The sequence below is a fragment of the Kitasatospora sp. NPDC101447 genome, assembly GCF_044767225.1.
GTDB lineage: Bacteria > Actinomycetota > Actinomycetes > Streptomycetales > Streptomycetaceae > Kitasatospora.
In genome coordinates, this window is sequence record NZ_JBIWNL010000008.1 from 223,428 (window position 1) to 280,041 (window position 56,614).

General features: G+C 74.8%; 50 protein-coding genes (1 of these 50 running past the window's edge). 25 read left to right on the plus strand and 25 right to left on the minus strand.

The genetic code is table 11. The features are described from left to right. Positions 1-191: 191 nt before the first annotated feature. From ACIRST_RS15140 to gndA, 3 genes are all read left to right on the plus strand, one after another. Positions 192-1,022, plus strand: a complete 831-nt coding sequence (locus ACIRST_RS15140) for a hypothetical protein (protein WP_402802667.1) — start codon at positions 192-194, stop codon at positions 1,020-1,022. A 123-nt stretch (positions 1,023-1,145) separates the two neighbouring features. After that, a complete protein-coding gene (locus ACIRST_RS15145; protein ID WP_350526093.1) occupies positions 1,146-1,409 on the plus strand; it encodes a hypothetical protein in 264 nt (87 codons plus the stop codon). A gap of 10 nt (positions 1,410-1,419) precedes the next feature. Then, complete coding sequence (gene gndA, locus ACIRST_RS15150; protein ID WP_402802668.1) at positions 1,420-2,865, plus strand: NADP-dependent phosphogluconate dehydrogenase; 1,446 nt, start codon at positions 1,420-1,422, stop codon at positions 2,863-2,865. Between the two features lie 105 nt (positions 2,866-2,970). Here the strand turns inward: gndA and ACIRST_RS15155 are convergent, their stop codons facing one another. After that, a complete protein-coding gene (locus ACIRST_RS15155; protein ID WP_402802670.1) occupies positions 2,971-3,864 on the minus strand; it encodes an NADP-dependent oxidoreductase in 894 nt (297 codons plus the stop codon). Positions 3,865-3,934: 70 nt separating this feature from the next. Here ACIRST_RS15155 and ACIRST_RS15160 point away from each other — a divergent pair, with 70 nt between their 5' ends. Next, positions 3,935-4,510 (plus strand): TetR/AcrR family transcriptional regulator, encoded by a 576-nt coding sequence (locus ACIRST_RS15160; RefSeq protein WP_402802671.1) that lies wholly within the window; start codon positions 3,935-3,937, stop codon positions 4,508-4,510. A gap of 108 nt (positions 4,511-4,618) precedes the next feature. On the opposite strand, the gene ACIRST_RS15165 is transcribed toward ACIRST_RS15160, so the two are convergent. Next, positions 4,619-5,482: an alpha/beta fold hydrolase gene (locus tag ACIRST_RS15165; protein WP_402802672.1), complete on the minus strand. Its 864-nt coding sequence runs from the start codon at positions 5,480-5,482 to the stop codon at positions 4,619-4,621. A 103-nt stretch (positions 5,483-5,585) separates the two neighbouring features. On the opposite strand from ACIRST_RS15165, the gene ACIRST_RS15170 reads away from it, so the two are divergent. Together ACIRST_RS15170 and ACIRST_RS15175 are read left to right on the plus strand one after the other, a co-directional pair. Then, positions 5,586-6,083 (plus strand): phosphoribosyltransferase, encoded by a 498-nt coding sequence (locus ACIRST_RS15170; RefSeq protein ID WP_350526097.1) that lies wholly within the window; start codon positions 5,586-5,588, stop codon positions 6,081-6,083. Between the two features lie 88 nt (positions 6,084-6,171). After that, a complete protein-coding gene (locus ACIRST_RS15175; RefSeq protein WP_396545421.1) occupies positions 6,172-6,909 on the plus strand; it encodes a VOC family protein in 738 nt (245 codons plus the stop codon). A gap of 81 nt (positions 6,910-6,990) precedes the next feature. Here the strand turns inward: ACIRST_RS15175 and ACIRST_RS15180 are convergent, their stop codons facing one another. The 7 genes from ACIRST_RS15180 to ACIRST_RS15210 all read right to left on the minus strand — a co-directional run bounded on the left by ACIRST_RS15180 (position 6,991) and on the right by ACIRST_RS15210 (position 12,770). Then, positions 6,991-7,428, minus strand: a complete 438-nt coding sequence (locus tag ACIRST_RS15180; RefSeq protein ID WP_402802673.1) for a hypothetical protein — start codon at positions 7,426-7,428, stop codon at positions 6,991-6,993. 239 nt (positions 7,429-7,667) lie between these two features. Then, the gene (locus tag ACIRST_RS15185) at positions 7,668-8,204 is read right to left on the minus strand and encodes a hypothetical protein (RefSeq protein ID WP_402802674.1); all 537 of its coding nucleotides are present in this window, start codon (positions 8,202-8,204) and stop codon (positions 7,668-7,670) included. Between the two features lie 96 nt (positions 8,205-8,300). After that, positions 8,301-8,933, minus strand: a complete 633-nt coding sequence (locus ACIRST_RS15190; protein ID WP_402802675.1) for a DUF4360 domain-containing protein — start codon at positions 8,931-8,933, stop codon at positions 8,301-8,303. A gap of 249 nt (positions 8,934-9,182) precedes the next feature. After that, positions 9,183-10,019, minus strand: coding sequence for a ketose-bisphosphate aldolase (locus ACIRST_RS15195; protein WP_402802677.1), 837 nt, complete (start codon positions 10,017-10,019; stop codon positions 9,183-9,185). Next, positions 10,007-10,984, minus strand: coding sequence for a 1-phosphofructokinase family hexose kinase (locus tag ACIRST_RS15200; RefSeq protein WP_402802678.1), 978 nt, complete (start codon positions 10,982-10,984; stop codon positions 10,007-10,009). Before ACIRST_RS15200 ends, ACIRST_RS15195 begins: the two co-directional genes overlap by 13 nt. Then, positions 10,981-11,901, minus strand: coding sequence for an ROK family protein (locus ACIRST_RS15205; protein WP_350526104.1), 921 nt, complete (start codon positions 11,899-11,901; stop codon positions 10,981-10,983). Before ACIRST_RS15205 ends, ACIRST_RS15200 begins: the two co-directional genes overlap by 4 nt. Further along, positions 11,898-12,770: an SIS domain-containing protein gene (locus tag ACIRST_RS15210; protein WP_402802680.1), complete on the minus strand. Its 873-nt coding sequence runs from the start codon at positions 12,768-12,770 to the stop codon at positions 11,898-11,900. The genes ACIRST_RS15205 and ACIRST_RS15210 overlap by 4 nt, the downstream gene beginning before the upstream one ends. 248 nt (positions 12,771-13,018) lie before the next feature. Here ACIRST_RS15210 and ACIRST_RS15215 point away from each other — a divergent pair, with 248 nt between their 5' ends. Next, positions 13,019-14,104, plus strand: coding sequence for a LacI family DNA-binding transcriptional regulator (locus ACIRST_RS15215; protein ID WP_402802681.1), 1,086 nt, complete (start codon positions 13,019-13,021; stop codon positions 14,102-14,104). 93 nt (positions 14,105-14,197) lie between these two features. On the opposite strand, the gene ACIRST_RS15220 is transcribed toward ACIRST_RS15215, so the two are convergent. Continuing rightward, a complete protein-coding gene (locus tag ACIRST_RS15220; RefSeq protein WP_350526107.1) occupies positions 14,198-14,983 on the minus strand; it encodes a TIM barrel protein in 786 nt (261 codons plus the stop codon). A gap of 9 nt (positions 14,984-14,992) precedes the next feature. Further along, positions 14,993-16,975 carry a DUF2264 domain-containing protein gene (locus ACIRST_RS15225; RefSeq protein ID WP_402802682.1) on the minus strand — a complete coding sequence of 661 codons (1,983 nt, stop codon included), beginning with the start codon at positions 16,973-16,975 and terminating at the stop codon, positions 14,993-14,995. Positions 16,976-17,297: 322 nt separating this feature from the next. Between ACIRST_RS15225 and ACIRST_RS15230 the strand changes: the two genes are divergently transcribed. From ACIRST_RS15230 to nagA, 10 genes are all read left to right on the plus strand, one after another. Continuing rightward, on the plus strand, positions 17,298-18,638 hold the full coding sequence (locus ACIRST_RS15230; protein ID WP_402802683.1) for an ABC transporter substrate-binding protein: 1,341 nt from the start codon (positions 17,298-17,300) through the stop codon (positions 18,636-18,638). After that, positions 18,635-19,591, plus strand: coding sequence for a sugar ABC transporter permease (locus ACIRST_RS15235; protein ID WP_350526110.1), 957 nt, complete (start codon positions 18,635-18,637; stop codon positions 19,589-19,591). The genes ACIRST_RS15230 and ACIRST_RS15235 overlap by 4 nt, the downstream gene beginning before the upstream one ends. Next, positions 19,588-20,493 (plus strand): carbohydrate ABC transporter permease, encoded by a 906-nt coding sequence (locus ACIRST_RS15240; RefSeq protein ID WP_402802685.1) that lies wholly within the window; start codon positions 19,588-19,590, stop codon positions 20,491-20,493. Before ACIRST_RS15235 ends, ACIRST_RS15240 begins: the two co-directional genes overlap by 4 nt. Before the next feature lie 95 nt (positions 20,494-20,588). Continuing rightward, positions 20,589-21,569: a hydroxyacid dehydrogenase gene (locus ACIRST_RS15245; RefSeq protein WP_402802756.1), complete on the plus strand. Its 981-nt coding sequence runs from the start codon at positions 20,589-20,591 to the stop codon at positions 21,567-21,569. Between the two features lie 54 nt (positions 21,570-21,623). Then, entirely contained in the window at positions 21,624-22,775 is a 1,152-nt protein-coding gene (locus ACIRST_RS15250; protein ID WP_402802686.1) for a Gfo/Idh/MocA family protein, read from the plus strand. Beyond that, complete coding sequence (locus ACIRST_RS15255; RefSeq protein WP_402802687.1) at positions 22,775-23,974, plus strand: dihydrodipicolinate synthase family protein; 1,200 nt, start codon at positions 22,775-22,777, stop codon at positions 23,972-23,974. The genes ACIRST_RS15250 and ACIRST_RS15255 overlap by 1 nt, the downstream gene beginning before the upstream one ends. After that, the gene (locus ACIRST_RS15260; protein ID WP_402802689.1) at positions 23,971-24,819 is read left to right on the plus strand and encodes a sugar phosphate isomerase/epimerase family protein; all 849 of its coding nucleotides are present in this window, start codon (positions 23,971-23,973) and stop codon (positions 24,817-24,819) included. Before ACIRST_RS15255 ends, ACIRST_RS15260 begins: the two co-directional genes overlap by 4 nt. Beyond that, a complete protein-coding gene (locus ACIRST_RS15265) occupies positions 24,816-25,886 on the plus strand; it encodes a glycerate kinase (protein WP_402802690.1) in 1,071 nt (356 codons plus the stop codon). The genes ACIRST_RS15260 and ACIRST_RS15265 overlap by 4 nt, the downstream gene beginning before the upstream one ends. Before the next feature lie 59 nt (positions 25,887-25,945). Next, positions 25,946-27,850: a glycoside hydrolase family 27 protein gene (locus tag ACIRST_RS15270; RefSeq protein WP_402802691.1), complete on the plus strand. Its 1,905-nt coding sequence runs from the start codon at positions 25,946-25,948 to the stop codon at positions 27,848-27,850. Between the two features lie 139 nt (positions 27,851-27,989). Next, entirely contained in the window at positions 27,990-29,174 is a 1,185-nt protein-coding gene (nagA, locus tag ACIRST_RS15275; protein ID WP_402802692.1) for an N-acetylglucosamine-6-phosphate deacetylase, read from the plus strand. Between the two features lie 11 nt (positions 29,175-29,185). On the opposite strand, the gene ACIRST_RS15280 is transcribed toward nagA, so the two are convergent. Together ACIRST_RS15280 and ACIRST_RS15285 are read right to left on the minus strand one after the other, a co-directional pair. Continuing rightward, positions 29,186-32,062 (minus strand): ATP-binding protein, encoded by a 2,877-nt coding sequence (locus ACIRST_RS15280; protein WP_402802693.1) that lies wholly within the window; start codon positions 32,060-32,062, stop codon positions 29,186-29,188. 80 nt (positions 32,063-32,142) lie between these two features. After that, complete coding sequence (locus ACIRST_RS15285; RefSeq protein ID WP_402802694.1) at positions 32,143-32,616, minus strand: ATP-binding protein; 474 nt, start codon at positions 32,614-32,616, stop codon at positions 32,143-32,145. Positions 32,617-33,340: 724 nt separating this feature from the next. On the opposite strand from ACIRST_RS15285, the gene ACIRST_RS15290 reads away from it, so the two are divergent. Then, positions 33,341-33,997, plus strand: a complete 657-nt coding sequence (locus tag ACIRST_RS15290) for a hypothetical protein (RefSeq protein ID WP_350526120.1) — start codon at positions 33,341-33,343, stop codon at positions 33,995-33,997. A gap of 134 nt (positions 33,998-34,131) precedes the next feature. Here the strand turns inward: ACIRST_RS15290 and ACIRST_RS15295 are convergent, their stop codons facing one another. Continuing rightward, positions 34,132-35,367 carry a phosphodiester glycosidase family protein gene (locus ACIRST_RS15295; RefSeq protein ID WP_402802695.1) on the minus strand — a complete coding sequence of 412 codons (1,236 nt, stop codon included), beginning with the start codon at positions 35,365-35,367 and terminating at the stop codon, positions 34,132-34,134. A gap of 179 nt (positions 35,368-35,546) precedes the next feature. Between ACIRST_RS15295 and ACIRST_RS15300 the strand changes: the two genes are divergently transcribed. Together ACIRST_RS15300 and ACIRST_RS15305 are read left to right on the plus strand one after the other, a co-directional pair. Further along, positions 35,547-35,804, plus strand: coding sequence for a hypothetical protein (locus ACIRST_RS15300; RefSeq protein WP_402802696.1), 258 nt, complete (start codon positions 35,547-35,549; stop codon positions 35,802-35,804). Continuing rightward, on the plus strand, positions 35,804-35,965 hold the full coding sequence (locus ACIRST_RS15305; protein ID WP_350526123.1) for a hypothetical protein: 162 nt from the start codon (positions 35,804-35,806) through the stop codon (positions 35,963-35,965). Before ACIRST_RS15300 ends, ACIRST_RS15305 begins: the two co-directional genes overlap by 1 nt. Here the strand turns inward: ACIRST_RS15305 and ACIRST_RS15310 are convergent. From ACIRST_RS15310 to ACIRST_RS15330, 5 genes are all read right to left on the minus strand, one after another. After that, entirely contained in the window at positions 35,928-38,474 is a 2,547-nt protein-coding gene (locus tag ACIRST_RS15310; RefSeq protein ID WP_402802697.1) for a lanthionine synthetase LanC family protein, read from the minus strand. The genes ACIRST_RS15305 and ACIRST_RS15310 overlap by 38 nt on opposite strands. Next, entirely contained in the window at positions 38,471-39,685 is a 1,215-nt protein-coding gene (locus tag ACIRST_RS15315; protein ID WP_402802698.1) for a phosphotransferase, read from the minus strand. The genes ACIRST_RS15310 and ACIRST_RS15315 overlap by 4 nt, the downstream gene beginning before the upstream one ends. Next, positions 39,667-40,158 carry a hypothetical protein gene (locus ACIRST_RS15320; RefSeq protein ID WP_350526126.1) on the minus strand — a complete coding sequence of 164 codons (492 nt, stop codon included), beginning with the start codon at positions 40,156-40,158 and terminating at the stop codon, positions 39,667-39,669. Before ACIRST_RS15320 ends, ACIRST_RS15315 begins: the two co-directional genes overlap by 19 nt. 432 nt (positions 40,159-40,590) lie before the next feature. Beyond that, positions 40,591-41,007, minus strand: coding sequence for a DUF6294 family protein (locus ACIRST_RS15325; protein WP_402802699.1), 417 nt, complete (start codon positions 41,005-41,007; stop codon positions 40,591-40,593). 123 nt (positions 41,008-41,130) lie between these two features. Beyond that, entirely contained in the window at positions 41,131-41,547 is a 417-nt protein-coding gene (locus ACIRST_RS15330) for a hypothetical protein (RefSeq protein ID WP_402802700.1), read from the minus strand. A gap of 282 nt (positions 41,548-41,829) precedes the next feature. Between ACIRST_RS15330 and ACIRST_RS15335 the strand changes: the two genes are divergently transcribed. Together ACIRST_RS15335 and ACIRST_RS15340 are read left to right on the plus strand one after the other, a co-directional pair. Continuing rightward, positions 41,830-42,897 (plus strand): trypsin-like serine peptidase, encoded by a 1,068-nt coding sequence (locus ACIRST_RS15335; RefSeq protein WP_402802701.1) that lies wholly within the window; start codon positions 41,830-41,832, stop codon positions 42,895-42,897. Between the two features lie 525 nt (positions 42,898-43,422). Continuing rightward, complete coding sequence (locus ACIRST_RS15340; protein WP_402802757.1) at positions 43,423-44,475, plus strand: SDR family NAD(P)-dependent oxidoreductase; 1,053 nt, start codon at positions 43,423-43,425, stop codon at positions 44,473-44,475. A gap of 7 nt (positions 44,476-44,482) precedes the next feature. On the opposite strand, the gene ACIRST_RS15345 is transcribed toward ACIRST_RS15340, so the two are convergent. From ACIRST_RS15345 to ACIRST_RS15370, 6 genes are all read right to left on the minus strand, one after another. Next, positions 44,483-45,571, minus strand: a complete 1,089-nt coding sequence (locus tag ACIRST_RS15345; protein WP_402802703.1) for an alpha/beta hydrolase — start codon at positions 45,569-45,571, stop codon at positions 44,483-44,485. Positions 45,572-45,733: 162 nt separating this feature from the next. Beyond that, complete coding sequence (locus tag ACIRST_RS15350) at positions 45,734-48,325, minus strand: FtsX-like permease family protein (RefSeq protein ID WP_402802704.1); 2,592 nt, start codon at positions 48,323-48,325, stop codon at positions 45,734-45,736. Between the two features lie 74 nt (positions 48,326-48,399). Next, positions 48,400-49,173 carry an ABC transporter ATP-binding protein gene (locus ACIRST_RS15355; protein WP_402802705.1) on the minus strand — a complete coding sequence of 258 codons (774 nt, stop codon included), beginning with the start codon at positions 49,171-49,173 and terminating at the stop codon, positions 48,400-48,402. Positions 49,174-49,379: 206 nt separating this feature from the next. Next, complete coding sequence (locus tag ACIRST_RS15360; protein WP_402802706.1) at positions 49,380-50,696, minus strand: sensor histidine kinase; 1,317 nt, start codon at positions 50,694-50,696, stop codon at positions 49,380-49,382. Positions 50,697-50,719: 23 nt separating this feature from the next. Continuing rightward, on the minus strand, positions 50,720-51,421 hold the full coding sequence (cseB, locus tag ACIRST_RS15365; protein ID WP_350526792.1) for a two-component system response regulator CseB: 702 nt from the start codon (positions 51,419-51,421) through the stop codon (positions 50,720-50,722). 212 nt (positions 51,422-51,633) lie between these two features. After that, complete coding sequence (locus tag ACIRST_RS15370; RefSeq protein ID WP_402802707.1) at positions 51,634-53,298, minus strand: Imm49 family immunity protein; 1,665 nt, start codon at positions 53,296-53,298, stop codon at positions 51,634-51,636. A 236-nt stretch (positions 53,299-53,534) separates the two neighbouring features. Between ACIRST_RS15370 and ACIRST_RS15375 the strand changes: the two genes are divergently transcribed. The 3 genes from ACIRST_RS15375 to ACIRST_RS15385 all read left to right on the plus strand — a co-directional run. After that, on the plus strand, positions 53,535-54,092 hold the full coding sequence (locus ACIRST_RS15375; protein ID WP_402802709.1) for a hypothetical protein: 558 nt from the start codon (positions 53,535-53,537) through the stop codon (positions 54,090-54,092). Between the two features lie 150 nt (positions 54,093-54,242). Further along, positions 54,243-54,722, plus strand: a complete 480-nt coding sequence (locus ACIRST_RS15380) for a CU044_2847 family protein (RefSeq protein ID WP_402802710.1) — start codon at positions 54,243-54,245, stop codon at positions 54,720-54,722. Between the two features lie 5 nt (positions 54,723-54,727). Next, positions 54,728-56,614, plus strand: the 5' portion of a protein-coding gene (locus ACIRST_RS15385) for a trypsin-like peptidase domain-containing protein (protein ID WP_402802711.1). 273 nt of this gene lie beyond the right edge of the window; only the first 1,887 of its 2,160 coding nucleotides appear in the window; its start codon is at positions 54,728-54,730; its stop codon lies beyond the right edge, outside the window.

A 56,614-nucleotide genomic window follows, 5' to 3' on the forward strand; every position in this document is an offset into this window, starting at 1 on the left:
CAGCGGACGCAGGCCGTCCGGGGGCCGGCACTGTTCGAAGAACGAGTGGCAACGCAGCCCCGTGACCGAGATCGTAGTACTGCCGTGCTTCGCCGGTGTCCGCGCCTCCGCCCCCCGATCCCCCGCGACCCCGGCCCCCGGCCCCCGATCCCCCGCGGCCACGCCGGGTGCCCCTGTGCTTGGGTGGTGGGGTGACATCTGCCGAACGCCTGACCTCCCGAGCCCGGCACGGCGGGCACCGCGAGGTGCTCCCCGAACTGCTCGCCCTGGCCACCGATCCCGCCGCACGACCCGACCCGGCGTGGGAGGCCGGAGCCGCGGCCGTCCAGATCCTCTGCTGGGAGGACCGCTTCGCGGAGGCGGGCGAGCTGGCCGAGCTGCTGATCGAGCGTCAGGGACCGGACGGCGGGGACCTGTGCGACCAGGACGTGCCGTTCGACGAGGCGTTCCTGGTCGCCCAGCTGTACGCGGGCGTCCCGGCGCAGCCCAGGCTGCGTGCCGCGGCCGCCCGCGTTCCGGAGGGCCGGATCCTGCGGGACCGGCTGCTCTGGCTGGCCGAGCAGCTCGACCTCCGCCCGGTGGAGTGGCTGCTGCCGTGCCACTACGACTGGGGCGGGCCGCTCGTACCGCGGGAGGGCGTGATCGGCGAGTGGCTGCTGGACCGCGAGTTCGCGGCGCTGGCGCCGCGCGAGAAGCGGGTCGCCTGGGAGGCGGTCGCCCGGACCAATGACTTCGCCCGCGCCCGCGAGCTGGTCGAGTCGCTCGGTGAGCTCCCGGAGCAGTACTACCTCTGCCTGTGGCTCGCCGGCTGGTACGCCGTCGAGGGCGATGTCGAGGGCGGCGAGCGGATGCTGCTGGCCGCGCACGGGCGGTGGTGGCCGTACATGCGGTGGGACGCGATCCCGACCTCCGAGGTGGTGCAGCCGACACTGCGGCGGGTGGTCACCGACCGGGTGCGGGAGCACTTCCTCACCAGGCCGATCGGCCCCGAAGCGGCGGCCCTGGCCACCCGGACGGAGTAGGCCCGGGCCCGGCGGCTCCCCCGCCCCGGCGCCGTTCGCGTGCGGGACGCCCGAACCCCGGCAGAATCGATGGGTGGGGGCGGCCCCGGCTGCGCCGCAGGCGCTACGTGAGAGGACCATGTCATGCCCGACTTCCACCCGAAGCACGACCACCTGATCGTCAAGCCGATCGGCGGGGCGGCCCCGCAGGACCCGGACCGGTGGAAGGGCGAGGTGGTGGCGGTGGGGCCCGGCCGGCCCCTGGGGAGCGGCAAGCCGCACCCGGTGGACGTCAAGGTCGGCGAGCGGATCCTCTTCAACCTGCGCGCCGGGGCGCAGTTCGAGGCGGACGGAGAGCAGTACGTCGAACTCCCCGAGGACGAGGTCCTCGCCCTCTCCGCGGAGTAGGAGGCCCGCCATGACCGCACAGGCACCGGCCCGGATCGGCGTCACCGGCCTGGCCGTGATGGGCCGCAACCTGGCCCGGAACTTCGCCCGCCACGGGCACCGCGTGGCCGTGCACAACCGCACGTGGGCGCGGACCGCGGCGCTGCTGGAGGAGTTCGGGCACGAGGGCGACTTCGTGGGCGCCGAGACCACGGAGGCGTTCGTCACGGCCCTGGAACGCCCCCGGCTGATCGTGATCATGGTCAAGGCCGGGGCCCCGACCGACGCCGTCATCGACGAACTGGTGCCGCTGCTCGACGCGGGCGACGTGCTGGTGGACGGCGGGAACGCGCACTTCCCCGACACCAGGAGGCGCGAGGCGGCCCTGCGGGAACGCGGACTGCACTTCGTGGGCAGCGGGATCTCCGGCGGCGAGCAGGGTGCGCTGGAGGGCCCGAGCATCATGCCCGGCGGCACACCGGAGGCCTACCGGCTCGTGGGGCCGCTGCTGGAGGACATCGCGGCCGAGGTCGACGGCAAGCCCTGCTGCACCCACGTCGGGCCGGACGGCGCCGGCCACTTCGTCAAGATGGTCCACAACGGGATCGAATACGCCGACATGCAGCTCATCGCCGAGGCGTACGACCTGCTGCGGCACGGAGCCGGACTGCAGCCCGCCGCGATCGCCGACGTCTTCCGGGCCTGGAACGGCGGACGCCTGGAGTCCTACCTGATCGAGATCACCGCCGAGATCCTCGCCCACACCGACGCGGCGACCGGCAAGCCCTTCGTCGACGTGGTGCTCGACCAGGCCGAGCAGAAGGGCACCGGCCGCTGGACGGTCCAGAGCGCGCTGGACCTCGGCGTGCCCGTGAGCGGGATCGCCGAGGCGGTCTTCGCCCGCGCGCTGTCCGGCAGCGTGCCGCTGCGCCGGGCCGGCCGAGGCCTGCCCGGCCCCACCGAGACCTGGCTCGACAGCGCGGCGGCGGACCGGTTCGCGGAGGACGTCGAACAGGCCCTGTACGCCTCGAAGATGGTGGCCTACGCCCAGGGCTTCAACCAGATCCAGGCCGGCAGCGCGGAGTACTCCTGGGACATCGACCCCGGCGCGATGGCCACGATCTGGCGCGGCGGCTGCATCATCAGGGCCCGGTTCCTGGACCGGATCAGGGCCGCGTACGAGGCCGACCAGGAGCGCCCCACGCTGCTGACCGACGCGCACTTCCAGGAGGCGCTCGGCTCCGCGCAGTCGGCCTGGCGGCGGGTCGTCTCGGCGGCCGTCCAGCTGGGGGTGCCCGCACCCGGTTTCGCCACCGCGCTCGCCTACTACGACGGCCTGCGGGCGGGGCGCCTGCCGGCCGCGCTGGTGCAGGGCCAGCGGGACTTCTTCGGCGCGCACACCTACCACCGGGTCGACCGGGACGGGACCTTCCACACCCGCTGGGAGGTCCCGGACCGCCCGGAGGAGGAGCGCTGAGGCCCGGGAGCGGGCGGGCACAGCACGGGATCGGGCGGGCGCAGCGCGGCGCCCCGGGGCCGGTCGGGCCCCGGGGCGCTGCGGGGGCACCGGGCGGGCGGCGGCTCAGACGACCAGGACCCGGCGCCCGCGGGTGTGGCCGGCCCGGCTGTCGGCGTGCGCCGCGGCGGCCTCGGTGAGCGGGTAGGACTTCTCGACCGGGATGTGGAGCCTGCCACGGGAGATGAGGTCGACGGCCTCGGCGAGCGCGTCCGGCACGCTCCCGGCCGCGCCGGAGAAGCGGACGCCCAGCTGCGGGGCGCCGAGGTCGGCGATGGAGACGACCTTGCGCGGGTCCCCGGTCAGCTCCACGAGTTCGGGGATCACGCCCGAGCCGGCCAGGTCGAGGGCCGCGTCGACCCGGCCCAGGCGCCGCACCCGTTCGACCCAGCCCTCGCCGTAGGTCGTGGCGAGGGCGCCCAGGCCGCGCAGGTAGTCCTGGTTCGCGGCCCCAGCCGTGCCGATCACCGTGATGCCGCGCTCGCGGGCGATCTGCAGCACCGCTGAGCCGACGCCGCCGGACGCGCCGCTGACCAGCAGCGTCTGCCCGGGCCGCACGCCGACCTCGCGGATGATGCGCAGCGCGGTCTCCACCACGGAGGGGTACCCGGCCGCCTCCTCGAAGGTCAGTCCCGCGGGCATGCGGGCCCAGGCGGACAGCACGGCGAACTCGGCGTACGTGTCGGTGCCTTCGCCGAACACGTGGTCGCCGATCTCGACCCCTTCGACGCCCTCGCCGACCTCGTCGACCACGCCGGCGGCGTCCAGCCCGACCCCGGCGGGCAGCGTGACCGGATGGGCTCCCAGGACCTGGCCCTCCCGGATCCTCCAGTCGACGGGGTTCACCCCCGCCGCCCGTACGGCGATGCGTATCCGGCCGGGGCCCGCGTGGGGTTCCTCGGCTTCCACCAGGTGCAGGACGTCGGGACCGCCGAACTCGGCGAAGCTGATTTTCCTCATGCAGCCGAAAATAGCCCTAACGGATAGTGTTTCGCAACGGTTAGTGATTCGTACCTGGTAGTGTCACGGCATGACCGAGCCGCCCGGACGCCGGGAACGCAAGAAGGCCGCGACCCGCCGGAAGATCGCCGACACCGCGCTGCGGCTCTTCCTGGAGCGCGGGTACGACGCCGTGGGCATCCGTGACGTGGCGGCCGAGGCCGACGTGGCCGTCACCACGGTCTTCGCCCACTTCGCCTCGAAGGAGGCCCTGGTGTTCGAGCGCGACCAGGACTTCGAGCAGCGCCTCACGCAGGCGGTCACCGACCGCGGCCCGCACGAGCCGCTCATCGGGGCGCTGCACCGCGAAGTCCGGGCCCTGGTGGGGCACTGCACCGCGGAGGGCAGCGCCCCGGTCCGGCGCATGATCGAGGGATCGCCCGCCCTGCGGGAGTACGAGGAGTCGATGGGTCTGCGGCACGCGCAGGCGCTGGCGGCGGCGCTGGCCGCCGATCCCGACCTGTCCCGCAGTGCGACGGCCTGCCGGGCGACCGCGCGGTTCGCCGTCGACGCCTACGCGCTGGCCTGCCAGGCGGACGATCCCGGGGCCACGGTGGACGAGGTCTTCCGGATGATCGAGGCGGCCTGGGAGGCCACCGCGCCCTGAGCCGGTGGCCGTACCCCGGCCGGGGCAGAGGTGCGGCCGGCCGGCCGGGCTCCGGAGGGCCCGCCCGCCGTACGGGCGTTCAGGCGGCCACCGGCGTGAACGGCCTGCTCAGTGGCCGACCGCCGCCCGCACGAATCTGCGCAGGTGCGCGCGGACGGCGTCGGGCTCCTCCAGCCAGGGCTCGTGCCCGGCGCCGGCGATGCGGGTCAGCGGCACTCCGAGCGTGCGGGCCAGGGACTCCAGCGCCGAGACGGGACGGGGATCGGCGGTGCCGCCGAGGATCTCCGTTCTCGGCGGCAGGCACCCCCGCAGCTCGTCCAGGTGCTGCTCGATCGGGTCCGCCCGTCGCTGAGCACCGAGTTCGCGGTTCATCTCCCAGTTGACGGGACGGCGTCGGCGGGCGCTCCGCACGGCCCGGCGCCAACCGTGGTCGGGGTCGGCGTGGTCGGTGAACCAGGACAGCGCGAGCAGCTCGACCTCCTGGTCGTCCGTGCGGCGCGCGATCCCCTCCAGCTCGCGGAGCCGCTCCTGCCGGGCCGGGGACATCCGGCGGTCGCGCTCCGCCCGGTACCCGGGACGGCCCTCATCGGTCATCGGCCCGCACATCAGCAGCACCGCGGCCACCCGTTCGGGGTGGGCCAGGCAGAAGCGGACGGCCAGGTCGGCGCCGTAGGAGTGCCCGATCAGCACGGCCTGCGGTGCGTCCCACCCGTCGAGCAGCTCGGCGAGGTCCGCCACGTGCCGAGCGAACGTGTGGCGGCCCTGCCACCGGGAACCGCCGGTGCCGCGCTGGTCGTAGCGGTGCACGGGCGCGAGGCCCGCGATCGCCGGGGCGACGTCGCCCAGGTAGTCCGGCAGGCCGGGGCCGCCGTGCAGCATGACCACGGGTGGTCTCCGCGTGCGGGCACCCGCCGCGGTCCACCGGATCAGCGCCCCGTCCGTCATCGACGCGAGGCCGTGTGTCTCGATCAAGGTCTCCTCCGAAAGGTCGCGGGGCCGGCGGGCGTCCCGCTGTGACCTCGGCTCGGCGCGCCGCAGCTCGCCGCCCGACCGCCTGCCGAGGACACTGGACACTGTGACTGACGTGCGCGAGACCCTGGACTACCAGACCTTCGGCCGGGCGGTGCGCGAACTCGCGCAGACGATCGCCGCCGACGGGTACGAGCCCGATCTCATCCTGAGCATCGCCCGCGGCGGTGTGTTCGTGGCGGGCGGTCTGGCGTACGCGCTGGACTGCAAGAACGTCCACCTCGTCAACGTCGAGTTCTACACGGGCGTGGGCACCACCCTCGACATGCCGGTCATGCTGGCGCCCGTCCCCCAGGCGGTCGACTTCACCAGCAAGAAGGTCCTGATCGCCGACGACGTCGCCGACACGGGCAAGACGCTGAAGCTGGTGCACGACTTCTGCCTCGACCACGTCGCCGAGGTGCGGTCCGCCGTCATCTACGAGAAGTCGCACTCCCTCGTGCAGTGCGAGTACGTGTGGAAGCGGACGGACGACTGGATCGAGTTCCCGTGGTCGACGGAGGGCCCGGTCGTCAAGCGGCACGGCCAGGTGCTCGACGCCTGACCGGCGCCCGGGCCCGAGGACCGGGCCGGCCGGGGTTTTCCGACCGTGACCGCCCCCTGGGCCGACGGCGGGTCATATGATCTTGGGCATGGCGACCCGACTCGTGCAGATCAACATGAAGGCCCAGGACGACGCTGCGCTCGGCCGGTTCTGGGCGGAGGCGCTCGGCTGGGGCATCGACAGCGAGGCGCCCGGCGTGACCAACCTCGAACCCGTGGGCTTCGCCTACCCCGACCCGGTGGCCGTCTGCATCGACATCATCGCCCACCCGGAGCCCAAGACGGTCAAGAACCGGGTCCACCTCGACCTGGCCACCACCTCGGCCGCGCACCAGGCGGAGCTGGTCGCGCGCCTGACGGACCTCGGTGCGCGGCCCGCCGACATCGGTCAGGGCGACGTCCCCTGGACGGTCATGGCGGACCCGGAGGGCAACGAGTTCTGCGTCCTGGATCCCCGGCCGGGCCACCAGGACACCGGGCCGATCGCCGCGGTGGTGGTCGACTGCGCCGACCCGCGGGCGATGGCCGGGTTCTGGGGCGAGGCGATGGACTGGACGCTGCACGAGGTCACCGACGACCACGCGACCATGCGTTCCGCCCGGGGTGTCGGCCCCTACCTGGAGTTCCTCCGTACCCCCGACACCAAGAGCGGGTGGAACCGCGTCCACCTCGACGTCCGCCCCTACCGCGGTGACGACCCGGCCGCGGAGGAGGCCCGGCTGCTCGCCCTGGGCGCCACCGACCCCGGCGTCGACCGGTCCGCGATCTCCTGGACGGTCCTGGCCGACCCGGAGGGCAACGAGTTCTGCCTCCTCTCGCCGCTCTGACCTCGATCGGCCGGCGGCGGGGGCCGCCGGCCGCGGGGCCGAGCGCGGTGAACGGCGGGACGGGCCGGTGCGGCTGTCGGCTCAGCTCAGTCTTCTGGTCGTCCCGACGCACAGCGCCCAGATGACGAAGGCGTTGATCGCGATCAGAACGACCGCCCAGAACGGGTAGTGCGGGAGCCAGACGAAGTTGGCGATCATCGCGAGCCCGGACGCGATGACACCCACGACCCGCGCCCACACGGCATCCCCGCCCCCGACGAGCGCCGTCCCGGCCAGGACGAGGACGACGCCGAGGACCAGATCGATCCATCCCCAGCCCGTGGTGTTCATCGAGAACGTGTAGTCCTTGGTGACCACGACCAGGTCGTCGTGCGCGATGCCGGAGATCCCCTGGAACACCGCCATGATGCCGCCGAAGATCAGCATGATCCCGGCGAACGTGGTCAACCCGCCCGCGAAGGCACGCTCGACGGTGCGGCCACTACTGCCACTGCCACTGCCCGTGGTGCCACCAGCCATGGCACGGACTCCTTCGAAAGCACCGTGTCACCCGCACGGGCGACCTGCCCGGAGACTCCACCTCCAGGCTGCCATGCACCCGCACCACCCCGCGAGGGCAGGACCGTACGGGAGCGGTCCCGCGGTGCGCGGCTCACCGGCGGCCGGCCACGGAGCGTACCGTTGGACGGCCCCGCGGCTTCGGTCGCTTCAGTCGCTTCGGTCGCTTCGGTCGCTTCGCCGGGTTCCGGCCCCCGACCTCAGAGCAGACCGGGCGGGGGCGGGATGCGGACCAGGAGTTCACCGGCGGCCCGGGTCAGGTGCGCGGTGATCTCGTCCGGGGGCAGCTGCGGCCGGACCTGGGTCGTGTACGTCACCACCGCGTCGACCATCGGCGCCAGCTCCTCGCACGCCCCGTAGGCCTCGGCGACGTTCTCGATGATGAGCACGGCCCCCTCGTGGGGATCGAGCCACCCCCCGACGATCTCGGCGGCCCACCAGCGGGCGAGCGCCAGCCGGCCCTGCCAGTAGTCCTCGTGCTCCCCGAGCGGGTGGAGGCCGAACCCGAGCTCGTCCATCACGCGGCCGAACAGTTCCGGGGCCTGGTCCTCCTCACCGCTGAGCAGCCAGGCGAGGAGCCACAGCGACGGGGTGTCCACGCCGGCGGCCAGGGCGCGGAGCGCCGCCTGCATCAGGAAGTCCGGCTCGGCGTGCCGGCCGTCGACCCACCAGTGGGCGATCCCGCGCAGTTCCCGCACCGCCTCGGCCGCCGCCCCGGGGGCTCCGCTCGTCGTCATGACGGCATCCTGCCGGGCGCCGCCGACCGCAGGCCAGCGGATATCCCGCGGCCGGCCCCGACCGCGGCCGTCAGCGGGGAACGCAGCGTCAGGTGCTCACCGGCACCGCTTCCAGGCCAGGTGGTACACGGACGTGATGCTGCCGTCCGTCGAGTCCATCTCCATGAAGCTGGTGGCGCTCGGGCTCGACGTGCCCTGATCGACCTGCAGTTCGGTGTTGATGTCGAGGTTGCGTTCGGCTCCGCAGGGGGCGAAGACGCGGGCGCGGACGTCCACGCTGTCGGTCACCTCCCAGTCGTCGTTGAACGCGCCGTCGAAGCGATGGGTCGAGTTGGTGGTGCGGTTGCCGCCCTGGAAGTGGTAGCCGGCCCGCTGGATCCCGGACGCCCCCGGCGCCAGTGACGCGAAGCCGCGGTAACTGGCGGACACGACCGCGTAGGTGTAGCCGCCCGGGACGTGCACGACGAGGCTGAGCTGACAGTTCTTCCGGTAGTCGGTCGGCGACGACCCGGGCCCCACCTGGGCGAGGTACGTGCTGTAGGTGACGGTGAAGGCGGTGTTGTCGGGGGACACGCTCACGGCGGCCGTCCCCGTCGGACAGCCGGAGCCGTTGGCCGTCACGCTGTCGATGACGATCGGGACCGGCGGCGGGTGCGGGCTGCCGCCCAGGCCCGACGAGCCGAACAACGATGCGGCGACACCGGTGGCGGCCAGCGCGCGGAGCAGCATGGGGATTTCCTTCCGTGGTCCACGGCCCCGGGGCGGGCGTCGCGTCCCGAGCCCGGCCCCCGGATCTCACGTGGGCATCGCACCACACCTTGCGCCCCAGGCCTCAGAAGGTGACGCTCCAGTCACTCCAACGGCCTTCCGGACGTCGGCCGACCGCACCGCGCGTCCCCGGCCGTTCGCTCCCGGGTGCCGGCCCGGACCTCCTCCTTCCCCGCGCCGCACGGCACCGCGCGGTTCGCGTCGCTTCGCTCAGGCTGCCCGGAGCACGCCGAGCAGGCGGGCGACCTCGACGGCGACGGAGGCGCGGCCGGCGCCCAGGTAGTGGCGGGTGTCCACCAGGTCCGGGCGGCCGTCGAGGCAGGCCCGTACGGCGGTGGTGAACGCCTTGTTGAGGTGGGTGGCGATGTTGACCTTCGTCATGCCGTGTTCGACGGCGGCGGCCAGGTGGTCGTCGGCGACTCCGGAGGAGCCGTGGAGCACCAGGGGCACGGGGACGGCGCTGTCGAGGGAGGCGATGAGCTCCAGGTCGAGGACGGCGTCGCGGGTGAGCATGGCGTGCGAGCTGCCGACCGCGACGGCGAGCGCGTCCACGCCGGTGCTCGCCACGAAGGCGGCCGCTTCGCCCGGGTCGGTACGGGCCCCCGCGGCGTGGACGCCGTCCTTGCCGCCGACCTCGCCGAGTTCGGCCTCGACCCACACGCCCTCCGCGTGGCAGCGGGACACGACGGCGGCGGTCGCCCGGACGTTGGCCTCGTAGTCGAGCGTCGAGGCGTCGAACATGACGGAGGTGAAGCCGAGTTCGACGCCCTCGCGGACCAGGTCGGTGGAGGTCACGTGGTCGAGGTGGACCGCCACCGGCACGGCGGCGGCCCGGGCCACGGCCAGCGTGGCCCGGCCGATCGGGGCCAGCGCGCCGTGGTAGCGGACGGCATTCTCGCTGATCTGCAGGATGACCGGCGCTCCGGCCCGCTCCGCGCCGGCCACGATCGCCTCGGCGTGTTCGAGCTGGATGACGTTGAAGGCGCCGACTCCGTGTCGGCCGCGGGCGGCGGGCTCGACGATCGAGCCGGTGGCTACGAGGGGCATGGCTCTCCTTGGGGGGAGGGGGGAAGCGGGGGCGGGGGCGTGCTCGGCGGGTACACGGGCCGCACCGTGACCAGCGGGAGCAGCCGTCGGTGGTCGGCCGGGTCGAAGCTGCCGGCGAGCGGGGCGAGGACGGTGGCCGCGGACAGGGCGACCGCCTGGGCGAGTCGGTCGGGCCAGGGGGTGCCGGCGACCAGGCCGAGGGTGAGGGCCGCGACGGCGGAGTCCCCGGCGCCGGTCGGGTTGCCGTGCACCTGCTGCGGTGGGCGGGCCCGCCAGTCGCCGTCCCGGGTGCTGGCGAGCAGCCCGCCGGGGCCGAGGGAGACGACGACGGCCCGGGCACCGGCGGCGCGGAGCATCCGGGCCCCGGTGAGCGGGGTCACCGGGCCCGCGGTGGCCACGAGTTCGGCCGCGTTGGGCTTGACGAGTGCGGGGCCGGCGGCCAGCCCCGCGCGCAGGGCGGGGCCCTGCGCATCGAGGACGGCCGGGACACCGGCCTCGGCGGCGAGGGCGACCAGCGTGCCGTAGGCGTCCGGGGGGACGCCTACGGGCAGCGAACCGGAGAGCACCACGGCCTCGGCCGTGCGCAGGAGCCGGCGGTACCGGGCGGTGAAGTGGGCCCACTCGTCGGCGCTGACGACGGGCCCCGGTTCCAGGTAGACGGTCGCGTCCCCGGCCGCGGCCTCGACCACCGCCACGGTGCGCCGGGTCGTCCCGTCGACCGTGACGAACTCGTCGCGCGGTCCGGCGGTGGCGAGGTCGGCGCGCAGGGCCTCGCCGGTGGCGCCGCCCGCGAGGCCGGTGGCCACGGTGTCGTGGCCGAGCGCGGCGAGCACCCGGGCGACGTTGACGCCCTTCCCGCCGGCCCGCTCGGCCACCGCGTCGACCCGGTTGCTGCCGTGGTGCGCCACCCGGTCGAGGCGGTAGGTGACGTCGACGGCCGGGTTGAGCGTGACGGTGAGGATCACCGGGGGCCTCCGGGTGCGAGGTCGAGGGCGAGCAGGGCGGCGCCGAGACTCCCCGCACGGTGGCCGAGTTCGGCCCGTAGCAGTCGGGGCGGCGGCCGGAACGCCAGGCGTTCGGCGAGCGAGGAGCGCAGCGGGCCGAGCAGGTCCTCGCCGGCCCCGGCCAGTCCGCCGCCGATGACGATCCGTTCGGGGTCGAGCAGGACGGTGGCGGCGGCCAGGCCGTCGGCCAGGGCGTCGACCGTCTCCGCCCAGATCCGTGCGGCCTCGCGCTCGCCGCCGTGCACGCGGCGGTGCACCTCCTCGGCGGTGGTCCCCCGGCGTCCCGTGAGGAGCGCGTACCGGCGGGCGACGGCGGAGGCGGAGGCGACGGTCTCCAGGCAGCCCCGGCCGCCGCAGGCACAGGGGTCGCCGCCGGGCCGGACGACGAGGTGGCCGAGTTCGCCGGCCGCCCCGAGGGCGCCGGTGACGGGCCTGCCGTCGTGCAGGACGGCGGCCGCGATGCCGGTGCCGACCGGGACGAACAGGAAGGAGTCGCTGCCGCGGCCCGCGCCGAGGCGGGCCTCCGCCAAGCCGCCGGCGCGGACGTCGTGGCCGAACGCGACGGGCAGGCCGAGGTGTTCGGCGAGCCACTGGCGGATCGGGACGTCGTACCAGTCCACGTTGACCGCCCGCAGGACCGTCCCGGCGGCCTCGTCGACCAGGCCCGGCACGGCGAGACCGGCCGCCCTGGGCGGTGTGCCCGCACGGCGGGCGAGGTCGGCGAGTTCGGCGGCGCAGCCGAGGACGGTGTCGATGACGGCCCCGGGGCCGCGGTCGGGCCGGGTCAGCCAGCGCTCGGACTGCAGGACGGTGCCGTCGTCGGCGACGACGGCACCCTTGAGTTCCGTCCCGCCGACGTCGAGGGCGATGACGGTCACGGCCGGGCGAGGATGATCGAGCGGGTCAGGTTGCGCGGCCGGTCGGGGTCCAGGCCGCGCGCGCCGGCCACGGCGACGGCGAGCCGCTGGGCGCGGATCAGCTCGGCGAGCGGGTCGAGGTCGGAACCGATGACGGTCGCGCCCGTGGCGCGGACCTGGTCGAGCAGGCCGGCGGGCGGCTCGCCGAAGAACCAGACGACGCGTCCGGGCGCGCTGATGCTGACCGGGCCGTGCCGGTACTCCATGGCCGGGTAGGACTCGGTCCAACTCCCCGAGGCCTCGCGGAGCTTGAGGGCCGCCTCGTGGGCGAGACCGACCGTCCAGCCGGTGCCGAGGAAGGTGAACTGCTCGGCGGCGAGGGCGCTTTCGGGCAGTTCCCGGTCGGCGGCCCGGCGGGCCTGGTCGGGCAGGTCGGCCGGGGCGAGGCCGAGGTGGCCGCGCAGCAGGGCCAGGGTGGTGGTGGCGAAGCGGGTCTGCACGACGGACTTCTCGTCGGCGAACGAGAGGTCCACGACGGTGTCGGCCGCGGCGGTGACGGGGGTGTCGAGGTCGCCCGTGATCGCCGTGGTCGGGGTCTGCGACGTCCGCCGGAGGGCGTCGATCACCTCGGTCGTGGTGCCGGAGCGGGTGATCGCGAGCACCCGGTCGTAGCGGCGGCTCTCCGGGAAGGCGGAGGCGGCGAAGGCGTCGGTCTCGCCGAGGCCCGCACCCTCGCGCAGTTCGGCGTAGGCCTGCGCCATGTAGAGGGAGGTACCGCACCCCAGGACGGCGACGCGCTCTCCGGGTTCGGGGAGGCCTTCGGGCCTCGACTCCAGTGCCCGGGACCAGCAGGCGGGCTGGCTGGCGATCTCAGCGGCGACGTGTGACATCGAGTCTCCTGCGCAAAGTTGCATGAAGCTGCTTGAAGATGCTTGAAGCTGAGCACAAGATAGACCATTCGATCAGAAATGAACACCTCGACCGAAGCATCACTCCCCGCCGATCACGGCCGCCCCCCTCGCAGACGGGCCCTCCAGGCGGTTCGCACCGGCCCCGACCAGGCTTTTGATCGTTTTTCGATCGTGCGATACGATTCGATCGCTTGCCAGCAGTACAGGAACGACCAGGAGGCGACACCGTGGCCATCTCGGCGGAAGAGCGTCGGGCGCGAATCCTCGACGTCGTGCGCGAGTTGGGCTCCGTCCGCGTGACGGAACTCGCCGAGCGGCTCGGCCTGCCCACCGTCACCGTCCGCCGCGACGCCGCGGCACTGGCCGAGAACGGCCTGCTGCGGCGCTCCCACGGATCGGTCTCCCTCCCGCAGGGCGGTACGCCCGGCCACCGACGCGCCGGCGGCGCCGGACCGGTCGTCGGCATGCTGGTGCCGACCGTGGGCTCGTACTTCGACGAGATCATCGAGGGCGCCCGGTCGGCCGCGACGACGGCCGGCGCCCGCCTGGTGCTGGGCATCTCCCCGTACGAGGCCCAGGACGACCGGGCCCAGGTGGAGCGCATCCTCGGATCGGGGATCGACGGCCTACTGTTCACCCCGAACTGGCGGCCCGGCGCCCCGGACGAGGGCGACTGGCTCACCAAGCTCCCGGTCCCCACCGTCCTGGTCGAGCGCCGGGCGGCGGCCGGGGCCGTCGCCGCCGACCTCGACGCGGTGGTCTCGGACCACCGGCACGGGGTGCTGCTGGCGCTGCGTCACCTCGCCGCCCTGGGGCACCGGTCGGTGCTGCTCGCCGCCCGCAACGACACCTGGACCGCGCACGAGGTCCGGGCGGGCTACGCGGAGGCCGCCCGGGTGCTCGGGATCGAGGCGCACCCGGTCGTCGACGTCCACCCCTGGGGCACCGACCCGATCGCCCCCGCCGACCCCCAGTGGCTCGCCGACCGACTCGCCGACCACGCCGAACAGGGTGTGCGCGCCGTCCTCGTGCACAACGACCGGGACGCGATCCAGCTGCCGCAGCTCCTGCGCGCCCGCGGGCTGCGGGTCCCGGAGGACCTGGCGCTGATCTCGTACGACGACGTGTTCGCCGCGCTGACGACGCCTCCCCTGACAGCCGTCGCGCCGCCGAAGCAGGCCGTGGGCACCGTGGCCCTGGACCTCCTGCTGCGCCGGATGTCCACCGGCTCCGACCTGCCGGCGCACCACATCGGCCTGCTGCCGACCCTGGTGGTGCGCTCCTCCTGCGGTGCCCTGCCCGTCCGGGGCTGATCCCTCCGGGCGGGAGCGGTCCCGCGTCCGCGCCGGTCCGGGCCGCCGTCGGCGCCCGGCGTGCAGGGCCGCGGAACCCGCCGCGAGCCGCCGTCAGCCCCCGGCGCGCCACGCCGCGAGCCGGCGGGCCCCCTGCGCCAGGAGCGGGGCCAGCGGGGCCGCGGCCGGGTGCCACGGCGCCTCGTACTCCCAGCAGACCCAGCCGTCGGGCGGGAGCAGCCGTACGCACGCCGCGATCGGCAGGCAACCGGCACCGAGCGCGAGCGGGGTGAGGTCCTCGGGCGCGGCGACGTCCTTGACCTGGACGTGGCCGAGGCGCCCGGCCAGTGCGGTGTGCGTGTCGGCGGGCCGCTCGCCCGCGAGGTGGGTGTGCATCAGGTCCCAGAGCGCACCCGCCGCGTCGTGCGGGACGCCGTCGAGCAGCCGGGCCACGTCGCGCCCGGCGCGGTGCGAGTCGTGGGTCTCCACCAGGACGCGGACGCCGAGCCTGCGGGCCTCCGGCGCGACCGCGGTGAGCCTGCGCGCCGCCCGCCGGTCGGCCTCGGCCACCGGGCCGTCGCCGCCCTGCGGGAAGACCCGCAGGGCGGGGCACGCCAGGTCGGCGGCCAGGCGCAGCCGCGAGCGGAGGGCGTCCAGGACGGGCCGGTCGTCGCCGGGAGCGGCCACCCCCACGTAGGTGGCGAGGAGGACCGGGGCCACCCCGGCGGCCTCCAGGGCCCGGACGGCGCCGCGGCGTTCGGCCGGCGTCATCGCCGGGTGGACGCTCTCGCCCTCGGCGCAGCGCAGTTCGAGCCCGTTCCAGCCGGTGTCGGCGGCGAGGCGGGCGGCGGCGGCGAGGGGCAGGCCGGGGAGGCCGAGGGTGGACAGGGCGAGTGGCACGGGGGCTCCTCAGAGGGTGCGGACGGTGACGGATCCGACGGCGAGTTCGGCCCGCTGACGGGTGCCGTCCGGCCAGTCCACGGTCAGCCGGTGGCCGTCACGCGTCGGCTCGGTGCGTACGCGCGGCTGCTCGGTGCGCACGCGCGGCTGCTCGGTGCGTACGCGCGGCTGCTCACCGGCCGGTGCGGGCTCCGCGGTGAGCCGGCCGGCGGAGACGAACAGCCGCGTCCCTTCGCCGGTGGTGCCGAGGAGGACGGGGACGGCGGCCGCGGGGCCGAAGGCCGTCCCGGCGGGGACCGGGTCGACGGACGCCCGGGTGTAGCCGTGGACCCCGGCGAGTTCCGCGGTCAGCCGCCGCTCGGTGCGGGCCCCGGCCGACGGCCGCTCGGTGCGGACCCGGGCCGACAGCCGTTCCGTGCCGGCCTCGACACCGGTGCCGGCGACGGCCCAGCCGCTCTCGCGGACGGTGGTCCCCGCCTCGGCGCCGGTGACCAGGTGGGCCCGCACCTCGTCACGGCCGCGGGCCAGGACGAGGGAGGTGACGGTCACTCCGGGAAGTGCCCCGCCGCCGGCGCGGGGCCGGTGGGAGGAGGCGGCCCAGCCCGGCCCGGTACCCAGCGGGCGGATGCGTCCGCGCTCGCTGGGGCGGCCGTCGACGAGCAGGGCGAAGTGGTTGTCGGCGGGGCCTTCGTGGACGGGTGAGGTCGCGGTGGAGTGGGCGAGCCGGGCGTACAGCGGGTCGTCGGCGTGGACCCGGTCGGCGGGCTGGTCGTCGCTGCCGTGGTTGTGCAGCCGGACGAGGCCGTCGGCGGCGGTCGACTGGACCAGCCAGCCCGGCTGCGGCAGGGGCACGGCGGCGTCCTCCCGCTCGGCCGGGCCGGGCTCCTCGGTCGCGGTCCAGGCCGGATGGTCGGCGGGGAGCAGCAGTCCGAGGAAGCCCTTGCTCGCCCAGTAGGGGGAGGCGGGGCCGGAGTACTCCTGGACCAGCGGGGGGTGGGCGGCGTACCAGCCGAGCGGGAGGAGGCCGTCGGCGGTGACGGCGCCCCGGTCGAGGAAGTGGCGCAGTGCGCCGGAGGCGATCCGGCGGGTGGTGCCGGGGGCGAGCGGGGTGTGGCCGGTGAGGGCGCCGGCCCACAGGGGTGCGGCGGCGGCGAACCGGTAGGTGAGCGAGCGGCCCTGGTGGACGGGGGCGCCGTCGGCGCCGAAGAGCCGGGCGTAGCCGTCGAGGTGGGCTTCGAGCCGGGCGCCGTAGTGCGCGAGGAGGTCGGCGTCGCCGGCGAGGTGGGCGTGCAGGACGGGGTAGAGGTGCAGGGCCCAGCCGTTGTAGTGGTCGAAGGCCCGGGGGCGGCCGTCGGTGTACCAGCCGTTGCCGAGGTACCACTGCTCGATCCGGTCGAGGCCGCGTTCGACGGCTTCGCGGGCGGCCTCGGTCTCGATGCCGGCCTCCGCGAGGAAGCCTCCGACGGTGAGCGGGAAGAGCCACCAGTTGTTGTCGACGGGCGTGCGCCGGAGCGCCTCGGCCAGCCAGGCGCCGGCCCGTTGGCGGACGGCGTCGTCGAGCCGGTCCCAGAGCCAGGGGCGGGTGAGGCGCAGGGCCAGGGCGACGGAGGCGGCTTCGACCATGGGCTGGGAGCGGTCGGCGATCACTCCCCAGGATTCGGCGTCGCCGTCGGCGAGGTCGCGTTCGAGGGTGGGGCGGCGGGTGCCGGCGTCGAGGCCGGCGGCGTAGCGGTCGAGCAGGCCCTGCGGGTCCGTTCCGTGGGCGCCGGCGGTGCGGAAGGCCGCGAGGAGGAACGTGCGGGCGTAGCCCTCCAGTCCGTCCGACCGGCGGCCGGAGATGCTCGGGCGGGGGCCTGGGAGGTGGATCAGCGCCTGGCCGGGGCTGGCGTGGGGGCGGACCGCGGCCAGCAGGCCGTCGGCGACGGCCTCCCAGTGGGTCCGGGTCCACCCGGTGTAGGGGCTGCTGCGGCGGTCCTCGGCGGGCAGGTGCATGGGCGGTCCTTCGTCGGCTGGCTGACGCGCCGCCGAATGTAGGCAGGTATCGATCGTTCGTCAAGATCTTTGATCGAATGATCGAGCTGAGAGGCCGTCGACATCCCCTCCGGAAAGCCCCTGTCCGGCCATCGTCCATGCTCAAGCACTGGCCTTTGGCGCTGTCGGCCGACTATCCCCGAGCGCAATTAATCCAGATCATTCGATCAAACGGTCTTGACGTCGATCGAATGCCGGGGTCAGGATGGCCCCGCCCCGCTCGGCCGATGCTGAGCCCTCGGGTTCCCTCCGGCGTCTGCCACCTTCACCCTGGAGCTGAACCATGCCCTCCCCCACCCCCCGTCGCCGCAGAGCTCCCCGGCTCACCACCACCGCCGTCGTCGTCGCCCTCTCCACCGCCCTGCTGGCGGGATGCGGCAGCACCGGCGGCACGCAGGACCAGCCCGCCGCCGACGGAAAGCCCGTCACCATCACCTTCTGGGGCTGGGCCAAGGGCACCAAGGACGTGGTCGCCGCGTTCAACGCCTCGCACACCGACGTCAAGGTCGACTTCGAGGAGATCCCCTCCGGTGTGGCCGGCGGCTACGCCAAGATCTCCAACGCGGTGAAGGCCGGCAACGCCCCGGACGTCTTCAACACCGAGTACCAGCAGCTGCCCGACTTCGTCAGCCAGGGCGCGGTGCAGGACATCAGCAAGCTCGTGACGGCCGAACTCAAGGCCGACTACCTGCCGCAGGCCGTCGACCTCACCACGCTCGGCGGCAAGTCCTGGGCGCTGCCGCTGGACGCCGCACCCCAGGCCTTCTACTACCGCAAGGACCTCTTCGCGCAGGCCGGCATCACCGTCCCCAGGACCTGGGACGAGTTCCGCACCGCCGCGCAGAAGCTCAAGCAGGCCGACCCCGCCACCCGGATCGCCACCTTCTTCCCCGACGACCCGAGCCCCTTCGAGGCCCTGGCCTGGCAGGGCGGCGCCCGCTGGTTCGACACCGCCGACGGCGCCTGGAAGGTCGACATCGACTCCCCCGCCACCAAGCGGGTCGCCGACTACTGGCAGCAGCTCATCGACGACGACCTGGTGCGGGTCCAGCCGTCGTTCAGCCAGCAGTGGACCGCCTCGCTCCAGAAGGGCGAGACCGCCGGCTACGTGGGCGCCTCCTGGGGCGGTGGTGTGCTGAAGAGCACGCTCCCGGACGCCGCCGGCACGTGGGCCGTCGCCCCGGTGCCGACCTGGGACGGCGCGCCCGCGAGCGGCATGCTCGGCGGCACCACCTTCGCCGTGTCCAAGGACAGCAAGAAGGCCAAGGCCGCCGTCGCCTTCGCCACCTGGGCGACCACCACGCCCGAGGGCATCAAGGCCCGGATCGCCTCCGGCACCTCCTCAGCCTTCCCGGCCGCGCCCGCGCTCGTGCCGGTCGCCAAGGCCGCCTTCGACACCGGCTTCTACGGCGGCCAGGACGTCTACGCGCTCTACGCCGACGCGGCCAGGTCGATCCGCACCACGTGGACCTGGGGCCCCACCATGGGAGCCACCAACAACTCCCTCAAGGACTCCTTCGCCAAGCTCACCTCCGGCGGCGGCATCGCGCAGAGCGACACCACCGCCCAGCAGGCCACCGTGGCCGAGCTGAAGAACCGCGGGCTCAAGGTCGCCCAGGGATGACCGCCCGCACCCCCGCGGCCGACCGCCGCCAGGGCTCCGTCCGCGCCTCCACCGTCAGGCGGCGCGGACGGCTCGGGGCCCCCGCCCTGCTGCTCGCGCCCTTCCTGCTCCTGTTCACCGCCTGCACACTGGTGCCGATCGGCTACGCCGTCCACCTCAGCCTGTTCACCGAGCACCGCTCCGGCCTCGGCTTCGGCGACGCCGAGACGGTCTTCACCGGCCTGGCCAACTACACCCGCGCCCTCGGGGACGACGCCTTCCGCAACGGCCTGCTGATCACGGCCGGCTACTGCCTGCTGTACATCCCGCTGATGGTCGGCCTCTCGCTGACCCTCGCCCTGCTGCTGGACTCGGCGCTCGCCCGGGCCCGCCGGTTCTTCCAGCTGGCGCTGTTCCTGCCGCACGCCGTTCCCGGCATCATCGCCGCACTGATCTGGATGTACCTGTACACCCCGGGGATCAGCCCGGTCGTCGACGCCCTCGGCTCGGCCGGCGTGCAGCCCGACCTGCTCGGCCACCCGCTGCCGGCCGTCGTCAACATCGCGCTCTGGGAGTGGACCGGCTACAACATGGTCATCTTCTACGCCGCCCTGCAGGCCGTGCCGCGCGAGGTGCTGGAGGCGGCCGTGGTGGACGGCGCCGGACCGCTGCGCACCGCCCTGGGCATCAAGGTCCCGCTGATCCGCGCCTCGATCGCGATGGTCGCGCTCTTCACCCTGATCGGATCGCTCCAGCTGTTCACCGAGCCGATGATCCTGCACGGCGTCGCGCCCGGCGTGATCAGCACCTGGACCCCCAACATGTACGGCTACACGGCGGCCTTCGACCGCAACGACTACAACCTCGCGGCCGCCTCCTCGGTCCTGCTCGCCCTGCTCGCGGCCGGCCTGTCCTTCGTGGTCACCCGTTTCACGGGCGGCTCGCGGCCGAAGCGCAAGGAGTCCCCGGCATGACCGCGATCGCCCCCGAACGTCCCGCGCCCGCCACCCGCCCGCGCACCCCGGCACCGGCCCGGCGCCGGCCCTGGACGCTCTCCAGGGCGGCCGTCAACGGCACCCTGCTCCTCGCCACCGCGTACACCCTGCTCCCGCTCGGCTGGCTGCTGGCCGCCGCCGCCAAGAACACCGGGGACCTGCTCGGCGGCAACACCCTGAGCCCCGCCCGCTGGCACCTCGGCGAGAACCTGCACCGGCTCGCCGTCACCGGCGACGGCATCTACTTCCGCTGGTACCTCAACTCCCTGCTCTACGCCGGGATCGGCGCCCTGCTCTGCGCGCTGCTGTGCGTCGCGGCGGGCTACGCCTTCCACGTGTACGCCTTCCGCGGCAAGGAGAAGCTGTTCGGGCTGGTGCTGCTCGGCGTCCTGGTGCCGACCACGGCGCTCGCCCTGCCGATGTACCTGCTCGCCTCGCAGCTGCACATCGTCAACACCTTCTGGGCGGTGTTCCTGCCCTCCCTGGTCAACCCGTTCGGCGTCTACCTCGCCCGGGTCTTCTGCGAGGGCTACCTGCCCGGCGAGGTGCTGGAGGCCGCCCGGATGGACGGCGCCGGCGAGCTGCGCACCTTCCGGTCGATCGGGCTGCCGATGGTGATGCCGGGCTTCGTGACGGTCTTCCTCTTCCAGTTCACCGCGATCTGGAACAACTTCTTCCTGCCGCTGGTGATGCTCTCCGACAACCGGCTCTTCCCGGTCAGCCTCGGCCTCTACAGCTGGAACAGCCAGACCCACGCCTTCCCCGAGTACTACCCGCTGGTGGTCACCGGCTCGCTGCTCGCCGTCCTCCCGCTGGTGGTCGCCTTCACCGTCCTGCAACGCCACTGGAAGGCCGGACTCACCGCGGGCAGCGTCAAGTGACCCGCCCCACCACCTCCGCCGAACGGGAGCCCCTGGTGCCCACCGCACCCGCCACACCGCCCGACGCCCCGCGCCGACCCCGCGCCCTGCTCGCCATGCAGCCCGGCCTGGCCGAACGGCTGATCGCCCCCGCCACGATGGCCCGGCTCACCGAACTCGCCGTCCTCGACCCGGCCCTGGTCGTCGACGACTTCACCGCCCCCGAGGCGGCCGCCGCGCTGCGCGAGACCGAGGTGATCATCAGCTCCTGGGGCTGCCCGCCGCTGGACGCCCCGGTGCTCGCCGCGGCACCCGCCCTGCGGGCCGTCGTCCACGCCGCCGGCTCCGTCAAGCACCACGTCACCGAGGCCTGCTGGCGTCGCGGCCTGCAGGTCACCTCGGCGGCCTGGGCCAACGCCCTGCCGGTCGCCGAGTACACCGTCGCGGCCGTGCTCTTCGCCAACAAGCAGGTCCTGCAGCTGAGTTCCGCCTACCGCAGGGACCGCGAGGACTTCAGCCCGCACGCCGACCTCGGCGCCATCGGCAACTACCGGCGCACCGTCGGCATCGTCGGCGCCTCCCGGATCGGCCGGCGCGTCCTGGAACTGCTGCGCCCGTACGACCTGGAGCTGCTGGTCCACGACCCGTACCTCGGACCGCTCCAGGCCGCCGAGCTCGGCGCCCGCGCCGTCGACCTGGACACCCTGTGCGCCACCGCCGACGTGGTCAGCGTCCACGCCCCCGAGCTGCCCGGCACCAGACACCTGATCAGCCGCGAACGGCTCGCCGCCATGCGCGACGGCGCCACCCTGGTCAACACCGCCCGCGGCTCCCTCGTCGACCAGGACGCGCTCACCGCCGAACTCGTCGCCGGCCGCCTGAACGCCGTCCTCGACGTCACGGTGCCCGAGCGCCTGCCCGTCGACTCCCCGCTCTACGACCTGCCCAACGTCCTGCTCACCCCGCACGTCGCCGGCTCCCTCGGCGGCGAACTGCACCGGATGGCCGCCGCCGCGGCCGACGAACTCGCCCGGTACGCCGCGGGGCTGCCCTTCGCCCACCCCGTGCTGTCCACCGACATCCACCTCACCGCCTGACGGACCGTCGGCACCACCATCGGCACCACCACCCAGCACCAGAGGAGAACCCCCATGTCCCGCAAGGTCATCGGCGTCGTGATGAACGGCGTGACCGGCCGGATGGGCTACCGCCAGCACCTCGTCCGCTCCGTCCTCGCCATCCGCGAGCAGGGCGGGCTCCCGCTGCCCGACGGCGACGTCCTGTGGCCCGAGCCGATCCTGGTCGGCCGCAGCGAGGCCAAGCTGCGCGACCTCGCCGAGCGCCACGACCTCGCCCACTGGACCACCTCGCTCGACGAGGCCCTGGCCCACCCGCTCACCGAGATCTACTTCGACGCGCAGGTCACCCCGGCCCGCGAACCGGCCATCAAGGCCGCCATCGCCGCCGGCAAGCACGTCTACACCGAGAAGCCGACCGCCGAGACCCTGGCGTCCGCCCTGGAACTGGCCCGGCTGGCACGGGAGGCCGGGGTGGCCAACGGCGCCGTGCAGGACAAGCTGTTCCTGCCCGGCCTGCTCAAGCTCAAGCGGCTGGTGGACAGCGGCTTCTTCGGCCGGATCCTGTCCGTGCGCGGCGAGTTCGGCTACTGGGTCTTCGAGGGCGACTGGCAGCAGGCCCAGCGGCCGTCCTGGAACTACCGCGCCGAGGACGGCGGCGGCATGATCCTCGACATGTTCCCGCACTGGCGCTACGTGCTGGACAACGTCATCGCCCCGGTGCGCTCGGTGTACGCCCACACCGCCACCCACATCCCGCTCCGCCACGACGAACGCGGCGAACCGTACCGGGCGACCGCCGACGACGCCGCGTACGGCATCTTCGAGCTGGAGGGCGGGATCACCGCCCAGATCAACTCCTCCTGGGCGGTCCGGGTGGACCGTGACGAGCTGGTCGAGTTCCAGGTCGACGGCACCGAGGGCAGCGCCGTCGCCGGGCTGCGCAACTGCCGCGTCCAGCACCGGGCCACCACCCCCAAGCCGGTCTGGAACCCGGACCTGCCGGTGACCGAGTCGTTCCGCGACCAGTGGCACCAGGTGCCCGACAACGACGCGTTCGACAACGGCTTCAAGGTGCAGTGGGAGCTCTTCCTGCGCCACGTCGCCACCGGCTCCCCGTACCACTGGGACCTCCTCGAAGGCGCCAAGGGCGTCCAACTGGCCGAGCTCGGCCTGCGCTCCGCCCACGAGGGCCGCCGCCTCGACGTCCCCGCGCTGGAGCTGTGATGACCGAGATCCTCCTGCCCGGCCACGGCCGGCTGCGGCTGCGCGACCCCGAGCCGCTGCACCTGCCCGCGCACCCGCCGCGCTCGCGCACCGCCTTCGCCGCCGCCCACGTCGTCGCCGACCCCCTGGGCGACAACGCGCCCGGCGCCCCGGCCGCCGTCGACTGGGACGCCACCCTGGCCTTCCGGCGCCACCTCTGGTCGCTCGGCCTCGGCGTCGCCGACGCCATGGACACCGCCCAGCGCGGCATGGGCCTCGACTGGGCCGCCACCCGCGAGCTGATCGTCCGCTCCGGCGCCGAGGCCCGGGCGTTCGAAGGGGCGGCACACCGCGCTTCCGGCCAGGCTGGTGGCGGGCGACGCGAGGGCGCCCTGCTCGCCTGCGGGGTCGGCACCGACCACCTCACCGCCCCCGCCCCCACGCTCGCCGACATCACCGCCGCCTACGAGCAGCAGCTCGCCGTCACCGAGGAGGCGGGCGCCCGCCCGATCCTGATGGCCAGCCGCGCCCTCGCCGCCGTGGCCACCGGCCCCGAGGACTACCTGACCGTCTACGGCGGCCTGATCCGCCAGAGCGCCCGGCCGGTGATCCTGCACTGGCTCGGCGAGATGTTCGACCCCGCCCTGGCCGGCTACTGGGGTTCCCACGACCTCGACCGGGCCACCGGGACGGTGCTGGACCTCGTCCACGCGCACGCCGACCGGATCGACGGCATCAAGGTCTCCCTGCTCGACGCCGCACGCGAGGTCGCGCTCCGCCGCTCCCTGCCCGCCGGGGTCCGCCTCTACACCGGAGACGACTTCCACTACCCCGAGCTGATCAAGGGCGACGACCTCGGGCACAGCCACGCCCTGCTCGGCGTGTTCGACCCGATCGCGAGCCGGGCCGCCGCCGCCCTGCACGCCCTCGACGCCGGCGACCCGGACCGCTACGACGCGCTGCTGGCCCCCACCGTGCCGCTCGCCCGCCACCTGTTCGGCGCGCCGACGTACCACTACAAGACCGGCATCGTCTTCCTCGCCTGGCTCGCCGGCCACCAGCCGCACTTCACCATGGTCGCCGGTGCCCAGAGCGCCCGCTCGACCCGCCACCTGGTCGAACTCTTCCGCCTCGCCGACACGGCCGGCGTCCTGCCCGACCCCGACCTCGCCGCCGGCCGGATGCGCGACCTCCTCAAGCTCGCGGGGGTCACCGCATGACCAGGCTCTCGCTCAACCAGATCACCACCCGCGACTGGAGCCTGGCCGAGGCCGTCGACGGCTGCGTCGCCGCCGGGATCCCCGCGATCGGGCTGTGGCGCGACAAGGTCGCCGAGACCGGCCTCGCCCGCGCCGCCCGCCTCGTCCGCGAGTCCGGACTGGCCGTCAGCAGCCTCTGCCGCGGCGGCTTCCTCACCGCCACCGGCCCCGAGGCCACCCGGGCCGCGCTCGCCGACAACCTCGCCGCCCTGGAGGAGGCCGCCGAACTGGGCACCGACACCCTCGTCATGGTGGTCGGCGGGCTGCCCGACGGCAGCCGGGACCTCGCCGGCGCCCGCGCCCGGGTCGCCGACCTCCTCGCCCGGCTCGCCCCGCACGCGGGCGACCTCGGCGTCCGGCTGGCGATCGAACCGCTGCACCCGGTGTTCTGCGCCGACCGCGCCGTCGTCTCCACCCTCGGCCAGGCCCTGGACCTCGCCGAGGCCTTCCCCGCCGACCAGGTCGGGGTGGTCGTGGACAGCTACCACGTCTGGTGGGACCCCCGACTCGACGCACAGCTCGAACGCGCCGGACGCGGCGGCCGGATCGCCTCCTACCAGGTGTGCGACTGGACCCTCCCGCTACCCGCCGACACCCTGCTCGGGCGCGGCCACGTCGGCGACGGCCACATCGACTTCGCGGCGCTCACCGCCAAGGTCACCGCCGCCGGCTACACCGGCTGGGTCGAGGTCGAGATCTTCAACGAGCAGGTCTGGAACACCCCGGGCCCGCGGACCCTGAGCCTGCTCGCCGAACGCCACCGCACCCACGTCGAACCGCACCTCGCACCGGCGGCCGCCCGATGAGGGTCGTCCTGGCCCCCGACTCCTTCAAGGGCACCGCGACCGCCGCCGAAGCCGCCGCCGCCCTGCGCGAGGGCTGGCTCTCGGTCCGGCCGCGCGACGAACTCCTCACCCGCGCCATGGCCGACGGCGGCGAGGGCACCACCGCGGCCGTCCTCGCCGCCACCCCGCGGGCCGTCGTCCGCCGGGTGCCCGGCTGCACCGGACCGGACGGCCGACCCGTCACCGGCTCCTACGCGCTCCTGCCGGACGGCACCGCCCTCGTCGAACTCGCCGTCACCAGCGGCCTGCCACTGATGGCCGCCCCCGCCCCGCTCACCGCCACCACCCGCGGCACCGGCCAGGTGATCGCCGCCGCGCTCGCCGCCGGAGCCCGCCGGCTGACCGTCGCCCTCGGCGGCTCCGCCTCCACCGACGGCGGCGCCGGACTGCTCGGCGCCCTCGGACTCCGTCTGCTCGACGCGGACGGCAACCGACTCCCGGACGGCGGCCATGCCCTGACCGCCGCCGTCCGGGCCGACCGCTCCGGACTGCTCCCGCCCCCGCCGGACGGCGTGCGGCTGCTCACCGACGTCACCGACCCGCTCCTCGGCCCGGACGGCGCCGCCGCCGTGTACGGGCCGCAGAAGGGCGCCGGACCGCAGGACGTCCGGGCCCTGGAAGCCGGCCTCCGACAGCTCGCCGCCCTGCTCGGCGGCGACCCCGCGGCCCCCGGCGCCGGGGCGGCCGGCGGGACCGCCTACGGACTGGCCGCCGCCTGGGGTGCCGTCACCACCCCCGGCGCGGCCGCCGTCGCCGACCTGCTGCACCTGGACGAAGCGCTCGCCGACGCCGACCTGGTGATCACCGGCGAAGGCCGCTTCGACGCCACCAGCCTGCGCGGCAAGGCGGCCGGCGAGGTCCTGTACCGGGCCCGCCGGGCCGGCACGCCGGCCGCCGTCGTCGCCGGGGACTCCGCCGTCCCGGCGGTGCTCACGCTGACCCGGCTGGCCGGGTCCGCGGAGGCCGCGTGCGGCCGGCCGCTGCACTGGCTGCGCCGCGCGGGCGCCCTGCTCGCCGCCCGCCGCTGAGCGCCCACCCCCTGACCACCCCCCTCCTCCCTGCCCACCAGACCCCCCAAGGAGCCCCCGTGCGACGCAACAGACTGCCCGCACTCGCCGCCGCGACCCTCGTCGCCGCGGCCGGACTGACCACCGGCCTGCCCGCCCAGCCAGCCGCCGCGGAGTCCGCGCCCGGCAACATCGCCGACCACACCCTGCAGGCCACCCCCACCATGATCGTCCGGCCCGGCAGCTGGCGGCAGACCAACGACGCGCTGGTGCGCGCCGACACCGACGCCGTCGTCGCCAACGGCCTGGCCGCCAAGGGCTGGAACATCATCGCCGTCGACGACGACTGGATGATCAAGGACAACGGCCAGGACTGGAACGGCACCCAGGTCGTCCCCGCCGCCCAGCACGGCCGCGACCAGGCCGGCAACCTGATCACCTCCCCCAGCAAGTACCCGCAGGGCATCAAGGCCACCATCGACTACGTCCACAGCAAGGGCCTCAAGTTCGGCATCTACGAGGACGGCGGCGACCTCACCTGCGACGGCGGCTCCGGCAGCTACGGGCACTTCACCCAGGACGCCGAGTACTTCGCCTCACTGGGCGTCGACTACATCAAGATGGACTACTGCTACCCGCACACCCGCACCTCCACCTCCGGCCTGCTGCTCACCACCGACCACGACGCCGACGTCGCCATCGACGCCTACCGGCAGGCCGCCCGGGCCATCGCCAAGGCCAACGCCGCACACGGCACCCACATGACCCTCAACTGCTCGGCCCCGGCGTACTTCAACTGGGACAACCAGAGCACCGGCTCGCCCGTCTTCCAGAAGGTCATGGCCGGCATCGGGCAGACCTCCCAGGAGTGGCGGATGGCCGCCGACGTGGGCGGGAACAACTGGGCCGCGACCCTCACCAGCCTGGAGCAGACCGACGCCACCGCCGGTTACGCCCGCGCGGGCCACTTCAACGACCCGGACCAGCTCGCGCTGGGGCAGAGCTCCATGACGCCGGACCAGCAGCGCGCCCAGCTCAGCATGTGGGCGATGTACTCCGCGCCGCTGAACATCAAGATGACCGGCGCCGCGGCGTTCACCCCGCAGGTCGTCGCCGATGCCGGGAACACCGACATCATCGCCGTGGACCAGGACCGCCTCGGTGTCCAGGCCACCCCGGTCGCCTCGGACGACAACACCGCCGTCTACGCCAAGCCCCTGGCCAACGGCGACATCGCGGTGGCCCTGCTCAACAAGTCCGCCACCGCCCGGACCGTCTCCACCACCGGCGCCGCGGTCGGCACCTCCGCCTCCGGCTTCACCCTCAAGGACCTGTGGAGCAAGGCGGTCACCAACAGCTCCGGCACCATCTCCGCCACCGTCCCGGCCACCTCCGCCGTCGTCTACCGGCTGCACCCCGACGCCGGCGCCACCTACGCGGACTGGACCACCGCCCTCAACTCCACCGCGATCAGCGACGACGACGCGGCCACCGCCGGCTCCTTCGACCGTGCCGGCGACAGCTTCTCCTCCGACGCCCTGGCCGCGGCGGGCGTGACCCGCGGCTCCAGCGTCGCGGCCGGCGGCCAGACCTTCGCCTGGCCGGCCGGCGGCTCCGGGCAGTTCGACACCATCGTGGCCCGCGGCCAGACCATCGCCTTCCCGACCGACGGCAGCACGATCGGCTTCCTCGGCGCGTCCAGCGGCGGCGACGTCTCCGGCGCCCTCACCCTCCACTTCACCGACGGCACCAGCGGCCAGGCCACGCTCGGCTTCCCGAACTGGCTGACCGCCGACCCGACCGCCTTCGGCGACAGCACCGCCGTCACGACCACCCACCGCAACAGCCCGCACGGCCCCGACCAGTTCGGTACCAGGTACGTGGTCTCCTACGCGTCGGTGACCGTGCCGGACGGCAAGACCCTGCAGTCCATCACCCTGCCGGACAACGCCGCCCTGCACATCTTCTCGCTGACCGACTACTGATCCGACCGGACCCCCGGACCCCTGGCCACCCCAGACACCGTGACGGCGGCGCGGTGCGGCCAGGTCACGGAAGGCGGCGCTGCCCCAACAGCGCCGCCTTCCGCTCGTCCGCGCCGACCACTCCCGGAGGTGCCTCCGCATGACCACCACTGACCGTGACCGAACTGTCCTGGCCGGTGCCCGGCTGGTCCTGCCCGGCGGTGTCGTCGAGGACGGCCGCCTGACCGTCCGGGGCGACCGCATCACGGCCGTCACCAGCGGCGCCGCCCAACCCGGCGACCTCGACCTGACCGGCCACACCGTCGTCCCCGGCTTCGTCGACCTGCACGTCCACGGCGGCGGCGGCGCCTCCTACGCCTCCGGCAACGCCGAGGAGGCCCTGCTCGCCGCCCGAACCCACCTCCACCACGGCACCACCACCACCGTCGCCTCCACCGTCACCGGCGAGATCGACGAACTCGCCCGCCAGGCCGCCGTCCTCTCCGAACTCGTCGAGGACGACATCCTGGCCGGCATCCACTTCGAAGGCCCCTTCATCTCGCCGGGCCGCTGCGGCGCCCACCGCCCCGACCTGCTGCGCGAACCCGACCCGGCCCTCGTCCGCACACTCGTCGACGCCGCCCGCGGCCACGCCACCATGGTCACCCTCGCCCCCGAACTCCCCGGCGGCCTCGACTCGGTGCGCATGCTCGCCGACCTCGGCATCATCGCCGCCATCGGCCACACCGACTCCGACTACGCCACCACCCTGCAGGCCATCGACGCCGGCGCCACCGTCGCCACCCACCTCTTCAACGCCATGCCGGCCATCGCCCACCGCGCCCCCGGCCCGATCGTCGCCCTGCTGGAGGACGAACGCGTCACCGTCGAGCTGATCAACGACGGCGTGCACCTCCACCCCTCCGTCCTCGACCTCGCCTACGGCACCGCCGGCCCCCACCGCGTCGCCCTCATCACCGACGCCATGGGCGCCGCCGGCATGGGCGACGGCCTCTACCCCCTCGGCCCCCTCCAGGTCCGCGTCACCAACGGCATCGCCATGCTCCCCGACGGAAGCTCCATCGCCGGCTCCACCCTCACCCTCGACCAGGCCTTCCGAAGAGCCCTCACCATCGGCAAACTGACGCTCAACCAGGCCGTCCAATCGCTGTCCACCACCCCCGCCCGCCTCCTCGGCCTCGACCACCGCACCGGCTCCCTGGAAACCGGCAAACTCGCCGACCTCGTCATCGTCGACACCGAGAGCTTCGACCTGGTCGCCGTCATGCGCCACGGCCACTGGGCCCGCGGCGCCGACCGGTTCCCAACCGTCCGAACCGCCTGAACGAGGATCCGTCACCCTCCTCCGGGGAACACCTTGCCCACGTTCCTCCTGACCGTGCCCAGCTTCCTGAGCACCTGCGCGACGTGCTTCTCCACCGTCCGCTGGGACAGCACCAGGGCCCGGGCGATGTCGTGGTTGGTGGCACCCCGGGCCAGCAGTTCGGCGACCTGCTGCTCGCGCGGGGACAGCCGGTCGCCGTAGCCGCGCCCGCCGCTCGACGGCTCGGGTCGTGCCAGTCCCAGCCCGCGGACCGCGCGCCCGCACCGGGCGGCGTCGGCGCTCGCGCCGAGGCGGGCGAAGCCGTCCAGGGCCTGCGCGAGATACCCGCCCGCCTCCTCGGGCCGCCGCTGCGCGAGCGCGCGGCCGAGGTGCTCCGCGGCGCGGGCGCAGTCGTACGGGCGGCCGATCCCGAGCCGGAGCCGGTGCGCGTCCGCGAAGTGTCCGGCCGCCGCGTCCGGTTCGCGTTCCAGGAGCAGGAGGCCCCGGGCGAGGGCGAGTTCGGCCTCGGCGGCCGGGGCGTCACGCCCGGCGAGGCCGGCTTCGGCGTCGCCGGCCAGGCCTTCGGCGAAGTCCCGGTGGCCGGTGCGCAGTGCGGCGTCGACGGCCGCCGGGACGAGGCCGATGGCCTGTGCCCAGGTGCCGGCCTCCCGCAGGGAGGCGACGGCGGGGGCGGCGGCCGTGTACGCCTTCCCGGGCTCGTCCTGGGCGAGGCGGACGGTGGCGAGCCCGGCGGCGACGTTCAGCGCGTAGCCGACCTGGGCATGCTGCCCCGCGCGGGCGGACGCGGTCCGCAGGTGGTCGACGGCTCGGCCGAACTTCCCTTGGGCAGAGGCGAGTTGCCCGAGGAGAAGCTCCTCCTTGACCTCGGCGACCGGGGCCATCTCCGGGTACTCGGCCCGCAGTGCGGCGAGGCGTTCCGGCAGGCCCGACCAGCGTCCGCCGAAGAAGTCGAAGTGCAGGAGGGCGAACCGGCCGAAGCACACCGCGTTCGTGAGACCGAGCCGTTCGGCGAGCTCCAGGCTTTCGGCCAGCAGCGGCCCGGCACGCCGGTCGTGCCCGGCCATGATCAGCCCGCTGGCCGCGTTGAACAGCGCCCGGGCCGTCTGCCTCAGGACCGCGGCGTCCGCACCCTCGCGGGGCAGCCGGTCGAGCAGGGGCCAGATGCCTGGGTCCGCATCGCGGGCCAGCACGGTGAGCCTGGTGGCCCGCACGGTGGCGCGGGCCACCTCGTCGGTGCTGTCGCGCAGCACCAGGTCGGCCCGGTCGAGCCGGCTCCGGGCCAGGGCGGTGGCGCCGTCGCGTTCGTCGAGCGCCAGGGTGCTCAACACCCGGGCCACCAGGTCCGGGCGGGTGGCGAGTTCGTCGACCGCCCGTTCCAGGTCCTGGAAGCCGGTGCGGTCGCCGCCCTGGTTGGTGGCCAGCACACCGAGGGCGAACCGGATCTCGCCCCGGACGGCCACCGGCAGCCGCGGATCGTCGAGGAGCAGGCGCAACCGCGCGGCGCTCGCCGAGAAGTCCACGCCGTTCACGGTGATCCCGGCCAGTGTGCGGGCGGCCTCGGCGCGGCGGGCGTCGGGCAGTTCGGGCGCGTCGAGGATCTGCCGCAGGAGCCGGGCCGCCGTTCCGTCGTCGCCCAGGGCCACGGACTCGCGGACCGCGTCCTGCGCCCGGTCCAGCCAGGCCCGGCGGTCACCGGTGGCGAGGGTGTGGTGGGCGATCCGGACCAGCGGCGCGGGCGTCCGGGCCTGCAGCACCCGGACGGCCCGCTCGTGCATCCGCACCCGGAGCGGGCCCGGGACGTGCCGGTGGGCGACCTGCTGCGCGAGGACGTGCCGGAAACCGTAGTGGCCGGGCTCGGCCTCCGCCAGGACCGCGGCCCGGAGGGCGGCGGTGAGCCCGTCGGCCGCCGGCTCCGGGTCCAGCCCGGCGACGGCGGCGAGCACCGCCTCCGTGCCGGGCACGGCGAGGACGGCGGCCGCGGCGGCGATCGACGTGCCGTTCGGGGGCAGGGCGTCGAGGCGTTCGATCACCGCCTCGCTCAGCCCGGCCGGGACCCGGGCGCTCCGGAGCCGGCCGACGGGGTCGCGGCCGGCGCCCTCGTCGCGCAGGGTGCGCAGGTCCTCCTCGACGACCAGGGGCAGGCCCTGGCTGCGCTCGTACAGGGCGGCTCCGAGCTCCGGTGTGGCGTCGTGCCCGAGCACGGCCTCGGCCAGGGCGCGCACGTCCGGCCCGGTCAGCCGTTCCAGGGCGATGGTGGCGCCCCCGACGCCCGGCGGGCGGCGGTAGGCGGCTCCGAGCGCGGGCGTTCCCGGCGGGAGGTCCTCCGTCCGGACGGTGAGCAGCAGGCTCAGCCGCCCGGGCAGGTCCCGGGCGAGCAGGAGGAGCAGTTCGCGCGTGGCCTCGTCGGCCCAGTGCAGGTCCTCGACGACCAGGACGACCGGTCCGATCGCCGCCAGCAGGGACCGGACCCCCAGGACGATGCGGTGCTGCCGGGCCCGGGGGCCGTGCGGACCGGGCGGGGGCGGCGGCAGCCGGTCGGCGACGTCCGGCAGCAGCTCCGCGAGCGCGCCCGCCGTGGCCGGGATCCGCTCCGTGGCGGGGAGCAGCGCGCCGGCCCCGCGCAGGGCGTCCACGACGGGCCCGTAGGGAAAGGGTTCGCGCAGCGGGTGGCAGGACCCGGCGAGTACGGGCCGCCCCTCGGCGGCCAGGGCCGCGGTGGCCTCCCGCACCAGCCTGGACTTGCCGATGCCGCCCTCGCCCTCCAGCACGGCCACGGCCGGCGGGTGGCGGAGCGCGTCGAGCAGGAGTCCCAGCTCGCGGTCGCGTCCGACCAGGGCGAACCCCCACCGGGGCGTCGGGGCGTTGTCGCGTCCCACACTCCGCGTCACACGACCACCGCCCTTCCCGGCCACGCTAGTGCGCGGCGGCGCACCGGGCAATCGTGCGCCGGAGGCGGTGAACCTGCTGGTCAAGCGCGGTCGGGGTCGGCGGCGACGGTGGCCACCACCCGGGTGCCGGCCGGCGACAGGAAGGCCAGCCACCCGTCGGTCACCCGGGCGACCAGGTCGAGCCCCCGCCCGAACGCCGCGCCCGCGTCCTCGGGCATCCGGCGCGGCACTTCCCGGGCCTTCCACCGTCCGGAGTCCTTGACCTCGACCGTGAGCTCGGCGCCGCGGTAGGTGATCAGCACGGTGATGTCCGGGCTGCCGCTGTGCAGGACCGCGTTGGTCACCAGCTCGCTGACGACCAGGGCCAGCGCCCTCCTGCGCGCCGGCGGGACGGACCACCGCAGGGCGGTGTGGCAGGCGAACCGGCGCAGCGCCGGGACGGCTTCCAGGGTCGCCGGCATGCTGCTCAGCGCACTGGTCGTCGGCGGGAGGGAGACCGCGTTCCGGCGGCGGGTACGGACGGCCGCGGGCCGGAGGGCTTGGGTGATGACCATGATCAGGCTCCTGGATCGCCCCGCCGTCGGTGCATCGGCGGGCCTGCCTCGACCGTGCGGCAGCGCGCGTCGGCCGGGCAATGGGGGCGGCCGGAAAGGCGTATGCCCAAAGTGCCCGACGTGCCGCTCCCCGGCGATGGGTAGTGCCGTAACAACACCTCCGGGCACCACCCCGAGGACTTCACAGGCCTCGACGATCAGCGATCTTTTCATCATCTGTCCCCGGAATGCACGGTTCCCAGGAATTCTGGCCGACCTGTCTGCCGGTCGTACGTCGCGAAGGCCCGAAAATTCCGGTCACGAGCCCGGCTCACATATTCCGAGAGTGCTGCTCGTGGAAGCACAGACCTTCCGGGACGCGTCGCCGACCCCGCCGCGCCAGCGCTACCTCCACTCCCGTTCGTGGGCGCGGACAGCCCCGGCGACAGCGCCGCAGAGGCTCCTGGCCTGCGGCGCAGGCGCGCGGAGCATGGTGACATACGCCGGAGTGCGCCCCGATGCGGCAGATGGTCGACACCATCCGACGCCTTCCGAGAAGGGCCATCCGTTCACGATCCGAATATCGTGTGCATGACCTTTTCGCGACATGGATCGAACAACACATCTCGCGTCGCACATTCCTCGACTCCCCCTCCCTTAAAGGGATGCGCAATACGTTGGCAACGTGCACAATCATCACCTCCGCGCATTCTCAACATTGCTCCGGAAAGGGGGAGGATCTGTCATGTCCGAGCAGCAGCAGCCGGAATCCGGCGGTCCCGAGACCTCGGGCGGGATCTCCATCGTGGCGAGGTTCAAGGGTCTGACCAGGGAAGGAAGGGTGGCCGTCTCCGCCGGAGCCGGCGTGCTCATCCTGCTCTGCGCGGGCGTTCCGATCGTTCTCTCCCGCGGCAGCGACACCCCTCAGCCACCGCCACCGCCCGCGACGACGGTGGCAACGGCATCGGTCGGCGGCGTCTCGGGGGGCCCGACCGTTCCACTCCCGCCCTGCGGCGAGTCGAAGTCCGGTGTCAGCCTCGGCAGTGCCGACGTCGTCACCGAGCGAACGAAGGCCGAGGTCAAGGCCGAGATCAACTGCGCGGTCCAGCCCGGCGGCCACCTCGTGTGGATGATCGTCCGAGACGGGATGGGGACACCGGAACCACACACCAACTACTACCCGAAGGGAGAGCTGCCGGGTATCAACCCCCTCACGATCCCGGTGTCCGGGGACACTCCCGGGACGGTCCGCACCGTGCAGGTCGCCATCCTGAACCAGGAGACCTTCGAGGCACTGGCCCGCAAGGCCGCCCAGACCACGGACGGCGCGATCCCGGAGAAGGAGATGCCGCCAGCCATGCGCTGGGCATCCAACCCGATGCGCGTGGTCCGGGGAAGTTAGGGCCCGCCACCGGCCTGCCGCTCGGCGGGCCGGTGGCGTACTTGCCCTGGCATACGGGCAGTTGCGGCACGGCGCCGAGCCGAATTGGGCTGCCGTCGGTGGGGCCGAGCGGGCGGTGAGGCCGGGGGCCGGCGCTACCCGGTGAGGATGCCCAGGGCGTTGGGGATCGGGCGCTCCCGGCCGTGGTCGAGGTGGTTGCGCACCGTCAGCTCGCCGGTGGCCCGGTCGCGGGTGACGAGTGTGGCGGAGGCCCCGCCGTCCAGGTAGGCGCCGTCCGGGCAGCCGAGGTCGCGCACCGTTCGGGCGAGTTCGGTCAGCGTCAGGCCGGTGGAGGTGCCCTCGCGTCCGTCGGTGGACACCAGCGTCAGCACCCGCCCGCCGTCCGCGAGGCCGAGCGCGCTGCGCGGCTCGGCGACCGTGTCGTCCAACCCGGCCGGCGCCTCCCCGCCGCGCAGCAGCCGGTGGGCGCCCAGCGCGAAGCGGAAGGGCACCGGCCCGCTCGACGCCAGCCGGTAGTCCACGGCGACCGGCGTGCCGACGGGCAGGCCCGCCAGCGCGCGGGCGCCCGCCTCGCGGCCGAGCAGCACGGTGCTCCCCGCGGGGATCGGACCCGTCCCCGGGGTCGCGGAGACCGCCGCCACCCGGCCCTGGCGGACCGTCACCTCCCAGGTGTCCGACGTGCAGGGGGCCTTCCGCGACTCGTCGCTCCCGCATGCGGCGCGGGCCCGGGACACCGCACCCCAGTCGGAGGTGAACACGCCGATCGAACCGACCGGGAGGGCGTACTGGTTCAGTCCGCCCAGCGGCCAGGCACCGCCGCCCGCGGCCCGCAGCCGGCCTCGCAGCACCAGGCGGCCCAGGCGGGCCACCCCGTCCACACCGACCCCGAGCACGTCCTCGGCCGTGTCACCCGGCGGCGGTTGCCAGCCGAAGCGCTGCGCCTCCGGGACAGCCGCCTTCAACGCCCGGCCCCGGTACACGGCCGGCCCGGAGGTCGCCCCGGTCACCTCGACGCCCGGGTGCTGGTCCTCGCTGATATCGAAGAAGTCCCCGTTCACCGCCGCCACCGCCCGGCGTGCGCCGGCCAGCACGGTCAGCGGCGCGCGGGCGGCCACCGCGCCCGGGAACAGCAGGTCCGCCCGCACGCCCGGTCGGCGCAGGTCGGCACGGACGGCGTACACCCGCGCGCTGCCGTGCGGGGTGCGCACCGTCAGCTCCCGGTACGCCACCCCGGGCGCGAGCGCCGTCCAGCCGGACGCCGCCCCGGGCCCGACCGGCTCCGCCCCGGCGGGCGGGACGACCAGGCCGGCCGGGGCCGCGGCCAGTGCCAGGGCCACCACACAACGCAGCGCAGTCCTCACACCCGCCATGCTGACGGCCGGTACGGCGGTCCCGCCGCACTGCCGTCGGCGCGTCGCGCATCGGCCCGGCCGCCGTCCGCTGGCCGGCCGCCGTCCGCCGTCGAGCGGGCCGACGGACGGAGAGGGTCACAGACACCTGAGTACGCGTACTCAGGCGCGGGGATCGCCGGTCCGGTGAGCATGGGCGGATGAGCGAGGGGCGCCGCGGGCCGGCGAAGGTGAAGCAGTTCCTGGGCGGCGCCGCCGTCATCGCACTCGTCCTGCTGCAGGCGGCGTTCGGCTCCGGTGTCCCCGCTGCGTGGCGGCTGCGGCGGCTGTCCCGTTCGAAGGCCGTCCGGCAGGCCTGCGAGGACGCCGAGGCACAGCTGCGGGCGCGGCTGGCGGCGATCGCGCGGACGTACGAGCTGTGGCCGGTCTTCAGCCAGGCGGTCGACACCTGCACCTGATGACCACCCCGCCACCGCCCGGGAGGGACCGGCACCGCCTGCGCCGGCGGGTCTCGACCGATCCGGCCGGCATGACCGTGGAACGGGCCCGGGAGGAGCACGGCCCGCTCATCGCCTGGACCCTCAGCGCCACGTACTACACGAAGGCGAAGGCCCGGTAGCCCCGCGGCCCTGTTCCTCAGCCGTGTCCCAGAGGCCGAGGAGGACGGACGGTACGGCGGCCGGATCGGCGACGCGCAGGAGGAGGTGCCCGATCCCGGCGGACCCGATCATGAGCGACGGGCTGTCGGCGCCGCCCGGCGAGCCGGAGCGCAGCTCGTCGAGGGAACGCCCGGCCAGGCGGAGCGCGGCGTCGCGTGCTGCGGCGAGGAGGTCCGGGCGGCCGAGGAGGTGGCCGGCGGTCCACAGGACGTCGATCAGCCCCGCGAGGCCGTGGCAGAGGGTGGCGTCCGAGTCGACGAGCGCGATCCGTCGCTGCAGGGTGCTCAGGGTGGTGGCCAGCGCGGCCTCGGTGGAGTGGCGGTAGGCGGCGCGCCGTTCGGGGTCCAGTTGCTCGGCGCGCAGGCGGGTCAGGGCGATTCCGGGGGCGCCGTTGCACCACGCCACCATGAACGCCGGGCCGCCGGAGGTGTCGTAGGGGCGTTCCCGGTGGTCGGGCCAGTTCCCGGCCGCGGGGTCGAACTGGGCGTCCTCGGCGGCGAATCCGTCCCGGGCGGCCCGCAGGAGGGTACGGTCTCCGGTGCTCCGGGCGAGCGCCATGAGGGCCAGCGCGACACCGGCCGCGCCGTGGGTCAGGCCCGTCCACGGGGGTGTGTCCGGCGTGCGGTTCCGTCCGGCCGGCCCGGATGCGGTGACGTGGGCGAGGAGCGCGGACCCGAGTGATTCCGCCCGGGCGAGGGCCGGGCCCGGCCTTCGCCAGCCGGGTGCCTCGGCGAGTTGCAGGAGAGCGAGGACGGCTCCGGCCCGCCCGGCCATCAGGTCGTCCTCGGCGTCGCCGTCCGGGTCGTCGACGAGGCTGTCGAGCAGCGGCTCGACGGGACCGGTGCCGGGGGCGTCGCCGAGCAGTCGGCGGATCCGTACGGCGGCCAGGAGCACGCCCGGCAGGCCGGTGTACAGACCGGGTGGGGCCGGGGTGGAGCGGGTGGGGCGTTGTGCGGCGGCGAGGGCCGCGGCCAGCGCGCCGTGTGCGGTGCGGGCGAGCTCCTCCTCGCCGGTGCCGGCGGCGAGTTCGGCCAGGAAGAGGGCGGTGCCGGCGGTGCCGGAGTAGAGGTCGGGGCCCAGCGTGCCCGATCGCGGTGTGAAGGCGTTCGGGCCGACGCGGCCGGTGAGGGTGCGTGCGATCCACGTGCAGCGGGTCCGGGTGGACTCCCAGCGGGCGTCGGCGCAGATCGACCGGCCGATGTGGCGGGCGGTGGCGAGCAGGGCGTCCGGGTCGGCGGTACGGGGCGGGGGCGCTGCGCTGCCTGGTGGTCCTGCGCTGGGTGACGGTCCGGCGCTGGGCGACGGTCCGGCGCTGCCCGGCGGTCCTGGCCGGTGGCCGCGGGGTCCGGGCCGTCGGCCCCGGCCGGGCCACTCGTAGCCGGTGCGCGAGTTCGCCGCCAGGTGGGGAGCGAGGGGGTCGAGACCGCGGCGCCGGAACTCCGCTGCCACGGCTGCGGTTGCCCGCTCCGGGCGGGTGGGGCCCTGCGGGCCGTCCTCGTCGTACAGCCGCCACAGTGCGTCCGCCACCAGCCGGCAGCGGTGCCGGCCGAAGCTGGTGCCCGGGCCGGGGTCCTCGGCCAGTCCCAGGCCGTGGTCGAGGCGGAGGGTGAGCAGCGGCGGGTCGGCCCGCAGGTCCGGTGCCAGGCGCCGGTGGACGCTGCGGAGGACGGGGAGCGCCTCGGGGTAGCGGGTCCGGGGGAGGTAGAGGACTCCCGCGTCCGCCCGGGCGTACCGCGAGGGGTCGCGCAGGACCTTGAGCGTGAAGGGGACCGCCGCGGAGTCGAGGCCGGTGCGCAGGGCGTCGAGCAGGGCGGGGGCGCCGCCGTCCCGCAGGTGCCAGTAGAGGCGGACCAGTCCGGCGGCCTGGTCCGCGGCCGTTCCGGGGTCGGAGCCGGTCACCGTGTGGAAGCCGGTCAGGAGGTTGCGCCGGACGCGGGGGGCGAGGACCAGGCAGGCGTCACCGACGGCCGGCAGCGCGGGTTCGCCGGGCGCGGCGGCGTCGGCCGGGCGCGCGCGCTCCGAGGCCGGGAGCGCGCGGACCCGCGCGGGCGCCGTCCAGTACACGACGCCGTTGCTCCGGACCTGCACCCGGCCGTCCGGGCCCGCCCCGACCAGCCGCCAACCCCTCTCCCACACCCAGTCGTCCGGGACGGCGGCGCTCAGGGCGGCGGCGAAGCGCCCGGCGAGGTCGGCGTCGACGATCCCCGGCTCCAGCCGGCCGCTCGGCCGGACGTAGCAGCGCCAGTAGAGCGCGGAGGCCAGGTCCTCCACCCGGTCGCCCGGCGCGGTGCCGGGCGGTGCGCCCTGCCCCGGGGGCTGCCCGGGGGGCCGCCCCTCGCCCTGCCCTGCAGCCTGGCCCGGACCGGCCGGTGTGCCCCGGACGTGGGCCCGTTCCGCATCCGGGATGGTGACCGCCAGCGTGAGCGCCGTCAGGTCCGGATGGAGTGCCACCGTGGTGCCCGTGGTCATGTGAGGGCCAGGAACTCGGTCGCCGCCCGGTCCGGGTCGGTGAAGATGTTGGCCGCGATCTCCAGCATCGCGCAGCCGCCGACGGACACGGCCTCGCTGCGGCCGGCCTCCTCGACCTGGGTCTGGACCAGCCGGGCCGCGGTGAACGCCGCGGTCCGGGCGGCCAGGTCCCGTTGCGCCGTCACCGTCGGCGGGCGCACCGACAGGTACGCCCGCCACACGGCGCGGCAGGTGGCCTGCAGGACGAGGCCCGCGGCGGCGACACCCGGTCCGGTCGGGGGCGGGCCCGTGCCGGTCGGGCGGGACGGGGGTGCGGCGAGGGCGGGATCGAGGACGGGGCCGAGGGCCGCCCGGACGACCGATTCGAGCAGCCCTGCCAGGTCCTGGGCCGGGTCGCCCAGGTGCCACAGCTCCCAGTCCACCAACCGGATGTCCCGACCACGGGCCGCGCCGGGGTGGGCTTGAGGCGGACGCGCCGCGGCGGGGCGGACCAGCACGTTGGCGGCCCGAACGTCGCCGTGGACGACGGTTCCGGGCCGCCAGCGGCTCACCAACCCGGTGAGCCCCGAGCTGAGTTCGGAGGAACTCTGGACCATCTCCACCAGCATCAGCGTGCCGCGGCTGGCGGTGCACAGCAGCCACGGGTCGGGGCGGCCGTAGTCGGTCACCGGAGCCACCTCGGGCGGTGCCGTGGGTGCCGCGGTCCAGTCCGGGCCGGCCGCGTGGAGCTCGCCGAGCAGGCGGCCGGTCTCCTGGTAGAGCGAGACGGGGAACTCCCCGGCCGGGCGCTCCCGGACGATGTCGCCCAGTCCACGGTGCTCGGGGCGGAACTCCAGGACCAGGAGGGGCCGTTGCCGGTCGGCGTGCACCAGCCGCACGAGCAGGGCGTCGAAGGGGTGGCCCCGCCCGGCGGCGGCGCGGTAGAAGTCGATCTCGGAGCGCAGCGTCGACCGGCTCATGGGCGACTGCTCGTTGGGCACCTTGACGAAGTATCCGCTGCCGTCGGGCCGCGTGATCACCAGATTGCGGTTGCGTCGGGCACCGACCTCAACGGCCAGGCCGGTGTCGACGACCTCGTCCGCGCTCAACACCCCTGCTGCCACCAGCTCGTCGACCGTGCCCAGCGCCGTGGGGGCCGCCTGGTCGGGCACCTGCGCCACGTCCGGCACCTGCATGGCCTGGCCGGTCCCGCTCAGCAGCAGTCGGGGCACTGGGGCCAGACGTCCGTGCCCGAGCACGGCCAGGTGCCGGTGGTCGCCTCGGTGACCGAGATCTCGGTGGGGCACGTCCAGAACGGGTCGGACTCCGGCTCCTTCTGGTGGATCGCCCGGGACACCAGCCGGGAGGCGAACCGGCTGCGCAGGCGCCCCTGAAGGAACGCCGCCGGACCGGTCACCTGGTTGACCCGCACCAGACGGACCTGCGCGGCGTCCCTGATCCAGAGCCGACGGGGGCTGTCGGCGTTGTCCGGGTCGACCGACGCGGTGCGGACCACATCGTCGGCGGCGAACTCGTAGTAGCTCGCCAGGGTCACGTCGACGTAGAGCCGGATGAGGTCGTCCGTCGGCCCGGTGCCGACGTAACCGACCAGCACGGTCAGGTTGTCGCCCGACGGTTCGGAGCCCGGTCTCGGCGTGAACGAGTGCGGGGAGAGGTCCCGCTGGTCCTTGCTGTCGCCGCTCATCGGAGTGCCCTTTCCGCCGGCACGGCGCCGCCCGTCGACCGCACGGCGTCCCTGGCACGAGCCGAAGACGGCGTCGGCCCGCGCGCATGCCGGTCCTTTCTCCCACCATAGGCCTCACCGCCCGCCGACGCCGCGCCAACTCCCCTGCAGGAAGGCCGGATCCGGCGTCGCCGACGGGCGAACACACGGAGTGCGGCCACCCGCTGTGATCGCCGCTGGTCCGGTCCGTTCCGCGCCGCCGAGCGCCACGTTCCGTGGCCGGTGCCGGCGCGGACTCGAACGGCGTGGGCCCGGCCGGTCGCGGTTCCGTCCCGAGCCGCCGCCGTCCGCCGGGCTGCCGCCGGCACCTGGCGCCCACCGGAACGGGGTCGGCCCACGCCCGTGGGCCGACCCCGTCGTTCGGCCCTCGCCCGGGGTCGGCGCGGGATTGCCTCAGCAGTGGTACTGCATCGTCATCCGCGAAGCGAAGGGGAAGACAAATGCCGGGAAGGTGAGATGGTTGTCGATCCAGGTGACCACGTGACCAGGGGGAGAGAGGCTCGGTGATGAGATCCTCGGGAAAATGTGCAGCTGATGGCCGTTCCTGTCGAACAGTGCGAACGTCGCCAGCCAGGAGTCGTCTCCGGCTGTCGACATGACGTTGTTCGCCCGCCACTGGCAGGTTCCGTCGGAGAAGATCAGGAAGGTGGCTGCGCCGAGTTCGCAGTGTCCGGCGAAGAACGGCCCTTGGAAGTCGAATTCGATGTGTTGCAGTACGGGAAACTCCACCTCCCGCACGGTGTCGCTCAACGCGATTCCGTCGGCCGGGCTGTTGATTGTTTCCTTGGGCTTCAATATTCCTTCGGTCATGGCGCTCTCCTCCAGTAGCTGTAGGGGCTACGTGAGACGGTGCCCCGGCGATCGCACGGCGTGCCGGGATCCGCGTGCGGGTTCGGCGACGCGCATGCGGACATCCCGGATCCGGAAGGCCACTTACCCGGCTGTTGCGCCCGCCGTGACGCGGACCACGATCGTGATGCAGTCGAACGTCGTGTGGCCCACGCCGAGATCCTTGGCCAGCGTGACGGTCAGCCTGTAGTCCCCGGCCGAGAACGGCCCGACCGAGGGGTTCATCAGCGGCCCTGCCGTACCGGCGCGGAGGTCGGGTTCGGTGAAGTCGCTCGCGGCCCCGTCCACGTCACTGTCGAAGACGGTGTCGTGATCGACGCTGTCCGATCCCGGGCATCCTTCCGGGATGCTCTGAATGACCAGCCGATCGACGAAGGAGGAGATGTCGTGGTTGCTGACGTTGCGCGCGGACCATTGGACGCGAAAGGAATCGTCATCGTGAATGATCGAAATATCAGGGGTGATCGGATTGCTGACGTTGGCAAAAATGATGTCCGTCATGACGTGACTCCCGTCCGCCGAAGAGGTTCCGTGCATGTGCCGGGGGCCCGCTTACAATCATTCACCGAGGATCACTCCGGCGCCAGTAGCGGCGGCATGTCCGGCGGCCCCCGCGGTTGTCGAACGCCCGCTGGGCGGCCGCACCATGGAGGTAACGCAGGTACGCCCGGCACGGATTGTCCGAAGCACCGCGTGAACGCTGTCGAGACGCCCGGCCCGGGGCCCCTGGGCCGGAAGGCGGCGTGGCCGTGACCGGGCCCGTCCTGCGGGGGTTGCACCGGCATGACGATCCCTCCGCTGCCCCGGCTGCCGATCCCCGCCCCGCTCGACCCCGGCTCCGAGCCCGAGCCCGAGCCCACACCGGTCGAGGGACACGGCCGGGCGCCCTCGTCCGCACGGCGGACACGAGCCGCCGGACGGGCCGCGGCGGTCGCCTCCGCCCTGGTGCTGGGTGCCGGGCTCGCCCCGACCGCGTCGGCGGCAACCCCGTACCAGGGCAACCCGGTCGCGGAGCAGCTCGGCAGGTACTGGACCCCGGCCCGCATGGCGGCCGCGCGGCCCGTCGGCCCCGAACCCGCCGCGCCGGGCGCGCCGGCCACGGCGGACGGGCCCCGGCCCGGCGAGTTGGTCCCCCCGAGCAGGAGCTTCGACGGCATGCCGCAGACCGGCACGTTCTTCTGGACCGACGCCGTCGGGACGCACCGCACCTGCACCGGCTCCGTGGTCCGCAGCCCCGGCCACGACCTCGTGCTGAGCGCCGGGCACTGCCTCACCGGATCCTCCGGCACCTCCCCCAGGCGGCACCTGGGATTCGTTCCGCAGTACCACGACGGACTCGCGCCGTTCGGCATCTTCCCGGTCAGGACCGGCGGCGTCTACGTCCCGCAGGAGTACTACGACCGGGGACCGCACGGCGGGGCCGCGTACGACTTCGGCTTCGCGAGGACCGAGCCCGACCGGGACGGCCGGCGGATCGAGGACGCGGTCGGCGCGGTCGAGCTGCTCACCGGCTCCGGCCACCGGCACGCTGCGGTGCGGATGATCGGGTACCCGGCCGCCGCACAGAGGCCACTGGAGTGCCTGAGCCGGACCACCCGGTGGGCCAGCGACGACCCCGCGGATCCCGGCACCTTCGTGCGCATCGCGTGCGACGGCTTCGTCGGCGGGACGTCGGGCGGGCCCATGCTGGTGCCCCGGCCCGGCGGCTGGGCCGTGATCGGGACCATCGGCGGCTACCACATCGGCGGCAACACCCGTCAGGTCTCCTACAGCGCCTACTTCGGCTCCGTCACCCGCGCCCTGTACGAAGCCGCGACCACCGACGCAGCCCCGGCGGGGCCGAGTTCCTGAGCCCGGACCCGGGGACCCGGGAATCCCACGGCCGTGTCGGTCGGGCCGACCGGCCGGGGTCTCGCGAGCGATGGGGGTGACTCGCGAGGCCCCGGCCGTGTGGGAGGCCAGCCGCGGTGACGGGGGGCGCGGCTGCTCGGCGGCCCGACTGCGGTGGGGCCGCCGTGCCGGGAATGCTAGACCCGCGAACCGGCCACGAACAAGGCTTTGACCTGGGAACTTTCGGCCGCGGACATGCCATCCGGAAGGGGTCGCTCCGGACCCCCGGGTTCCTCGGCCGTCCGTCCGTACGCGCCCGAGGAAGCGGGGGCACTCTGCACGCCGAGCCGGGCCGCGCGGGGGAGACGCCGGGCCGAGCCGCGCGATGTCGGCCGAGTGTCGGCGGGCTGTCAGCGGGGACAGCGACCTGTCGGCGGGCTGTGAGCCGCCGCCGGGACGGTGGGAGCCGGACGCGGCCCGCCGTGCAGGTGCGGGCCCGCCCACAGCCAGACCACTCCGAGCCTCCGGGAGCCCGCCATGCCCGCCATGCCCGCCACTTCCTCCGTACCCTCCGTACCCTCCGTACCCTCCGCGTCCCGGGCCTCGCTGTGGGACGTCCACCGGCTGCCTCCCGCAGCAGGAAGGAACGTCCTGGTCACCGGCGGCAACGCGGGGATCGGGTACTTCGTCGCCGAGCAGCTCGCCGGGGCCGGGGCCACGGTCGTCCTCGGGAGCCGCGACCGGGCGAAGGCCGAGGCCGCGATCGCCTCCATCGGCTCGCGCGTCCCCGGCGCCAGGGTGCGGCACGTGGCCCTGGACCTGGCCGGCCACGCTTCGCTCGGGGCCTCCGTGGACGCGCTCGGGCTGGACCGCCTCGACGCGGTCGTCCACAACGCCGGTGTGGCGCTCGACCATCCGCCGCGGCGCGAGACCAGGGACGGCCACGAGCTGATGTTCGCCACCAACCACCTGGGCCACTTCGCACTGACCCACCACCTGGCCCCGCTGCTCATGGCGACCCCGGGCAGCCGGATCGTCACCACCGGCAGCTTCGCCGCCAAGTCCGAACGCCTGGACCTCGACGATCTCCAGAGCGCGCGCGACTACCGGCCCAAGCGCGCCTACGCGCGGTCCAAGCTGGCCCAGATGCTCTTCGCCGTCGAACTCGACCGCCGCCTGCGCGCCGCCGGCAGCACGACGCTGAGCATGCTCGTCCACCCCGGCGGCGCACTCGACTCCCTCACCCCTTCGCGCCCGCCCGTCCACGTCCGGACCACCGGCGAACGGCTGCGCCACCTACCGCTCGGCCTCGTCGTCCAGGGCAAGGACGCCGCCGCGTGGTCCGCTGTCCGGGCCGTCCTCGACCCGGGCGTCCGCGGCGGCCAGATGTGGAGCCCCCGGGCGTTCGGGCTGCGCGGTGCGCCCAGGATCGAACCCCTCTGGGACCACCTCACGGACGCCACGGCCGCGGCACGCCTGTGGGCCGCCTGCGCCGACCTGACCGGCGCCGACCCGATGGCCGCTCACCGCGCCGAGGGTCCGGCGGGCGGCCCGGGCCGCCCGCCGGTCCCCACCGATGCCGGCCGTCCGTCTATCTGACGTGTCGTCAACTGTCGTTCTGCGGACCGGTGAGGTTCTTGGTGAGCCATTCCAGCCCCATCGGGATCAGCTTCTCGAAGTCCACGGTCTTGTGCCGGCCGCCCGGCTGCTCGTAGTACTCGACGGTGGTCGGGGGGACGGCCTTGGCGACCCAGTCCTTGACCAGGTTGACCTCGTAGGAGGTGCCGCCGCCGGCGGTGGCGAGCATCCTGACGTCGGCCTTGCTGGTGGCGATCAGCTTGTCGGGGCCGTTGGCGGCCTGCTCGGCCTCGTGCCCCTTCCACAGCAGGGAGTCCGCCTTGAAGTCGCCGTCGATCGGCACGGCGGCCCGGTAGACCTCGGGGTGCTGCAGGGCCAGCTTGGCGCTGCAGTCCGCGCCGCTGGAGGCGCCCATCAGGCCCCAGCTGTCGGCGCCCTTGAGGGTACGGAAGTTGGCGCGGACGAAGTCCGGGACGTCCTGGGACAGCCAGGTGCCCATCTTCGGCTGGCCGGGTATGTCGGAGCAGTCCAGGGACCGGTGCTCGTCGCCCGTCAGGTTCTGCACCGGCATGATCATGATGAAGGGGTGCGCCTTCTGCTCCTGGACGAGCTGGGCGTCGATCTCCTGGACCGGCAGCTGGTTGTCCGTCCAGGTGTTGTAGCCGTTGCTCTGACCGCCCGCGAAGAGGGTGAGCACGGGGAAGCCGGACTTGGCGTACTTCGGGTCACCGTACTGCGGCGGCAGCCAGACCCAGACCTGGGCGGAGACCCCGGACTTCCGGCCCGCCAGGGTGGTCATCATGATCGGCCCGGCCTTGGTGTCCCGGGCCTTCTTCAAGTCGGCGGCCGGGCCGGTCGGCAGCACGACCCTGGAGTCCTTCGGCGGCGCGCCGCCCGCCGCACCGGACGGGGCGGACGAGGTGCCCGCCGCCGTGTTGCCGCCCGCCCCGGGACGGGCGGCCGACGTGCTGCCACTGCTGCAGGCCGCCAGCGCGGCGGACAGTGCGAGCGCGGTGACACCGGCCAGGACCGCCCGGGTACGCGCCGGCCGCGACGCCGACGGCGACTGCGGCGGCGACGGCGGCGGTGACTGCGGCGGTGACTGCGGCTGGTGCACGGTGAGAGCTCTCCGATCGGTGTCCTGGACGGCGCCCCCGCTCCGGGTGGAGCGGGGGCGCCGTCCCCGATTCATGACGATGCTTCAGCCCGTGCGCGTTGCCCGGCTTCGCCGGACCGTTCGGGAAACCGCCCCCGCCGACCAGGGCCGGGGGCGGGTGCCTCATCCCTGCGCGGTCGCCGTCAGGGGGCCGAGCGCGGCCGCGCGACGGGCCGGCACCGCGGCGGCCAGGGCGCCGATCACCAGCGAGGCGGCGCACACCAGGAGCAGCGTCCCCCAGGGCAGTGCCATGGCGTAGTGCTCGACCGCGCCGGTGGCCAGCGGGCCGACGGCCCAGGCGCCGGCCAGTCCGGCGGCCAGCCCGAGCAGGGTGCCGAACGCGGCGATGGTCACCGCCTCCAGGCGGATCATCCGCCGGACGCCCCCGCGGTCCAGGCCGACGGCCCGCAGGAGGCCGATCTCGCGGGTGCGCTCGGCGACCGACACGGCCAGGGTGTTGACGATGCCGAGCGCGCCGATCACGGCGCCGACCGCGAGCATCCCGTACAGGACGGCCAGCAGGTCACCCATGGTGCCGGCGGCCTCGCGGACGAACCCGTCGCGGTCCTGCACCTTCAGCAGCGGGCTGTTGCCGACGGCGGTACGCAGCCGCTCCGCCATCGCCTTCGAGCTGCCGTCGGTGCGCACGAGGATCCGCTGGACGGAGCCGGGCAGGTAGCTGTCGGGCGCCACCTCGGCGCGGCCGGCGAGCACGTCGAGCGCGGTCGGGTTGTCCCGGTAGACACCCACGACAGTGTACGGGCGGGCTTCCCGGGCGCGGCCCATGCGGGCGTCGAGGCGGTCCCCGGGGCTGAGGTGGCGCTCGCGGGCGACGGTGGCGGAGACGGCGATCCGGCCCGGACCGAGGTCCCGGACGGAGCCACTGGTCACGTCGAGCCGCACGACGGTGCCCACCGCGTCGGGGTCGACGCCCGCGACCTGCAGGACCGCTCCGCCGGCCACCAGGGTGGAGTCCGTGACGCCGCTCGCCGCCCGCACCCCTGCGGTCTCTGCCACCCGCCGGACGGCGGCCGCGTCCACGCCGTCCGTGGTGGAGCGGGAACCGATCACGTAGTCGGCGGCCAGCCCGGCCGCCGCCCGGTGGTCGAGGGCCCGCGCGGCGGAGTTGCCGATGGTGGCGAGCCCGGTGACCAGCGCGGTGCTGATCATCAGCGTGGCGGCGGTCGCGGCGGTGCGCCGCGGGTCGCGCAGCACGTTCTCGCGGGCGAGTCGCCCGGCGACGCCGAAGCGGCCGGTGAGCCGTCCGAACGACCGGACCACCGGGGTGGCGAGCACCGGCGCGAGCGTGATCAGGCCACCGCCCAGGAGGGCGCAGCCGAGCATCGCGCTCCGCAGGTTCCCCTCCGAGGCGTCCTTGGCACCCCGCAGCGACACCAGCAGAGCGGCGCCGAGGACGGCCAGGGCGAGGCCCGCCGCGGTGCGCAGGCGCAGTCGGCCCGCGGGCGGCTGCTCGGCCGTCCGCAGCGCCTCGATCGGTGCGACCCTCGCCGCCCGCCGGGCCGGCAGCCACGCGGCGGGCACGGTGACGCCCACCCCCACGGCCAGCGCCGCGACGACGGAGTCCGGGCCGATCACCAGGGGGCCGCGGGGCAGATCGCCGCCGAGGAGGCCGGGCAGCAACGAGGCGATGCCGAGGCCGAGCAGGAACCCGGCCGCCGACGCAAGGAGCCCCACCAGCAGGGCCTCCAGGAGGACGGAGCGCGCCACCTGGCGGCGCTGCGCGCCGATCGCCCGCAGTAGTGCGACCTCCTTCGTGCGCCGTGCGACCAGCATGGTGAAGGTGTTGACGATGAGGAACGAGGCGATGAACAGCGAGACCCCGGCGAAGACCAGCGGCAGCTTCTCGTAGCCGCGGGTCAACGTGCCGACGAGGACGGCCTGTTGGGCGGCCTGGGCGGCGCCGGTGGTGACCTCGAAACGGTCCGCGGGGAGCACGGCGGCGACCCGGCGCGCGAGCTCGGACGGGTCGGTGCCGGGCGCGGCGGCGAGGTCGATTCCGGTGTAGTGGCCCGGGGCGGCGAACAGTTGCTGGGCGGTCGCCCGGTCGAACAGGACGAGCGTGCCGCCGGCGGTCACCCGGGTGTCGTCGGTGGTGACGATGCCGACGAGTCGCTTGGTCATCGCCGGCCCGTCGGTGGCGAGCGTGACCGGCTCGCCGAGTTTCAACCGGCCGGCGGCGGCCGTGCCGCGGTCCACGGCGATCTCGCCGCCGTCCTTCGGGCCCCGGCCCGCCACCAGCGGGTAGCGGCCGTCCGTGCCGTCCGTGCCGCTCGTTCCGTTGGTGCCGTTCGTGCCGTTCGTGCCGTTCGTGCCGCTCGTGCGCGGGACGTAGGCGGCGGCCTGGTTCGCCCACCGCGCACCGACCCGCAGCGGGGTGCCGTCCGCGGCGTTCAGGACGGCCGAGCCGTCGGCGGTCGGCCGGACGGCCGCGACGCCGGGGACGTCGGCCAGCGTCCGCGCGAGGAGGTCGTCGAGCACGCCGGGCTGCTGCCCTGCGGCGGCCCCGGGCCCGGCTTCCCTGGCTGTCACGGTGACCGCGATGTCGGCGAAGTCCCTTGAGGCGGCGGCGCGGTGGGCCGCCGCGGTGGAGTCCGCGAACACGAGGGTCCCGGACACGAACGCGACGCCGAGGCACACCGCGAACACGGTCATGGCCAGCCGGGCCTTGTGCACCAGGGCGTTGCGCACAGCCATTCTCAACACGGTCGTCCTCCTGGGGAGTCGGCGAGGTCGGGGGGTCAGCGGTTCCGGGGTCAACGGTTCCGGGGTCAACGGGCGGCGGCGCGCGCGTCGGAGCGCTGCATGACGGCCAGCACCCGGTCGGGAGTGGGGCGCACCATCTCGTCGACCAGGCGGCCGTCGGAGAGGAAGACCGCCCGGTCGGCGAACGAGGCGGCGACGGGGTCATGGGTGACCATGACCACGGTCTGGCCCAGTTCGCGGACGGAGTCGCGCAGGAAGCCGAGGACCTCCGTCCCCGTGCGGGTGTCGAGGTTCCCGGTGGGCTCGTCGGCGAAGACGACCGCGGGCCGCCCGGCCAGGGCCCGGGCGACGGCGACGCGCTGCTGCTGCCCGCCGGACAGTTGCGCGGGCCGGTGGCCGAGACGGTCGGCGAGGCCGACCATGGCGACCACGCGGTCCAGCCAGCGCGGGTCGGGGGCGCGCCCGGCGAGGGCGAGCGGCAGGGTGATGTTCTCCAGCGCGGTGAGGGTCGGCAACAGGTTGAAGGCCTGGAAGACGAAACCGAGCCGGTCCCGGCGCAGCCGGGTGAGCTGCCGGTCGTCGAGGGTGCCGAGCTCGGTGGTGCCGATGCGCACCGAACCGGAGCTGGGGGTGTCGAGACCGGCGGCGCAGTGCAGCAGGGTCGACTTGCCGCAGCCGGACGGGCCCATGATCGCGGTGAACTCGGCCTCCCGGAAGCCGATGCTCACGCCGTCCAGGGCGGTGACGCGGGTGTCGGCGGCGCCGTAGACCTTCGTCAGGTCGGTGGTGGCGGCCGCGATGCCGGGGGTGTGGCTCAGGGCCAGGGGGTCGACGGTCACGGGGGCTTCCTCCTCGGTGCGGGAACTGCACGTCGAAGGGTGTCCGGGGAACGTATCGGAGCCCCCGGCCGTCGTGTATCGGCCGCCGCTCCGGTGCGTATCGGTTCGGCGGCCGCGCTGTCGGGACGGCCGTCGGTCGGGGCGCTGCCGGCCGTCGGGGGGCCGTCGGCCGTCGGGGGGCCTGCCGTGGTGTGGCTGCCCGGCCGTCAGTCCGGCGGCAGGGACAGGGTGGCGACGGCGCCACCGTCCGGGGCGTTGTCCAGGCGCAGTCCGGCACCGAGGAGCCCGGCCTGGCCGAACGCGATGGTGAGGCCGAGGCCGTGGCCCGAGCCGCGCTCCCGGGAGCCGGTATGGAACCGGCGCGGGCCGTGGAGCAGCAGGTCCGCCGGGAAGCCGGGACCGTGGTCGCGCACGACGACCGTCCGTCCGGTGACGGCGACCGTGATCGGGGCGGCGCCGTGGCGGTGGGCGTTGACGACGAGGTTGCCGACGATGCGTTCCAACCGGCGCGGGTCGGTCTCCACGAACCCGGCGCGCTCCCTGTCGTCCGAGCTGCCCGCTTCCACGGTGACCTCGGCGTCGAGGCCCGTACGCGCGACCGCCTCCGCGACGACGGCGCCGAGCGGCACCCGGGCGCGGACCGGCTGTTCGGCCCCGGCGTCGAGGCGGGAGATCTCCAGCAGGTCCTCGACCAGCCCGCGCAGGTCCCGTACCCGGTCGCGCAGCAGGTCCTCCGTCTCGCCCGGCGGCAGCAGGTCGACGGCGGCGATCAGGCCGCCGACGGGGGTGCGCAGCTCGTGGGCCACGTCCGCGGTGAACCGCCGCTCGGCGCCCAGGCGTCGGCCGAGACTGTCGGCCATGAGGTCGACGGCGGTGGCGATGTCGGCCACCTCGTCGCGGCCCCCGGTCGGCCCGGTGCGGGCGTCGAGGTCCCCGGCGGAGATCCGGCCCGCGGTCTCGGAGACGCGCCGCAGCCGCCGCGCGAGCAGCCCGGCCCCGTACACCGCGACGGGTACGGCGGCCCCGAGCGCGATCAGCGAGGCCACCGTCACGATCACGTCGAGCCGGTCCAGGGTGTGGAGCTCGGGGCTCATGTTGATCCGGACGGCGAGCACCGGGCTGCCCGGCCCCGCGGTGCGCTGGGCGCCCCAGACGCTCGGCCCGAGGTTCCCGTCGACGCTCCCGTCGTAGGCCGTGTGCCGGTCGTCGTCGCCGGGGGCGCGCAGCGCGGCGGGCAGGTCGGGCGGGTCGAGCGCGGCGCCGTCCACGAGCGCGCCGGTGCGACGGTAGACGTCCACGGCCGAGTAGACCGTGTTGAAGGCCCGGGCGTCGGCGCGGCTGCGGATGTCCTGCGCGGTCCACAGGTGCACCAGGACGCCGACGGCCGCCGCGACCAGGCAGGCGGTGAGGGCGGCCAGCGCGGCGATCTTCCACCGGAGCGACGTACGGCGCGGACGGCCCGGACGACTCAGGCGGTCCGAACGACCCGGACGACCCGGACGGTCCGAACGGTCCGTTCGCATCCCGCGAAGCGGTCGCACCGGGCTCAGCGCCTGAGCTTGTAGCCGAAGCCGCGGACCGTCTCGATCCGGTCCCGGCCCAGCTTCCGCCGCAGCCGCTGCACGCACAGGTCGACGACCCGGCTGTCGCCGTCCCAGCCGTAGTCCCAGACGTCGCGCAGCAGGGTGTGCCGTTCCAGCACGACGCCCGGGCGGGCGGCGAATTCGAGGAGCACCTTCAGCTCCGTCGGGGTCAGCGCCACGGGCGCGCCGGCGACGGACACCTCCATGCCGGCGGTGTCGATGACGAGGTCCCCGAAGGCCAGGACCTCCGCGGCGGGCACGGCCGGTTCCGGCCCCGGAAGCGGCGGGTACGTCGCGCGGCGCAGCAGCGAGCGGATGCGTGCGACGAGCACGAAGGTGTCGACCGGCTTGACCACGTAGTCGTCCGCCCCGGCCTCCAGCCCGGCGACGACGTCGAGTCCGTCACCGCGCGCGGACATCATCAGCACGGGCACCAGGCTGGTCTCCCGCACCCGGCGGCACAGCCCGATCCCGTCGAGGCCGGGCAGCATCACGTCCAGGACCAGCAGGTCGAAGCCCCCGTCGCGGAACAGCTCAAGCCCGGTGAGCCCGTCGGCCGCGGCCGTCATCTCGTACCCGTACCGTTCGAGCGCGACGGTGAACGCGCGCCGCATCAGCTCGTCGTCCTCCACCAGCAGCACGCGGATCGGGCGGGTGTCGGACACGGGCGGATGGCTCCTCTTCGGACGGCCGCCGGGGCGGGGGCGGAACGTGAAGGGACGATACAGCAGACATTCGGACATACCTGTCGTGCCACCGGCACCGATGCCCGATCAAGCGCTCCCTGATGCACGACGGATACAAAGCCCCCGGGAGGCACGCGTCGGGACGGGCCGGGACGGGCCCGGACCCCGCGTCAGACGGGCCCGCCCCCTCGTCAGACGGCCCCGGCCCCGGCTGCGGCGAGCAGGCGCGGCGGGAGGTACGGCGAGCGGACGTGGACGGCCCAGCCGCGGCTGCGGCGCGCGTGGCAGGCCAGCGCGAGGACGTCGAGGCTGAGCGCGGCGCCGAAGTCGGTGGCACGGTCGGCGACGGAGTGGTGGTCGCGGTGGGCCTCCAGGGCGTCCAGCAGGGCGAGGTTGAAGCTGGTCTCGTCGCCCCGGACGAGCTGGGAGAAGAGGACCACCGGGGGCGGCAGGAAGCCCTGGTCCCGGGTGCGTTCCACCTCCTTCAGGGCCCGCTCGGTGGCCGGGAGCGGGTCGGCGCCGCGGAGGTGGTCGTGCAGGGCGGTGCGGTACGGGGCGAACGGGGTGCGGTCCTCGGCCGCGATGGTGGGGCCGGCCAGGACGAGCGGGTCGAGGTCCTCCGGGCTGCCGGTGATCAGGGCGTAGGAGAGGGCCGTCCCCCAGAAGACCGGGCCGAAGTCCCTGTCCCGGCTGGCGGCGAGCCGCAGCGTCCGGCCGTCGATCGTCACCTCGGCCTCGGTGCCCGGCTCGGCGAGGGCGGCCCGGAACACGGCGGCCCCCAGCCGGGAGCCGAGCCGCAGGTTGGCGAGCTGGGCGTCGGTGGCGTCGGCGGACTGCGAGGCGCGCGCCGCGAGGAGGTAGGTCTGGTAGCGCAGCGCGCCGGTGAGCTCCCACGCGTCCAGCGGCTCGCCCTCCTTCGGTGTGACGGCCTCCGCGGTGCGCCGCTCGAACCGCGCCTCGCTGTCCGGGCCGAGGGGCAGGGCCGGGCTCGGCCGGTCGACGTCGACGGGCCCGGCGGCGAGCCGGGCGACGGCGTCGGGGCGCGGGTCGCGGCCGAGGCCGTGGACGCGCGGGCCGGGGGTCTCGAAGCCGGTGACCAGGGCGTGGGGCAGGTAGTCGGTGTCGACCGCCGGGGTCCAGCCGTGGGTGCGGTACGCGCGGGCGGCGAGGGCGATCGGGACGAGCGGCAGGAGGCTTGCGGGCCCGGTGCCGTGCGGGCCGTCCTGGAGGAGCGCGAGCAGGGCGGCGTCGAAGGCCTCGCGGTCCCCGTCGGTGAGGGCGCGCAGCGCGCGCAGGCCGGGCTGCGGCTCCGCGGGGGTGGGGAAGTCGCCCTCCTCGAAGAAGTGGGCCACGAAGGCGTCGACGAGTTCGAGGCCGGGGGTGACCGGTTCGTCGGGCATCAGCTGGCGGGCCCAGCCGAATGCCTCCCCGTGCGGGGAGACCCGGTCGGCGACGATCGCGAGGCAGAAGGCGTCGAGCCACTCCCGGGCGGTGACCCGGTGGCGGGGGTCGCGGTCCTCCCCGTACTCGGGGTCGTAACTCATCCCGAAGTTCGGGTAGTCGAGGAAGACGTGGAAGCTGTCGACCGGGTAGTAGGCGGCGAAGGAGACAGCACCGGCGGCGGCCTCGGCGGCGTCCTTGAGGACCGCCTTGGCCTCGGCGGAGTCCAGGTCGGGCCGGACGGTGGAGAGGGCGCCGAGGTAGTCGAGGAAGGAGTCCGCGATCAGCTGCCACTCGGTGGTGGTCATCAGACCGGCGCGGGAGTAGGAGTGGACCTGCCTCCCGATCCGGTTCACGAAGTCCTCGCCGGCCTCCACCACCCGCGCCTCGTCCACCCGGTGACGTTCGATCCGCACAGCCCTGCCCCCTTGATCATCGACTTGGCCCCAGCCTAGGCAATGGGTCGGACATCGCGGCCCGCGGGCCTCACGGCACCGGCACGGCACGGCGGTAGGTCGAGCGGAGGAGGAACGGTTCCCCCGCGGGGGGAGTCGGTTCCCTCCCTGCGACGGAGGCCACGACCGGGGGTGCACTGGGAGGTTGGAGGACGTCGGGAACGGCCCGACTCCCTTCTCCCCTCGGAGGATCGACCATGCGCAAGCTCACCACCGCCGTCGCGCTCGCCACCGCGGCCGCGGCCCTCGCGGCCGGGACGGCCGGCACCGCCTCGGCGGCGACCGCGTCGGCCGCCCCCGTACCGGCCCGGCACCTCGCGCTGGACGGCTGGACCCTGCTCAACGAGCACGGCCCGGGCCCCAACCCGGGCGAGCGGCTCACCGCGTGGGTCAGCGCCCGTACGGTCGACGGCAACGCCCGGGGGCACGCCGTGGTGCAGCACGTCTTCGAGACGAGCGGCACCGTCCGGGCCGAGTTCGACGTCGACTGCCTGACCGTCGACGGGAACGGCGCCGTCACCGTGACGGGGTCGATCTCGCGGACCGTGATCACCCCGCTCGGGGGCGAGCCGTACCTCTTCGACGAGGGCCGGCACCCCGAGGCCGGCCTCACCTTCTACCCGACCGACGAGCAGCACCAGCGCCGGGTCGGCTGGGGCCGGACCGACCCCGCGACGCACTCCGAGGTCACCAGGTGCGGCGCGATCCCGGCCGGCTTCTGGATCCTGGACGGCGGAACCTTCCTGCGCCGCTAGGGTCCGCGGGCCGAACGGCCCTCCCCCGCCGCCGATTTCGAGGACGCCGGGGGGACCGGCGACGGTGGTGCCGGCTGACGGCCCGGCCGCGGGTGGACCGGCTCGGGTGATACCGCGTCCCCGGCGCCTCTGCTGTGCCATCATCAACCCATGGGTGAGACAGTTGAGTTGAAGCTCGCTGACGGCACCGGCGTGGTGGTGGAGCTCTCCCCCGCCCCGGCCGCGTACCCCGTGGAACTGCCGCCGGATGCGGCCGATCTGCCGCCCGGCAGCGCCCCGGTCGTCCCGGTCGGGCGGGCCCGGCGGGCGGCGGAGGCCGCCGGCCGCACCCTCGCCGACGTGCTGAGCCCGCTGGGCGGCGTGCTGGACTCGGTGCACTCCGCCGTCCGCGGCGCGCTCCGCCCGCCCGACGAGGTCGAGGTGGAGCTCGGTGTGAAGCTCACCCACGACCTCAAGCTGGGCATCGCCGGGGCGGGCGGCGAGGCCACCATCACCGTCCGGGCCACCTGGACGCCCCGGCCCGCGGCCGCCCCGGACGTCCCTGCCGCCGCTCAAGTCCCTGCCGCCGCTCCCGCCGAGGAGGCCGCCCCGGCCACCGTCCCCGGGCCAGCCGACCCACCGCGCGGGTAGGCGGGATGGGCCCGGACGATCCCGACCGTCCCGTCAAGCTCGCGCACGCCGCCCTGCACCGTGCGGGGGAACCCCTGGCCTTCGGCGGCGGCGTGCTGCTGGCCCCGGGTACGGTCCTGACCTGTGCGCACGTGGTCAACCAGGTGTTGGACCGGCCGGACTTCGCCCAGGAACGCCCCGGGGCCCTGGATCTCCTGGCGGTCTCCTTCCCCGCGACGGGCCGCCGCCGGCTCCGGGCCGCCCTGGCGGCCTGGCTGCCCGCCCGCCGGTCCGACGGGTCGCCCGCCGCGGAGGGCGACGTCGAGTGGTCCGGCGACCTGGCGCTGTTACGGCTGCTGGACGACCCCGGCTCCGCCGCACTGCCGGTGGGGACCGGGCGCTGCCACGCCGGCCGCCCCGCCTACGCCTGGTTCGGCAGCGGGGCGCCGAGCAGCATCGCGGCCGTCCTGGTGCAGGGCGTCACCGAGCGCTGGATCGTGCTCGACTCCACCGGCTCCGCGCAGCCCGTCGTCGGCGGGTACAGCGGCTCGCCGCTGTGGGACCGGGCGCAGCGGCGGGTGGTGGGGCTGGTGGTGAGTCGCAGCGGGCTGCGGGCCTTCGCGGTGCCCGCCGCCAACCTGCGCGAACTGTTCCAGGAGGCGGGCGAGGCGCTTCCCGGTCCGCTGGGCGTCGACGACGGTGCTCACGGCCCGATGGACCCGGTGGCCCGTCAGCTGCTCGGCCCGTTGCGCTCCGTGCTCACCACTCCGGAGGCGCTGGCCGATCTGGCCGGGCGCTTCCTGGCCGAGCTGGAAGCGGAGCCGGAACCGGGGCCGGGGCCGGAACCGGGGCCGGCCACCGAACCGGGCGACGACCGCGCCGGTGTCGACGCCGGCGCAAACAACGCCGGCGCAAACGACGCCGGTGCGGACGACGGCTTCCCCGCGAGCGCCGAGCGGCTGGTCCGGCTGGCCACCGCCCGTCCGCACGGCGCGCCGACCCTGTTGGCGTTGCTGGCCGGCGCCGCGCGTACGCAGGAACAGCAGAGCTGGATCGCCACCACCGCGTTGCGCGTCTGCCCCGAGCAGTTCCTCACGGCCACCGAACACCGCGAGCTGCTCACCCTGCTCGCGGACGGCACCGTCCCCGATCCGCGGCGCTGCGCGGCCGAGGCGCTGCCGCTGGGCCCTGACCTGGAGCAGGCCCACTGGCCGGAGGCGGTGGCCGAGCTGGAGCGCTACCGGCCACGGTACGGAAGGTTCCCGCAGCTGCTGCGCACGGTGGAGTTCGCGGCAGCGGCGGCCGGTCCGGGCACCGCACGCGGGCTGGGCGCGTGGAGCGAGGCGGTGGCGCAGCGGCTCGGCCTGGCCGAGATCCTGCTCGAACACCGGGCCCAGGCGCGGGAGTCGGCGGAGCGTGCGCGGGAGCGGGGTCCGCAGCGCGGTGCCCCGGCCCCGGTGGTGCAGGTGCAGCTGTGGCGGGCGACCGGCACGGAGCACTTCAGCTACGCCCTGCACGCCGCGGACGCCCGGGGGCGCCCGCTGCACCGCTCGGTCCGGGACACTCCGGTGCCGCGTTCCCGGCTGCTGGCCGAACTCGGGGCGCTGTTGGAGGAGGTGACCGGTCAGGTGGAGCCCGGCGCGGTCCCGGTGGTGGAGTGGTTCGTCACCGGGGAGGAGCTCGATCTGGCGGTCGACCAGTGGGTGTACCGGCCCGACGAGCTGTTTCCGGGCGTGCTGGGGCAGGACTTCCTGTGCGTGATGCGCAGCCCGGAGTTGCGGCGGGCCGCGTTCCGGCCCGAACACCGTTACCGGTGGCAGGTCCTGCGTTCGGGGCGGTTGGCGCTGGTGGACCGGCACGACCCGGTGGTGCAGCAGCGGGGTGCGCCGGTGCCGGTCTGTGGTGTGGCGCTG

Excerpts from the sequence above, each read along its gene's own strand:
- ACIRST_RS15240 (WP_402802685.1), top strand. The coding sequence starts at position 19,588 with ATGACCGCGATCGCCCCCGAACGTCCCGCGCCCGCCACCCGCCCGCGC.
- ACIRST_RS15235 (WP_350526110.1), top strand. The coding sequence starts at position 18,635 with ATGACCGCCCGCACCCCCGCGGCCGACCGCCGCCAGGGCTCCGTCCGC.
- ACIRST_RS15265 (WP_402802690.1), top strand. The coding sequence starts at position 24,816 with ATGAGGGTCGTCCTGGCCCCCGACTCCTTCAAGGGCACCGCGACCGCC.
- nagA (WP_402802692.1), top strand. The coding sequence starts at position 27,990 with ATGACCACCACTGACCGTGACCGAACTGTCCTGGCCGGTGCCCGGCTG.
- ACIRST_RS15230 (WP_402802683.1), top strand. The coding sequence starts at position 17,298 with ATGCCCTCCCCCACCCCCCGTCGCCGCAGAGCTCCCCGGCTCACCACC.
- ACIRST_RS15380 (WP_402802710.1), top strand. The coding sequence starts at position 54,243 with ATGGGTGAGACAGTTGAGTTGAAGCTCGCTGACGGCACCGGCGTGGTG.
- ACIRST_RS15190 (WP_402802675.1), bottom strand. The coding sequence starts at position 8,933 with ATGCTGCTCCGCGCGCTGGCCGCCACCGGTGTCGCCGCATCGTTGTTC.
- ACIRST_RS15320 (WP_350526126.1), bottom strand. The coding sequence starts at position 40,158 with ATGAGCGGCGACAGCAAGGACCAGCGGGACCTCTCCCCGCACTCGTTC.
- gndA (WP_402802668.1), top strand. The coding sequence starts at position 1,420 with ATGACCGCACAGGCACCGGCCCGGATCGGCGTCACCGGCCTGGCCGTG.
- ACIRST_RS15225 (WP_402802682.1), bottom strand. The coding sequence starts at position 16,975 with ATGCACCTGCCCGCCGAGGACCGCCGCAGCAGCCCCTACACCGGGTGG.
- ACIRST_RS15350 (WP_402802704.1), bottom strand. The coding sequence starts at position 48,325 with ATGGCTGTGCGCAACGCCCTGGTGCACAAGGCCCGGCTGGCCATGACC.
- ACIRST_RS15180 (WP_402802673.1), bottom strand. The coding sequence starts at position 7,428 with ATGGCTGGTGGCACCACGGGCAGTGGCAGTGGCAGTAGTGGCCGCACC.
- ACIRST_RS15185 (WP_402802674.1), bottom strand. The coding sequence starts at position 8,204 with ATGACGACGAGCGGAGCCCCCGGGGCGGCGGCCGAGGCGGTGCGGGAA.
- ACIRST_RS15160 (WP_402802671.1), top strand. The coding sequence starts at position 3,935 with ATGACCGAGCCGCCCGGACGCCGGGAACGCAAGAAGGCCGCGACCCGC.
- ACIRST_RS15340 (WP_402802757.1), top strand. The coding sequence starts at position 43,423 with ATGCCCGCCACTTCCTCCGTACCCTCCGTACCCTCCGTACCCTCCGCG.
- ACIRST_RS15245 (WP_402802756.1), top strand. The coding sequence starts at position 20,589 with ATGCAGCCCGGCCTGGCCGAACGGCTGATCGCCCCCGCCACGATGGCC.
- ACIRST_RS15210 (WP_402802680.1), bottom strand. The coding sequence starts at position 12,770 with ATGTCACACGTCGCCGCTGAGATCGCCAGCCAGCCCGCCTGCTGGTCC.
- ACIRST_RS15250 (WP_402802686.1), top strand. The coding sequence starts at position 21,624 with ATGTCCCGCAAGGTCATCGGCGTCGTGATGAACGGCGTGACCGGCCGG.
- ACIRST_RS15175 (WP_396545421.1), top strand. The coding sequence starts at position 6,172 with ATGGCGACCCGACTCGTGCAGATCAACATGAAGGCCCAGGACGACGCT.
- ACIRST_RS15375 (WP_402802709.1), top strand. The coding sequence starts at position 53,535 with ATGCGCAAGCTCACCACCGCCGTCGCGCTCGCCACCGCGGCCGCGGCC.
- ACIRST_RS15155 (WP_402802670.1), bottom strand. The coding sequence starts at position 3,864 with ATGAGGAAAATCAGCTTCGCCGAGTTCGGCGGTCCCGACGTCCTGCAC.
- ACIRST_RS15305 (WP_350526123.1), top strand. The coding sequence starts at position 35,804 with ATGACCACCCCGCCACCGCCCGGGAGGGACCGGCACCGCCTGCGCCGG.
- ACIRST_RS15260 (WP_402802689.1), top strand. The coding sequence starts at position 23,971 with ATGACCAGGCTCTCGCTCAACCAGATCACCACCCGCGACTGGAGCCTG.
- ACIRST_RS15335 (WP_402802701.1), top strand. The coding sequence starts at position 41,830 with ATGACGATCCCTCCGCTGCCCCGGCTGCCGATCCCCGCCCCGCTCGAC.
- ACIRST_RS15325 (WP_402802699.1), bottom strand. The coding sequence starts at position 41,007 with ATGACCGAAGGAATATTGAAGCCCAAGGAAACAATCAACAGCCCGGCC.
- ACIRST_RS15145 (WP_350526093.1), top strand. The coding sequence starts at position 1,146 with ATGCCCGACTTCCACCCGAAGCACGACCACCTGATCGTCAAGCCGATC.
- ACIRST_RS15290 (WP_350526120.1), top strand. The coding sequence starts at position 33,341 with ATGTCCGAGCAGCAGCAGCCGGAATCCGGCGGTCCCGAGACCTCGGGC.
- ACIRST_RS15285 (WP_402802694.1), bottom strand. The coding sequence starts at position 32,616 with ATGGTCATCACCCAAGCCCTCCGGCCCGCGGCCGTCCGTACCCGCCGC.
- ACIRST_RS15300 (WP_402802696.1), top strand. The coding sequence starts at position 35,547 with ATGAGCGAGGGGCGCCGCGGGCCGGCGAAGGTGAAGCAGTTCCTGGGC.
- ACIRST_RS15330 (WP_402802700.1), bottom strand. The coding sequence starts at position 41,547 with ATGACGGACATCATTTTTGCCAACGTCAGCAATCCGATCACCCCTGAT.
- ACIRST_RS15310 (WP_402802697.1), bottom strand. The coding sequence starts at position 38,474 with ATGACCACGGGCACCACGGTGGCACTCCATCCGGACCTGACGGCGCTC.
- ACIRST_RS15195 (WP_402802677.1), bottom strand. The coding sequence starts at position 10,019 with ATGCCCCTCGTAGCCACCGGCTCGATCGTCGAGCCCGCCGCCCGCGGC.
- ACIRST_RS15295 (WP_402802695.1), bottom strand. The coding sequence starts at position 35,367 with ATGGCGGGTGTGAGGACTGCGCTGCGTTGTGTGGTGGCCCTGGCACTG.
- ACIRST_RS15255 (WP_402802687.1), top strand. The coding sequence starts at position 22,775 with ATGACCGAGATCCTCCTGCCCGGCCACGGCCGGCTGCGGCTGCGCGAC.
- ACIRST_RS15360 (WP_402802706.1), bottom strand. The coding sequence starts at position 50,696 with ATGCGAACGGACCGTTCGGACCGTCCGGGTCGTCCGGGTCGTTCGGAC.